Annotated in this window: 58 protein-coding genes and 1 pseudogene (2 of these 59 running past the window's edge); 24 read left to right on the top strand and 35 right to left on the bottom strand. The window is 68.8% G+C overall.

Translation table 11 applies throughout. The features are described 5' to 3' along the window. Positions 1–1,532, bottom strand: partial view of an aspartate--tRNA ligase gene (aspS, locus tag ABFX45_RS24455; protein ID WP_109637397.1) — the 5' portion only. 238 nt of this gene lie to the left of the window's left edge; 1,532 of the gene's 1,770 nt are visible here — the first part of the coding sequence; it begins with the start codon at positions 1,530–1,532; its stop codon lies off the left edge, out of view. Positions 1,533–1,650: 118 nt separating this feature from the next. Between aspS and ABFX45_RS24450 the strand changes: the two genes are divergently transcribed. Continuing rightward, positions 1,651–1,938 (top strand): hypothetical protein, encoded by a 288-nt coding sequence (locus tag ABFX45_RS24450; protein WP_112227902.1) that lies wholly within the window; start codon positions 1,651–1,653, stop codon positions 1,936–1,938. A gap of 47 nt (positions 1,939–1,985) precedes the next feature. On the opposite strand, the gene ABFX45_RS24445 is transcribed toward ABFX45_RS24450, so the two are convergent. The 3 genes from ABFX45_RS24445 to ABFX45_RS24435 form a co-directional block, all read right to left on the bottom strand. Next, positions 1,986–3,155 carry a S8 family peptidase gene (locus ABFX45_RS24445; protein ID WP_109637392.1) on the bottom strand — a complete coding sequence of 390 codons (1,170 nt, stop codon included), beginning with the start codon at positions 3,153–3,155 and terminating at the stop codon, positions 1,986–1,988. 115 nt (positions 3,156–3,270) lie between these two features. Further along, positions 3,271–4,344, bottom strand: coding sequence for a S8 family peptidase (locus ABFX45_RS24440; RefSeq protein WP_346132124.1), 1,074 nt, complete (start codon positions 4,342–4,344; stop codon positions 3,271–3,273). 77 nt (positions 4,345–4,421) lie between these two features. Next, positions 4,422–5,585 (bottom strand): S8 family peptidase, encoded by a 1,164-nt coding sequence (locus ABFX45_RS24435; RefSeq protein ID WP_346132122.1) that lies wholly within the window; start codon positions 5,583–5,585, stop codon positions 4,422–4,424. A gap of 179 nt (positions 5,586–5,764) precedes the next feature. On the opposite strand from ABFX45_RS24435, the gene ABFX45_RS24430 reads away from it, so the two are divergent. Then, the gene (locus tag ABFX45_RS24430; RefSeq protein ID WP_346132120.1) at positions 5,765–6,670 is read left to right on the top strand and encodes a helix-turn-helix domain-containing protein; all 906 of its coding nucleotides are present in this window, start codon (positions 5,765–5,767) and stop codon (positions 6,668–6,670) included. Here the strand turns inward: ABFX45_RS24430 and ABFX45_RS24425 are convergent. From ABFX45_RS24425 to ABFX45_RS24390, 8 genes and pseudogenes are all read right to left on the bottom strand, one after another. Beyond that, positions 6,610–7,416: an alpha/beta fold hydrolase gene (locus ABFX45_RS24425; RefSeq protein WP_346132118.1), complete on the bottom strand. Its 807-nt coding sequence runs from the start codon at positions 7,414–7,416 to the stop codon at positions 6,610–6,612. The two genes, ABFX45_RS24430 and ABFX45_RS24425, sit on opposite strands and share 61 nt — an antisense overlap. Positions 7,417–7,429: 13 nt before the next feature. Then, complete coding sequence (locus ABFX45_RS24420; RefSeq protein ID WP_346132116.1) at positions 7,430–8,569, bottom strand: acyl-CoA dehydrogenase family protein; 1,140 nt, start codon at positions 8,567–8,569, stop codon at positions 7,430–7,432. Then, the gene (locus ABFX45_RS24415) at positions 8,566–10,413 is read right to left on the bottom strand and encodes an ATP-binding protein (protein ID WP_346132114.1); all 1,848 of its coding nucleotides are present in this window, start codon (positions 10,411–10,413) and stop codon (positions 8,566–8,568) included. Before ABFX45_RS24415 ends, ABFX45_RS24420 begins: the two co-directional genes overlap by 4 nt. Positions 10,414–10,418: 5 nt before the next feature. After that, the gene (locus ABFX45_RS24410; RefSeq protein WP_346132112.1) at positions 10,419–11,969 is read right to left on the bottom strand and encodes an acyl-CoA carboxylase subunit beta; all 1,551 of its coding nucleotides are present in this window, start codon (positions 11,967–11,969) and stop codon (positions 10,419–10,421) included. Then, positions 11,969–13,081: an acyl-CoA dehydrogenase family protein gene (locus tag ABFX45_RS24405; RefSeq protein ID WP_109637375.1), complete on the bottom strand. Its 1,113-nt coding sequence runs from the start codon at positions 13,079–13,081 to the stop codon at positions 11,969–11,971. The genes ABFX45_RS24410 and ABFX45_RS24405 overlap by 1 nt, the downstream gene beginning before the upstream one ends. Next, positions 13,078–14,549, bottom strand: a pseudogene (locus tag ABFX45_RS24400) (acyclic terpene utilization AtuA family protein). Before ABFX45_RS24400 ends, ABFX45_RS24405 begins: the two are co-directional and overlap by 4 nt. A 47-nt stretch (positions 14,550–14,596) precedes the next feature. Next, positions 14,597–15,331, bottom strand: coding sequence for a TIGR03084 family metal-binding protein (locus ABFX45_RS24395; protein ID WP_346132110.1), 735 nt, complete (start codon positions 15,329–15,331; stop codon positions 14,597–14,599). Beyond that, on the bottom strand, positions 15,328–15,855 hold the full coding sequence (locus ABFX45_RS24390; protein ID WP_109637947.1) for a TetR/AcrR family transcriptional regulator: 528 nt from the start codon (positions 15,853–15,855) through the stop codon (positions 15,328–15,330). The genes ABFX45_RS24395 and ABFX45_RS24390 overlap by 4 nt, the downstream gene beginning before the upstream one ends. 278 nt (positions 15,856–16,133) lie before the next feature. On the opposite strand from ABFX45_RS24390, the gene ABFX45_RS24385 reads away from it, so the two are divergent. Genes ABFX45_RS24385 through ABFX45_RS24375 form a run of 3 tightly spaced genes read left to right on the top strand, consistent with a single transcriptional unit; the run spans position 16,134 to position 17,819 of the window. Beyond that, positions 16,134–16,871: a putative protein N(5)-glutamine methyltransferase gene (locus ABFX45_RS24385; protein WP_346132107.1), complete on the top strand. Its 738-nt coding sequence runs from the start codon at positions 16,134–16,136 to the stop codon at positions 16,869–16,871. A gap of 56 nt (positions 16,872–16,927) precedes the next feature. Beyond that, positions 16,928–17,278: a nuclear transport factor 2 family protein gene (locus ABFX45_RS24380; protein ID WP_233439592.1), complete on the top strand. Its 351-nt coding sequence runs from the start codon at positions 16,928–16,930 to the stop codon at positions 17,276–17,278. Positions 17,279–17,291: 13 nt separating this feature from the next. After that, complete coding sequence (locus ABFX45_RS24375; RefSeq protein ID WP_346132105.1) at positions 17,292–17,819, top strand: DUF4865 family protein; 528 nt, start codon at positions 17,292–17,294, stop codon at positions 17,817–17,819. Here ABFX45_RS24375 and ABFX45_RS24370 read toward each other — a convergent pair. Beyond that, positions 17,806–19,782, bottom strand: coding sequence for an intein-containing Rv2578c family radical SAM protein (locus ABFX45_RS24370; RefSeq protein ID WP_346132103.1), 1,977 nt, complete (start codon positions 19,780–19,782; stop codon positions 17,806–17,808). The two genes, ABFX45_RS24375 and ABFX45_RS24370, sit on opposite strands and share 14 nt — an antisense overlap. A gap of 45 nt (positions 19,783–19,827) precedes the next feature. Between ABFX45_RS24370 and pnuC the strand changes: the two genes are divergently transcribed. Genes pnuC through ABFX45_RS24355 form a run of 3 tightly spaced genes read left to right on the top strand, consistent with a single transcriptional unit; the run spans position 19,828 to position 22,803 of the window. Continuing rightward, positions 19,828–20,388: a nicotinamide riboside transporter PnuC gene (gene pnuC, locus ABFX45_RS24365; RefSeq protein WP_233442210.1), complete on the top strand. Its 561-nt coding sequence runs from the start codon at positions 19,828–19,830 to the stop codon at positions 20,386–20,388. After that, positions 20,385–21,443 carry an AAA family ATPase gene (locus tag ABFX45_RS24360; protein WP_346132100.1) on the top strand — a complete coding sequence of 353 codons (1,059 nt, stop codon included), beginning with the start codon at positions 20,385–20,387 and terminating at the stop codon, positions 21,441–21,443. Before pnuC ends, ABFX45_RS24360 begins: the two co-directional genes overlap by 4 nt. 34 nt (positions 21,444–21,477) lie before the next feature. Next, a complete protein-coding gene (locus ABFX45_RS24355) occupies positions 21,478–22,803 on the top strand; it encodes a YibE/F family protein (RefSeq protein ID WP_109637946.1) in 1,326 nt (441 codons plus the stop codon). Here ABFX45_RS24355 and ABFX45_RS24350 read toward each other — a convergent pair. Then, positions 22,724–23,077 carry a DUF1304 domain-containing protein gene (locus ABFX45_RS24350; protein WP_109637354.1) on the bottom strand — a complete coding sequence of 118 codons (354 nt, stop codon included), beginning with the start codon at positions 23,075–23,077 and terminating at the stop codon, positions 22,724–22,726. The genes ABFX45_RS24355 and ABFX45_RS24350 overlap by 80 nt on opposite strands. A gap of 45 nt (positions 23,078–23,122) precedes the next feature. Here ABFX45_RS24350 and ABFX45_RS24345 point away from each other — a divergent pair, with 45 nt between their 5' ends. Beyond that, positions 23,123–23,959: a spermidine synthase gene (locus ABFX45_RS24345; protein ID WP_346132097.1), complete on the top strand. Its 837-nt coding sequence runs from the start codon at positions 23,123–23,125 to the stop codon at positions 23,957–23,959. A 6-nt stretch (positions 23,960–23,965) separates the two neighbouring features. Here ABFX45_RS24345 and ABFX45_RS24340 read toward each other — a convergent pair whose 3' ends face one another. The 3 genes from ABFX45_RS24340 to ABFX45_RS24330 are packed head-to-tail and all read right to left on the bottom strand — an operon-like array spanning position 23,966 to position 26,555. After that, a complete protein-coding gene (locus ABFX45_RS24340; RefSeq protein WP_346132095.1) occupies positions 23,966–24,610 on the bottom strand; it encodes a hypothetical protein in 645 nt (214 codons plus the stop codon). Then, positions 24,607–25,863 carry a histidine--tRNA ligase gene (hisS, locus tag ABFX45_RS24335; protein ID WP_346132179.1) on the bottom strand — a complete coding sequence of 419 codons (1,257 nt, stop codon included), beginning with the start codon at positions 25,861–25,863 and terminating at the stop codon, positions 24,607–24,609. Before hisS ends, ABFX45_RS24340 begins: the two co-directional genes overlap by 4 nt. Continuing rightward, the gene (locus tag ABFX45_RS24330; protein ID WP_109637945.1) at positions 25,860–26,555 is read right to left on the bottom strand and encodes an MBL fold metallo-hydrolase; all 696 of its coding nucleotides are present in this window, start codon (positions 26,553–26,555) and stop codon (positions 25,860–25,862) included. The genes hisS and ABFX45_RS24330 overlap by 4 nt, the downstream gene beginning before the upstream one ends. A gap of 114 nt (positions 26,556–26,669) precedes the next feature. On the opposite strand from ABFX45_RS24330, the gene ABFX45_RS24325 reads away from it, so the two are divergent. Continuing rightward, entirely contained in the window at positions 26,670–27,524 is an 855-nt protein-coding gene (locus ABFX45_RS24325) for a peptidylprolyl isomerase (RefSeq protein WP_109637344.1), read from the top strand. 55 nt (positions 27,525–27,579) lie between these two features. On the opposite strand, the gene ABFX45_RS24320 is transcribed toward ABFX45_RS24325, so the two are convergent. The 3 genes from ABFX45_RS24320 to ABFX45_RS24310 form a co-directional block, all read right to left on the bottom strand. Continuing rightward, positions 27,580–29,865 (bottom strand): RelA/SpoT family protein, encoded by a 2,286-nt coding sequence (locus ABFX45_RS24320; RefSeq protein ID WP_407656943.1) that lies wholly within the window; start codon positions 29,863–29,865, stop codon positions 27,580–27,582. A gap of 122 nt (positions 29,866–29,987) precedes the next feature. Continuing rightward, entirely contained in the window at positions 29,988–30,503 is a 516-nt protein-coding gene (locus ABFX45_RS24315) for a helix-turn-helix domain-containing protein (protein ID WP_346132092.1), read from the bottom strand. 70 nt (positions 30,504–30,573) lie between these two features. Beyond that, entirely contained in the window at positions 30,574–31,794 is a 1,221-nt protein-coding gene (locus tag ABFX45_RS24310) for an HNH endonuclease signature motif containing protein (RefSeq protein ID WP_346132091.1), read from the bottom strand. 213 nt (positions 31,795–32,007) lie between these two features. Here ABFX45_RS24310 and ABFX45_RS24305 point away from each other — a divergent pair, with 213 nt between their 5' ends. Both ABFX45_RS24305 and ABFX45_RS24300 read left to right on the top strand, forming a co-directional pair. Then, on the top strand, positions 32,008–32,283 hold the full coding sequence (locus ABFX45_RS24305) for a hypothetical protein (protein WP_146771794.1): 276 nt from the start codon (positions 32,008–32,010) through the stop codon (positions 32,281–32,283). A 44-nt stretch (positions 32,284–32,327) separates the two neighbouring features. Next, positions 32,328–32,678 (top strand): hypothetical protein, encoded by a 351-nt coding sequence (locus tag ABFX45_RS24300; protein ID WP_346132089.1) that lies wholly within the window; start codon positions 32,328–32,330, stop codon positions 32,676–32,678. An 18-nt stretch (positions 32,679–32,696) separates the two neighbouring features. Here the strand turns inward: ABFX45_RS24300 and ABFX45_RS24295 are convergent, their stop codons facing one another. The 7 genes from ABFX45_RS24295 to ruvC all read right to left on the bottom strand — a co-directional run bounded on the left by ABFX45_RS24295 (position 32,697) and on the right by ruvC (position 38,908). After that, a complete protein-coding gene (locus tag ABFX45_RS24295; protein WP_346132086.1) occupies positions 32,697–33,188 on the bottom strand; it encodes an adenine phosphoribosyltransferase in 492 nt (163 codons plus the stop codon). Between the two features lie 23 nt (positions 33,189–33,211). Continuing rightward, positions 33,212–34,366 carry a protein translocase subunit SecF gene (secF, locus tag ABFX45_RS24290; RefSeq protein ID WP_346132084.1) on the bottom strand — a complete coding sequence of 385 codons (1,155 nt, stop codon included), beginning with the start codon at positions 34,364–34,366 and terminating at the stop codon, positions 33,212–33,214. Position 34,367: 1 nt separating this feature from the next. Continuing rightward, positions 34,368–36,155, bottom strand: coding sequence for a protein translocase subunit SecD (gene secD, locus ABFX45_RS24285; protein ID WP_346132082.1), 1,788 nt, complete (start codon positions 36,153–36,155; stop codon positions 34,368–34,370). Positions 36,156–36,284: 129 nt separating this feature from the next. Next, entirely contained in the window at positions 36,285–36,629 is a 345-nt protein-coding gene (yajC, locus tag ABFX45_RS24280) for a preprotein translocase subunit YajC (protein WP_170155001.1), read from the bottom strand. A gap of 90 nt (positions 36,630–36,719) precedes the next feature. After that, the gene (gene ruvB / locus ABFX45_RS24275; protein WP_109637325.1) at positions 36,720–37,733 is read right to left on the bottom strand and encodes a Holliday junction branch migration DNA helicase RuvB; all 1,014 of its coding nucleotides are present in this window, start codon (positions 37,731–37,733) and stop codon (positions 36,720–36,722) included. After that, the gene (gene ruvA / locus ABFX45_RS24270; RefSeq protein WP_346132079.1) at positions 37,730–38,311 is read right to left on the bottom strand and encodes a Holliday junction branch migration protein RuvA; all 582 of its coding nucleotides are present in this window, start codon (positions 38,309–38,311) and stop codon (positions 37,730–37,732) included. The genes ruvB and ruvA overlap by 4 nt, the downstream gene beginning before the upstream one ends. Positions 38,312–38,341: 30 nt before the next feature. Then, positions 38,342–38,908 (bottom strand): crossover junction endodeoxyribonuclease RuvC, encoded by a 567-nt coding sequence (gene ruvC / locus ABFX45_RS24265; RefSeq protein WP_346132077.1) that lies wholly within the window; start codon positions 38,906–38,908, stop codon positions 38,342–38,344. Between the two features lie 182 nt (positions 38,909–39,090). On the opposite strand from ruvC, the gene ABFX45_RS24260 reads away from it, so the two are divergent. The 3 genes from ABFX45_RS24260 to ABFX45_RS24250 are packed head-to-tail and all read left to right on the top strand — an operon-like array spanning position 39,091 to position 41,783. Then, positions 39,091–40,533 carry a diguanylate cyclase domain-containing protein gene (locus tag ABFX45_RS24260; protein ID WP_346132075.1) on the top strand — a complete coding sequence of 481 codons (1,443 nt, stop codon included), beginning with the start codon at positions 39,091–39,093 and terminating at the stop codon, positions 40,531–40,533. Further along, the gene (locus ABFX45_RS24255; protein ID WP_346132073.1) at positions 40,530–40,961 is read left to right on the top strand and encodes a cupin domain-containing protein; all 432 of its coding nucleotides are present in this window, start codon (positions 40,530–40,532) and stop codon (positions 40,959–40,961) included. The genes ABFX45_RS24260 and ABFX45_RS24255 overlap by 4 nt, the downstream gene beginning before the upstream one ends. 18 nt (positions 40,962–40,979) lie before the next feature. Beyond that, positions 40,980–41,783 carry an alpha/beta fold hydrolase gene (locus ABFX45_RS24250; protein ID WP_346132071.1) on the top strand — a complete coding sequence of 268 codons (804 nt, stop codon included), beginning with the start codon at positions 40,980–40,982 and terminating at the stop codon, positions 41,781–41,783. On the opposite strand, the gene ABFX45_RS24245 is transcribed toward ABFX45_RS24250, so the two are convergent. After that, on the bottom strand, positions 41,767–42,642 hold the full coding sequence (locus ABFX45_RS24245; protein WP_346132069.1) for a hypothetical protein: 876 nt from the start codon (positions 42,640–42,642) through the stop codon (positions 41,767–41,769). The genes ABFX45_RS24250 and ABFX45_RS24245 overlap by 17 nt on opposite strands. 82 nt (positions 42,643–42,724) lie before the next feature. On the opposite strand from ABFX45_RS24245, the gene ABFX45_RS24240 reads away from it, so the two are divergent. Then, positions 42,725–43,150, top strand: coding sequence for a MarR family winged helix-turn-helix transcriptional regulator (locus tag ABFX45_RS24240; RefSeq protein WP_109637310.1), 426 nt, complete (start codon positions 42,725–42,727; stop codon positions 43,148–43,150). Here ABFX45_RS24240 and ABFX45_RS24235 read toward each other — a convergent pair. Both ABFX45_RS24235 and ABFX45_RS24230 read right to left on the bottom strand, forming a co-directional pair. Then, positions 43,137–43,754: an alpha/beta hydrolase family protein gene (locus ABFX45_RS24235; protein ID WP_346132066.1), complete on the bottom strand. Its 618-nt coding sequence runs from the start codon at positions 43,752–43,754 to the stop codon at positions 43,137–43,139. The two genes, ABFX45_RS24240 and ABFX45_RS24235, sit on opposite strands and share 14 nt — an antisense overlap. Before the next feature lie 13 nt (positions 43,755–43,767). Then, positions 43,768–44,451, bottom strand: coding sequence for an SDR family oxidoreductase (locus ABFX45_RS24230; RefSeq protein ID WP_109637941.1), 684 nt, complete (start codon positions 44,449–44,451; stop codon positions 43,768–43,770). A 49-nt stretch (positions 44,452–44,500) separates the two neighbouring features. On the opposite strand from ABFX45_RS24230, the gene ABFX45_RS24225 reads away from it, so the two are divergent. Continuing rightward, positions 44,501–45,535, top strand: coding sequence for a serine hydrolase (locus tag ABFX45_RS24225; RefSeq protein WP_346132064.1), 1,035 nt, complete (start codon positions 44,501–44,503; stop codon positions 45,533–45,535). A 112-nt stretch (positions 45,536–45,647) separates the two neighbouring features. Here the strand turns inward: ABFX45_RS24225 and ABFX45_RS24220 are convergent, their stop codons facing one another. From ABFX45_RS24220 to ABFX45_RS24210, 3 genes are read right to left on the bottom strand one after another with little or no spacing between them, the layout of a single operon-like run. Beyond that, complete coding sequence (locus ABFX45_RS24220) at positions 45,648–46,463, bottom strand: TIM barrel protein (RefSeq protein WP_109637304.1); 816 nt, start codon at positions 46,461–46,463, stop codon at positions 45,648–45,650. Then, positions 46,436–47,440, bottom strand: a complete 1,005-nt coding sequence (locus ABFX45_RS24215) for a dihydrodipicolinate synthase family protein (RefSeq protein WP_346132062.1) — start codon at positions 47,438–47,440, stop codon at positions 46,436–46,438. Before ABFX45_RS24215 ends, ABFX45_RS24220 begins: the two co-directional genes overlap by 28 nt. A 22-nt stretch (positions 47,441–47,462) precedes the next feature. After that, entirely contained in the window at positions 47,463–48,605 is a 1,143-nt protein-coding gene (locus tag ABFX45_RS24210) for a Gfo/Idh/MocA family protein (RefSeq protein WP_109637300.1), read from the bottom strand. Positions 48,606–48,727: 122 nt separating this feature from the next. Between ABFX45_RS24210 and ABFX45_RS24205 the strand changes: the two genes are divergently transcribed. From ABFX45_RS24205 to ABFX45_RS24175, 7 genes are all read left to right on the top strand, one after another. Further along, positions 48,728–49,744 (top strand): LacI family DNA-binding transcriptional regulator, encoded by a 1,017-nt coding sequence (locus tag ABFX45_RS24205; protein ID WP_346132059.1) that lies wholly within the window; start codon positions 48,728–48,730, stop codon positions 49,742–49,744. 108 nt (positions 49,745–49,852) lie between these two features. Next, complete coding sequence (locus tag ABFX45_RS24200) at positions 49,853–51,160, top strand: hemolysin family protein (RefSeq protein WP_346132057.1); 1,308 nt, start codon at positions 49,853–49,855, stop codon at positions 51,158–51,160. After that, complete coding sequence (locus tag ABFX45_RS24195) at positions 51,157–52,182, top strand: hemolysin family protein (RefSeq protein ID WP_233439588.1); 1,026 nt, start codon at positions 51,157–51,159, stop codon at positions 52,180–52,182. Before ABFX45_RS24200 ends, ABFX45_RS24195 begins: the two co-directional genes overlap by 4 nt. 94 nt (positions 52,183–52,276) lie before the next feature. Beyond that, positions 52,277–53,209 (top strand): ornithine cyclodeaminase family protein, encoded by a 933-nt coding sequence (locus tag ABFX45_RS24190; protein ID WP_346132054.1) that lies wholly within the window; start codon positions 52,277–52,279, stop codon positions 53,207–53,209. Positions 53,210–53,229: 20 nt separating this feature from the next. Then, positions 53,230–53,802 (top strand): dihydrofolate reductase family protein, encoded by a 573-nt coding sequence (locus tag ABFX45_RS24185; RefSeq protein WP_109637290.1) that lies wholly within the window; start codon positions 53,230–53,232, stop codon positions 53,800–53,802. A gap of 259 nt (positions 53,803–54,061) precedes the next feature. Further along, on the top strand, positions 54,062–54,532 hold the full coding sequence (locus ABFX45_RS24180; RefSeq protein WP_346132052.1) for a dihydrofolate reductase family protein: 471 nt from the start codon (positions 54,062–54,064) through the stop codon (positions 54,530–54,532). After that, a complete protein-coding gene (locus ABFX45_RS24175; RefSeq protein ID WP_346132050.1) occupies positions 54,525–55,007 on the top strand; it encodes a GNAT family N-acetyltransferase in 483 nt (160 codons plus the stop codon). The genes ABFX45_RS24180 and ABFX45_RS24175 overlap by 8 nt, the downstream gene beginning before the upstream one ends. On the opposite strand, the gene ABFX45_RS24170 is transcribed toward ABFX45_RS24175, so the two are convergent. Beyond that, positions 55,004–55,108 carry a multicopper oxidase domain-containing protein gene (locus ABFX45_RS24170; protein WP_346132047.1) on the bottom strand — a complete coding sequence of 35 codons (105 nt, stop codon included), beginning with the start codon at positions 55,106–55,108 and terminating at the stop codon, positions 55,004–55,006. The two genes, ABFX45_RS24175 and ABFX45_RS24170, sit on opposite strands and share 4 nt — an antisense overlap. Before the next feature lie 250 nt (positions 55,109–55,358). Next, positions 55,359–55,738, bottom strand: partial view of an SDR family oxidoreductase gene (locus ABFX45_RS24165; protein WP_346132045.1) — the 3' portion only. Its footprint extends 277 nt past the window's final position; the window shows 380 of its 657 coding nt (coding positions 278–657); its start codon lies off the right edge, out of view; it ends in the stop codon at positions 55,359–55,361.

Here is a 55,738-nt window from a genome sequence, read left to right as displayed (position 1 = left end):
TGCGCCTCCTCCTCGGTGAGGCCCATGATGTTGAAGACCCGCTGCTGCACGTCGGCGCGGTGGATACGGATCGAGCCGCCGCCGATCTCGTTGCCGTTGCAGACGATGTCGTAGGCGTACGCGAGCGCGTTGCCCGGGTCCTCCTCGAAGCGGTCGATCCACTCCGGCGTCGGCGAGGTGAACGCGTGGTGCAGCGCGGTCCACTTGCCGCTGCCGACCGCCACGTCGTCGCCGATGTTCTCGACGGCCTCGAACAGCGGCGCGTCCACGATCCACACGAACGACCAGGCGTTCTCGTCGATCAGGCCGACGCGCTGGGCGATCTCGTTGCGCGCGGCGCCGAGCAGCGCGCGGGCGCCGTTGCGGTCACCGGCGGCGAAGAAGATGCAGTCGCCGGGGTTCGCGCCGACCGCCTTGGCGAGGCCGTCGCGCTCGGCGTCGGTCAGGTTCTTGGCGACCGGGCCGCCCAGCGTGCCGTCCTCGCCGATGAGCACGTACGCGAGGCCCTTGTGGCCGCGCTGCTTGGCCCACTCCTGCCAGCCGTCGAGCGTGCGGCGGGGCTGCGAGGCGCCACCGGGCATGACCACGGCACCGACGTACGGCGCCTGGAACACGCGGAACGTCGTGTCCTTGAAGTACTCGGTGAGCTCGGTCAGCTCGAGGTCGAAGCGCAGGTCCGGCTTGTCCGTGCCGTACTTGGCCATGGCCTCGGCGAACGGGATGCGGCGGATCGTGCCGATCTCGTGGTCCGCGAGCTCCTTCCACAGCGCCTTGACGACCTTCTCGGCCAGCGCGATGACGTCGTCCTGCTCGACGAAGCTCATCTCGATGTCGAGCTGCGTGAACTCCGGCTGCCGGTCGGCGCGGAAGTCCTCGTCGCGGTAGCAGCGCGCGATCTGGTAGTAGCGCTCCAGACCACCGACCATGAGCAGCTGCTTGAACAGCTGCGGCGACTGCGGCAGCGCGTACCAGGAGCCGGGACGCAGCCGGGCGGGCACCAGGAAGTCGCGCGCGCCCTCCGGCGTGCTGCGGGTCAGGGTCGGGGTCTCGACCTCGACGAACTTCTCGGCGTGCAGGACCGTACGGGCGATCCGGTTCGCCTCGCTGCGCAGGCGCATGGCCTTGGCCGGGGCGGTGCGGCGCAGGTCGAGGTAGCGGTGCTTGAGGCGGGCCTCCTCGCCGACCTCCAGGTGGTCGTCGACCTGGAACGGCAGCGGCGCGGCCTCGTTCAGGACCTCGAGCTCGGAGACGTAGACCTCGATGGCACCGGTGGCGAGGTCGGGGTTCTCGCTGCCCTCCGGACGCCTGGACACCTCGCCGGTGACCTTGATGACGAACTCGGCCCGCAGCTTGTGCGCGCGCTCGGCCATCTCGCCCTCGCGGAACACGACCTGGGCGACACCGGAGGCGTCGCGGAGGTCGATGAAGATGACACCGCCGTGATCACGCCGGCGAGCGACCCACCCGGTGAGGGTGACGGACTGCCCGGCGTGCTCGGCCCGGAGTGATCCGGCCTCGTGCGTGCGCAACACGGTGGTGGCTCCTTGTAGACGAAGTCAGCTTTGCCGTCAAGGCTAGCCAACGGCACCGACGGATTTTCACGCAGGGCTTTCACGGGCGGAAGTGATCTAGGTTCGCTAGCTTTTCCGCATGCGGATCCCGGTGGCCGTCTTCGGCATGCTCGTGATGTTCGTGGTCGCCGTCGGCGTGCTGTTCTTCGGCATTCTCGGCTTCACACCGGTGCAGGCGTGCACGGGCGCGTGCTACGCGCCGTTCATGATGGCGACGGTCGGCACCATCGTCATAGGGCTGTCCGCGACCTTCGCGACGTGGTTCCGCGCGTTGCGAGAGCCGCGCGCCTACTGGCCGTGGATCGGCGCCGCGCTGATGGTCGTCCTCTACCTGGCGTCGCTCTCGGTGGCGGAACAGGTCCTCTGAACGAAAAGGCCGCGGCGACAGCCGCGGCCTTTTCAGACGGTGCTAGCTCACGCGGAGGGCGCGAGGTACAGCAGGCGGTTCGGCGAACCGGAACCGGGGTTCGTCACCTTCGACGGCGTCGACTGCGCGATCAGGTAAGAGGCGACCTGAGCCGGCGTGGCCGACGGGTTGCTCTGCAGGTACCGCGCGGCCGCACCGGCGACGTGCGGGGTGGCCATCGAGGTGCCCGAGATGGTGTTGGTCGCGCTGTCACCGGTGTGCCAGGCCGACGTGATGCTGCTGCCCGGCGCGAAGATGTCCAGGATCGAGCCGTAGTTCGAGTAGGACGCGCGGGCGTCGGTGCGCTCGGTGGCGCCGACGGTGATCGCCTCACCGACACGTGCCGGGGAGAAACCGGACGCGTTGGCGTTGGAGTTGCCCGCCGCGACCGCGAACGTCACGCCCGCCGCGATGGCGCGGCGCACGGCGTCGTCGATCGAGGAGTTGGCGCCGCCGCCCAGTGACAAGTTCGCCACGGCCGGCTTCCGGTGGTTGCGCGCCACCCAGTCGATGCCCGCCACGACACCGGCGAGCGTGCCGGAGCCGGAGTTGTTCAGCACGCGGACGCCGACGATGCGCGCGTTCTTCGCGACACCGTACTGCGAACCCGCGATGGTGCCGGCGACGTGCGTGCCGTGGCCGTTGCCGTCCTGGGCGACGTTGTCGTTGTCGACCGCGTCGTAGCCGTTGACCGCACGGCCGCCGAACGTGGAGTGGCTGATGCGCACGCCGGTGTCCACGACGTACACGTTCACCCCGGAGCCGGTGGTCGTGTAGCTGTAGGAGCTGTTCAGCGGCAGGTTGCGCTGGTCAACGCGGTCGAGCCCCCACGACGGCGGGTTCGTCTGCGTCGCCTGGGTGTGGATCACCTGGTCCTGCTCGACGTACTCGACCGACGGGTCGGCAGCGAGACGCTTGGCCTGCTTCTCGGTCAGCTTCACGTTGAAACCGCCGAAGCTGGCGTAGCTCCGCTCCACGCTCGCGCCGAAGCGGGAAGCCAGGGAGTGGGCGGAGGTCTTGCTGTCCTTCAGCTTCACGATGAAGCTGCCGGCGATCTTCTCAGGGGCGCCCAGAGAGCGGATCTCACCCTCGGCGGCGGACGCTCCCGGCGTCATCAGGACCGACGCGGCGAGGGTCGCCGCACCGGCACCGGCCAGGAACCGGATCTTTCGCGTCATGCTGCATTCCGTTCTTTGCAGGGGAACGAACACTTTCGACGCTAAGTTGCGACCCGGTTCCTGCCAAGGGTGTACTAAAGATTGAGACGCGGTTGTATTGCCGAACAATTCACTTTCACAGTGAAGGCGGCCAGTAAAGGATACGAGTGACGGGTGGTGTGCCAGGAGTGCCCGTGGTAACCAATGCGCGCTCCACCTGTGCGGGAGTGGCCGCGCGGTTGAACTCCAGATAGCGGGCGGCGACACCGGCCGCGTGCGGGGCGGCCATCGAGGTGCCGGAGATGGTGTTCGTCGCGATGTCGCTCGTGTGCCAGGCGGACGGAATGCTGACGCCCGGCGCGAAGATGTCGACCAGCGGGCCGTAGTTCGACGACGACGCCTTGGTGTCGGTCGTCGTCAGCGCACCCACGCAGATAGCCTCGGAAACCCGTTGGGGCGACGAGTTCACGGGGCTGGTGTTGCTGCCGCCCGCGGCCACCGTGTACGAGACGCCGGACGCGATCGAACGGCGGACCGCGTCGTCCAGCGCCGCGGAAGCACTGCCGCCCAGTGACATGTTCGCCACGGCGGGCTTGACGGCGTTGCGCGTCACCCAGTCGACACCCGCGATCACGCCGGAGATCGTGCCGCTGCCGGACCCGTTCAGCACCCGCACGCCCCACACGGTCGCCTGCTTGGCCACGCCGTGCTTCGTGCCGGCGGCGATGCCGGCGACGTGCGTGCCGTGGCCGTTGTCGTCCTGCGCGATCGCGTCGTTGTCCACCGTGTCCCAGCCGTTGCGGGCACGGCCGCCGAAGTCGGTGTGCGACACCCGGATGCCGGTGTCGAGCACGTAGATGTTCACGCCGCGGCCGGTGCTCGTGTAGGAGTACCTCTGGTCCAGCGGCAACGCTCGCTGGTCGATCCGGTCGAGGCCCCACGGCGGGTTGAGCTGTGTGCCGTTCGCGTGCACGATCCCGTCACGCTCCACATGGGACACGTCCGGGTCGGCCTTCAGCGCACGCAGCTGCTGCGAGGTCAGCCGTGCGCTGAAACCGTTGAAAACACTGGTGTACCGGTGCTCGACCGCGCCGCTGAACGACGACAGGGCTCCGTCACGCAGCACGACGATGTACGGGGATGTGGCCGCGGACGCCGGGGCGACCACGACCGCTGCCGCCAGGGCGGCGACTGTCAGCAGGGCTCTCACGTGCGGACTTCCTTTCGGTGCAGGGGAAAACGGCCCCGGCTCGCAATGAGCCGGGGCCGCACATCTCACAGTGCCGTTCAGCTGGTCGGCGGCCAGTGCAGGAGCCTGGTCGTCGTGCCGGCACCGGGGTTGGTCACCTTGCCGTTGGTGGCGTTGGAGGTGATCGCGGCCGACACCTGCGCGGGCGTCACGTTGAAGTTGCCCTGCAGGTAGCGCGCCACCACGCCGGCGACGTGCGGCGTCGCCATCGAGGTGCCGGAGATGGTGTTCGTGGCGGTGTCACTGGTGTGCCACGCGGACGTGATGTCCCGGCCGGGAGCGAAGACGTCCACGACCGCGCCGAAGTTGGAGAACGACGAGCGCGCGTCGTTGCGGTCGGTCGACCCCACCGTGATCGCCGACGCGACCCTGGCCGGGGAGAAGCCGGACGCGTTGGCGTTGGAGTTGCCCGCCGCCACCGCGAACGTGACACCGCGCGTGATCGCGCCCGCCACGGCGTTGTCGAGCGAGGAGTTCGCGCTGCCACCGAGCGACATGTTGGCCACCGCGGGCTTGACGTGGTTGGACGCCACCCAGTTGATGCCCGCGACGACACCGGCGAGCGTGCCGGAGCCCTGGTTGTTCAGCACACGCACGGCGACGATGGTCGCCGCCTTCGCCACGCCGTACTGCGTGCCCGCGATCGTGCCCGCGACGTGCGTGCCGTGGCCGTTGCCGTCCTGCGCGACGTTGTCGTTGTCGACGAAGTCGCGGCCGTTCTTGGCGCGGCCGCCGAACGTCTGGTGGCTGATCCGGACACCGGTGTCGAGGACGTAGGCGTTCACGCCGGAACCGGTGCTGTTGTAGGTGTAGCGCTGGTCGAGCGGCAGGTTGCGCTGGTCGATCCGGTCGAGACCCCACGACGGCGGGTTGACCTGGGTGGCGGAGATGCTGAGAACCTGGTCGCGTTCCACGTAGTCCACCGACGGGTCGGCGGCCAGTCTGCGGGCCTGGGCGTCGCTCATCTTGACCGAGAAGCCCTTGAACACGGTGTCGTACACGTGGCCGATCTGACCGCCGAACCGTGCACCGAGAGTCGCGGCACTCGCGGTGACCCGGTCGTCCTTGAGCTTCACCACGAAGCTGCCGGCGATGTTGCCCGCGCCCTCGAACGTGCGGATCTCACCGGCCGCGGCGGTGGCGGGTGCCGCGAACGCGGCGATCATGACCGCCGAGCCGAGCAGGGTTGCTGTCTTGCGCATTGCGTAGTCCTGTTCGTCGCAGGGGTGATCAGGAACCCAATCGAGACTATTGGCGGCGTAATAGGCTCGAGATCTGAACTTTCCGGGTTTCGAACCGGCGCAAAACCGCCGATCGGCTGTACCGCGTTCCCTTTGCTGCCGATAGCCTTCCGAGCTTGACCCCGGGAAACGGAGGGGTGATGCTGACGATTTACCCACCGCGCGAGGAGCTCGCCGACCTGTTGGTGACGGGTCCGTTCGCGGACGCGTTGCGGGTGGCGATCCAGGTGCGGGGTCTCAGCCTGGAACGGCTGCAACACCGCCTGAAGGTCCGCGGCACGCCGATCAGCGTGACGGCGCTGAGCTACTGGCAGTCGGGTCGGCGCAGACCCGAGCGGCCGGAGTCGCTGATGGCGCTCGCCCAGCTGGAGGACGTGCTCGGGCTGCCGGAGGCAGCACTGTCGCGCCTGCTCGGCCCGCCCCGGCCGCGCGGCCGTTCACGCAGGCGGGAGCTGTCGGCGAGGACCGCGTGGGACGGCTCAGGACTCGTCCTGACCGCCCAGCACGACCGCGTGGACGTCGCACCCTGCGGAGGGGTGCGCGCGGTCAGGTCACGTCAGGTCCTGCGGGCGACGGCGGCCGGAGTGGACCGCTGGATCCTCTGCCAGGAAACGGGTTCGTCGCAGCCGGCGCTGACCGCGGTCCGCGCGTGCCGCGTCGGCAGGGTCGCCCGCGAACGGACCAACGGCGTGCTCGTCGCGGAGCTGTTGTTCGACGAACCGATCTCTCCCGGCGAGACGGCGGCGATCGAGTACGAATTGATCTATCCACATCCGACGGTGGAGCACACGCATTTCCGCCGGTTCGCCGAACGGGTGCACGACTACGTGCTGGAGATCAAATTCCCCGCCGAGTCCCCACCGGCCTCCTGCGAGCAATTCGCGTCCGGTCCGGCCGGGACGGAAATGTACGGCGGCGCACGCCCGGCCCCGGTGGACTCCTGGGGTTACGCGCACGCCGCCGCACTCGACTTCGGTCCCGGCCTCTACGGGATGCGCTGGACCGTGGCGGCGAACGCCTCCGGGTCGTCCACCCACGGGAAGTGACCGGCGCCGGGCTGCACGACGAGCCGCGCGCGTGGGAACAGGTCCGCGTACTCCTGCGCGCGCTTGGGCGGTAGCGACACGTCCAGGGCGCCCGCGAGCAGAAGCGTTGGCACGTCGAGGTTATTGAGGTCCGAGCGGACCTGCGCGGGGTCGAACGCACCCTCGCCGTAGTACTCCTTGGCGGCTTCGTCGTTGCGCGGGTGGTCGTCGAGCTGCTGCGCCTGGGCGTCCCAGCGGCCGTGCATGAACGGGGTGATCCCCTTGAACGCCTCCGGTGTGAAGTTGCCGGCCCAGATCTGCTGGAACGCCGCGTACGCCTGCTCGAACCACGGTTCGGCGTGGCGCTGCTCGGCGATCTCCTTGCGGTCGTCGTCGGTGACGTCGATGCCGACGACGCGCGGTGTCGGCGTGATCAGCACGAGCTCCTTCAAGTGCTGTGGGAATCGCGTCGCGTAGAGGATCGCGAGGGACGTGCCCGCAGAGTGGCCGAGCAGCCGGATCCGGTCGAGGCCGAGGTGGCGGCGCAGCGCTTCCACATCGCCGATCTGGTGGTCGACGCGGTAGCGGGCTGCTTCCTCGGAGTCGCCCGTGCCGCGCAGGTCGAGCCGGAGCACGTCGTCGAGCGGCAGGCCCGCCAGATAGGACGACGCCTGCATCGGCCCGCCCGGCAGGCAGATCAGCGGATCTGGGCCGGACGGGCCGTGGTAAGCGAGTTTGGTGCCGTCATACGTGCTGAATGTCCCCATGCCGCGCAGTGTGTCAGTACGACCTGGGCAACTTCAGGCTGTTTTGCGCGACGAAGTTGAGGACCATCTCCCGCGAAACGGGCGCGATCCGGGAGAGCCGCGACATGCCGAGCATCGACGCCAGGCCGAACTCGGAGGTGAGCCCGTTGCCGCCGTGGGTCTGGATCGCCTGGTCGACGGCGGCCGCGATGGCCTCGCCGGCCGCGTACTTGGCCATGTTGGCGGCCTCACCGGCGTCCTTGTCACGGCCCGCGTCGTACAGCGCTGCTGCCTTCTGCGTCATCAGCCTGGCCAGCTCGATCTCGATGTGGATCTTCGCCAGCGGGTGCGCGAGGCCCTGGTGCGAACCGATCGGGTTGTCCCAGACCGTGCGCTGCTGGGCATAGGTGACGGCTTTGCTGATGGCCAGGCGGGCGGAACCGGTGGCCATGCTCGCGCCCATGATCCGTTCGGGGTTGAGGCCCGCGAAAACCTGCAGCAGGCCCTGGTCCGGTGAGCCCACGACTGCGTCGTCCGGCAGCCTGACATCGTCGAAGAACAGCGTGAACTGCTTCTCCGGCGCGACCAGGTCCATCTCGATCTGGTGCCAGGTGAAACCCTCGGCGTTCGTGGGAACGACGACGAGCACCGGCCCCGTCTTCTGGATGGCGACCACGAGGACGGCGTCGACCTCGTCGATGCCGGAGATGAACGTCTTGGTGCCCTTGAGGATCCAGTCGTCGCCGTCGCGCCGGACGTGCGTCCTCAGCTGGTGCGCGTTGGATCCCGCGTCCGGCTCGGTGATCGCGAACGCCATCTTCAGCGTGCCGTCCGCGAAACCGGGCAGCCACTTGGACTTCTGCTCGCTCGTGCCGAACCGCGCGATCACCGTGGCGCAGATCGCGGGCGACACCACCATGAGCAGCAACGGACATCCCGCCGCGGCCAGCTCTTCACACACCGCCGCGAGGTCACCGATGCCGCCGCCACCACCGCCGTACTCCTCCGGCACTGCGACACCGAGGTAGCCGAGCTTGCCCGCTTCCTCCCACAGCTCGGTGGTCTTCTCCCCCGAGCGGGCCTTGGCGACGAAGTACTCGGTGCCGTACTTGGCGCCCAGCTCGGACACGGCCTTGCGCAGCGCGATCCGCTCTTCGGACTCGACGAAGCTCATTGTTCGTCTCCCCTCTTTTCGGCTACTACGGCCAGGACGTCGCCGGCGTTGACCTGCTGGGCCTTCTCGACGAGGAGTTCGGTGACGGTGCCCGCGCTGGTCGCGAGCACGCGGTGTTCCATCTTCATGGCTTCCAGGACCAGGAGCTCGGCACCGGCCTCGACCTGGTCACCCTGCTGGACGCCGACCCGGACGACCGTGCCGGGCATCGGGGCGACGGTCGCGCCCGGTGCGAGCCCGGTCTCCGGTTCGGGGAAGCGCGGCACGATCCTGAGGCTGACGGAGCCGCGCGGTGAGTCGACCTCGACGAGATCGCCGTACCGGGCGACGTGGAACGGCGTGCGCACCCCGTCCAAATCCAGAGCGACCACGTCGGGGGTGGCCTGCTTCGGGTCGTACTCGACCTCGATCTCGGTTTCCCCGACCAGGAACTTCGCCTTCGGCCGCTGCGCGCGGACGTTGCGCCAGCCGAGCGGCAGGTGCCCGACCCTGCGGGTGGCGGCGGTGGCCAGTGCCGCAGCGAGCGCAAACGGTTGCGGGTCAACGGTCCGGGTGAACTCGTGCTCGGTCAGGAACCCGGTGTGCGTGTCGCCGTCGAGGAAGGCGTCGTGCCTGAGGATGTCCACGAGCAGGCGGCGGTTCGTGACCAGGCCGTGGATCCGGGCACTCTCCAGCGCGGTCGCGAGCTTGCGGATGGCGGCCGCGCGCGTCGGTGCGTGCGCGATCACCTTGGCCAGCATGGGGTCGTAGTGGACCGAGATCTCCGACCCGTCCTCGACACCGCTGTCGAGCCTGATGTCCCCCGGCACGTGGAACCGGTGCAGGGTGCCGCTCGCCGGGCGCCAGTCGTGGTCGGGGTCCTCGGCGTAGAGGCGGACCTCGATGGCGTGCCCGTTCGGTTCCGGCGTTTGCGTTGGCAGCTTTGCGCCTTCGGCGATCCGCAGCTGCCAGTCGACGAGGTCCACGCCGTGGACCAGTTCGGTGACCGGATGCTCGACCTGCAGGCGAGTGTTGACCTCCAGGAAGTGGAAGTCCTCGCCCTTCAGCATGAACTCCACGGTGCCCGCGCCGACGTACCCGATCGACTCGGCCGCGGCCGTCGCCGCCGCGAACAAGCGCTTGCGGATGTCGTCGGTGACCGCCGGGCTGGGCGACTCCTCGACGATCTTCTGGTGCCGGCGCTGGATCGAGCACTCGCGTTCGCCGAGCGCCCACACCGTGCCGTGCGTGTCCGCGAGGATCTGCACCTCGACGTGCCGTGCGTGCTCCAGCAACGGCTCGCAGAACACCGTCGGGTCGCCGAACGCCGACTCGGCCTCACGTCGCGCGCTCGCGAGAGCGTCCGCGAACTCGGCTTTCTCGCGAACGATCCGCATGCCGCGACCGCCGCCGCCCGCCGATGCCTTGATCAGCACCGGGAACTCGGTGACCGTCTCCGGGTCGAGCTCGGGCAGCGTGGGCACACCGGCGGCCGCCATGCGCTTCTTCGCGGCGACCTTGGAGCCCATGGCCTCGATGGCGTCCGGTTCCGGGCCGACCCAGGTCAGGCCCGCCTCCTGGACCTTCCTGGCGAAGTCGGCGTTCTCGCTGAGAAAGCCGTAGCCGGGGTGGACGGCGTCCGCTCCCGCCCTGAGCGCCGCCTCGACGATCAGGTCGGCGCGGAGGTAGGTGTCGGTCGGGGACGCGCCGGGCAGGTTGACGGCGAAGTCGGCCTCCCGGACGTGCGGTGCGTCGGCGTCCGGGTCGGAGAAGACCGCGACCGTGCGGATTCCGCCTGCCTGGCAGGTGCGGATGATCCGGCGGGCGATCTCGCCGCGGTTGGCGATCAGGAGAGTCTTGATCACTGGTCTCACATCCGGAAGACGCCGAAGCCGTCGGCGCCCTTGATCGGTCCGCTGTGGACAGCGGAGAGGCAGATCGCGAGCACGGTCCTGGTGTCGCGCGGGTCGATCACGCCGTCGTCGTAGAGCTTTCCGGACAGGAACGGCGCCAGCGACTGCTCCTCGATCTGCGCCTCGACCATCTTGCGCATGGCCGCGTCGTGTTCCTCGTTGTACTCCTGCCCCTTCGCCGCGGCGGCCTGCCGTCCGACGATCGACAGCACACCGGCGAGCTGCGCGGGCCCCATCACGGCCGACTTGGCGTTGGGCCAGGTGAACAGGAACCGCGGGTCGTACGCCCTGCCGCACATGCCGTAGTTGCCCGCGCCGTAGCTCGCGCCCATCGTGATCGTCAGGTGCGGGACCTTGCTGTTGGACACCGCGTTGATCATCATCGAGCCGTGCTTGACGATGCCGCCCTGCTCGTACTGGGCGCCGACCATGTAGCCGGTGGTGTTCTGCAGGAAGACGAGCGGTGTGTCGCTCTGGTTGGCGAGCTGGATGAACTGCGTGGCCTTCTGCGACTCCTCGCTGAACAGGACGCCACGCGCGTTGGCGAGGATGCCGACCGGGTAGCCGTGGATCCTGGCCCAGCCGGTGACGAGGCTGTTGCCGTACAACGGTTTGAACTCGTCGAACTTCGACCCGTCGACGAGCCGCGCGATGACGTCCCTGGGGTCGAACGGCACCCGCTGGTCCTCTGACACGATGTCGAGGATGCTTTCGGCGTCGTGGAGCGGCTCTTCGACCGCGTACGGCTCCGGCCCCTGCTTGCGCCAGTTGAGCCGCGCGACGACCCTGCGGGCCAGCCGGATCGCGTCGGTCTCGTCCTCCGCGACGAAGTCCGCGAGGCCGGACGTGGTGCCGTGCATCGTCGCGCCGCCCAGGCTCTCGTCGTCGGCGTCCTCACCGGTCGCCATCTTGACGAGCGGCGGGCCGCCGAGGAACACCTTCGACCGGTCCTTGACCATGATCACGTAGTCCGACATGCCCGGTACGTACGCGCCGCCGGCCGTGGCGTTGCCGAACACCGCCGTGATCGTCGGGATGCCGGCCGCGCTCAGCCTGGTGAGGTCACGGAACGCCCGTCCGCCGGGGATGAAGATCTCGCTCTGCGTCGGCAGATCCGCTCCGCCCGACTCGACGAGGCTGACCAGCGGCAACCGGTTCTGCAGCGCGATGTCGTTGGCCCTGAGGCTTTTGCGGAGCGTGTACGGGTTGCTGGCGCCACCGCGGACCGTCGGGTCGTTCGCGACGATCACGCACTCGACACCTTCGATCCGCCCGATACCGGTGACCACGCTGGCGCCCACAGGGAAGTCCGTACCCCAGGCGGCGAGCGGCGACAGCTCCAGGAACGGGCTGTCCTCGTCGACGAGCAATTCGACCCGTTCACGGGCGAGGAGCTTGCCTCGCCCGTGGTGCCGCTCGACGTACTTGGGCCCACCGCCCGCGAGTGCTTTGGCGTGCTCGGCGTCCAGCTCCGCGATCTTCGCGAGCAACGCCTCCCTGTTGCCCATCAGGCGAACCCCAATCGTCGTGCCGCGAGCTCGGTCATCACTTCACTCGCACCGCCCCCGATACCGAGGATGCGGGCGTCCCGGTAATGACGCTCCACTTCGGACTCCCGCATGTACCCCATGCCGCCGTGCAGCTGCACCGCCGTGTCCACCACTTCACCGCAGGCCTCGACGGCCGCGTTCTTGGCGAAGCAGACCTCGGTGACGCAGTCCTCGCCGCGGTTGACGCGTGCCGCGACCTCCCTGACGTAGGTCCGGGTCAGGTCGATCTTCTGCGCCATCCCGGCGAGCTTGTGGCTCACCACCTGGTTCTTGATGAGCGGCTTGCCGAACGTCTCGCGGTTGCGGACCCAGTCCACCGTGAGGTCCAGCGCCCGTTGCGCCGTCGCGTACGCCTCGACGGCCATGGTCACGCGCTCGACCTGGAACTGCCGCATGATCTGCGCGAATCCCTGGTTCTCCTCGCCCACCAGGTTCTTCACGGGCACTCTGACGTCGTCGAAGTGCAGTTCCGCGGTGTCGCTGCAGTGCCAGCCCATCTTGTCGAGCTTGCGGCGCGTGAAGCCGTCCTCGATCACCAGCAGCGAGATGCCCTTGTACCCCGGCTCCCCGGTCCGCACGGCGGTGGTGACGAAATCGGCCCGGCACCCCGAGGTGATGAACGTCTTCTCGCCGTTGACGACGTAGACGTCGCCTTCTCGCACGGCTTTCGTCCGGATGCTCGCGACGTCGGATCCCGCACCGGGCTCGGTGACCGCGAGGCTGCCGATCTTCTCGCCCCTGATGGCGGGCTTCGCGAACCTTTCTCTGAGGTCCTCGTTGCCGCTCTGCCAGATGTGCGGGATCGCGATGCCGAGCGTGAACAGCGCCGCCATCACCCCGGACGAGCCTCCGTTCTGGATGATCTCCTCGGTGAGCACCACGCTGTCGATCAGGTCGCCGTGCTCGAACCCGATGCCCAGCAGGTCGAGCTCGGCCGCCTTCTTGTGCAGCTCGCGCGGGATCTCGCCGTCCCGTTCCCACTGGCCGAGGTGCGGCGCGATCTCCCTGCGCGTGAAGTCGCGGACGAGCTGCCGCAGTTCCTTCCGCTCGTACAGGTCCTTCGTGATCACAGGAGCTCCTCCGGGATCTCGGCTTCCCTGCTGCGCAACCACTCGCCCAGCGCCTTCGCCTGCGGGTCGAACCGCGTGCTGCTGGCCACGCCCTCGCCGAGCAGCCCGTGCAGCACGAAGTTGAGCGCCTTCAGGTTGGGCAGCTCGTACCGGCTGACCTCGTTCGCCTCCGGCAGCAGCTCCTTGAGCTTCTCGGTGGTGAGAAACCCCTTGAGCCACTCGTAGGCCTCCGGCGTGCGCGTCCAGATCCCGAGGTTCGCGTCCCCGCCCTTGTCGCCGCTGCGCGCCCCGGCGATCACTCCCAGCGGCCTCTTCACAGCAACACCGCCTTGGCGCTGACCTCGTCACGCTTCACGTACGCCGCCTTGTACACCCCGAACGGCACCCCGTCACCAGGTGGCGCCGTGACGTGGAACCCGGGATAGCTGGCGAGCGCCAGCTCGATCGCCGCCCGGCTGAACCCCTTGGCCCGCTTGGGATCAGCGGTCTTGATCGTGGCGTGCAGCAACGCGCTGGCCCGCTCCTCGGTGTCCGCGTCCGCGTGGTCGGTCCGCGCCAGCGTCCACGTCAGCCCGTCGTCACCGATGGCGTCGCGCAGCTGCCGCTTGACGAGCTCGGCCTTGGCCTCGACGTCGAGTCCGGTGAGGACGAACGTCGTGGAGTTCCTGAACCCGCCCAACGTGTTCAGGCACACCTTGAGCGTGTCCGGCGGCGGACTGCCTCTGGTTCCGCTGATCCTGACACCGCGTTCTTCCTGGGCGAGCTCGATGGTGTCGAAGTGCGTGGTGACGTCCGGCCCCAGATACTCCGGCGCCCCGATCTCGTACAACAACTGAGCTGTGACGGTGTCGGTGGTCACCGCACCACCCGTCCCGTCGTGCTTCGTGATGAGGCACGACCCGTCCTCGTCGATCTCCGCGATCGGAAACCCGGGCCGGGTCGCGTCGATCTCGGTGAAGAACGAGAAGTTCCCACCGGTGGCCTGCGTCCCGCACTCCAGCACGTGCCCCGCGACCGTGGCCCCGGCCAGCCGATCCCAGTCGTCCCGCGCCCACCCGAAGTGCGCCGCGGCGGGCCCGACCACCAGGCTCGCGTCCGTGACCCGCCCGGTGACCACGACCTGCGCCCCCTGGTTCAGGCACTCCGCGATCTCCCAGGCCCCCAGATAGGCGTTGGCGGTCAGGGCGTCCGGGAACCGCGCCCTGAGATCGTCGCCGGTGACGTACCCGACCTTGGCGTCCAGCTTTCGCGCCAGCCCCTCGGGGTTGAGCCCGCCCGCGTTCGTCACGATCTTGACGCCCTTGCCGAGCGCCAGCCCGAGACAGTCCTCCATCTGCCGCAGGAACGTCTTCGCGTAGCCGAGCGACGAGTCCTTCATCCGGTCCCGGCCAAGGATCAGCATGGTCAGCTCGGCGAGGTAGTCCCCGGTCAGCACGTCGAGCTCGCCGCCTTCGAGCTGCTCGCGCATGGCGGACAGCCGATCCCCGTAGAACCCGGACGCGTTGCCGATCCTGATCACCGCCCACCCCCCGGCGGCCCCGCAAAGGCTTGCGCGATCGGCACCCACTGCTCGGCAACCTCGCCCACGGCTTCGATCGCCAGCTCCTTGCGACTCCGCCGCTGCGTGACCAGCCACGCGAAATCCAGCGCCGGCCCGGAAACCCGGTCCGCGGCCCCCTCCGGCCCCCAGACCCAGCTCTCCCCACCGGGCCCGGTCAGCTCAACCCGGACCTCCACGTCAGGCACGGCCAGCCCGTTGAGCAGAAACGCGAACCCGATGGTCCGCACCCCGATGTGACACACGTGCCGAATCCGCGCGGTGGGTTCCCGCACGACACCGAGCGCGTCCGCGACGTCCTGCCCGTGCGCCCACGTCTCCATGATCCGCGCGGTGGCCATCGACGCCGGACTCATCGGCGGCCCGAACCACACGATCTTCCCCTCGGCCCGCGCGAGGTGCTCCCGCAACGCAGCCCGGCTGTCGCGCCACAACGCCAGCAGGTTCGGCAGTGCCGCCGCCTCTGCCGCGGTCCGGTCCACGATGTCCCCGGTCAGCGGCTGCGCCTGAAACGCCTCGGGATCGGTGATGGCGAGGATCGCCGCCTTGTCCGTCCACATGAGATGGCCGATCTGATGCCCGATCGTCCACCCCTCGGCGGGCGTCGGCAGCGACCAGTCCTCCGCGCCGGCGACGAGATCGTCGAGCTCGCGCGACTCGGCGTCCAGGTCGGCCAGCAGTTCCGTGATCACAGCTGTTCCTCCAGCATCCTCGCCCAGTAGCGCACGACGTGCGCGCGGCGCTTGCCGTCATCGGCCAGCTGGTTGGCCAGCGCCAGCCCGCGCACGAGGTCCAGCGTCGCCTGCACTGCGTCCTTCACGCCCGGCTTGGTCTCGTCGGCGTCGAGCAGCTCCAGCGCCAGGCCGTACACCTCCCGCCCCAGCCGCGCCTGCAGTTCCAGCACCTGCTCGCGCAGCTCCGGGTCCGTGCGCGCCGCCACCCACAACTCCAGCGCCGCCGTGAACAGGTCGCTGGCGTGGAAGTCCGCGATCAGCTCCACCACGGCGTGTGTGCTCTTGTCCGTGATCGCCGCTCGCCGCTTGAGCACCTCGACGCTCTCCGCGCCCACGTGTTCCACGGCCGCCGCGACCAGTTCGCCGCGCGTCCTGAAGTGGTGCAGCTGCGCACCCCGTGACACCCCGGCCCGCTCGGCCACCTCGGTCGTCGTCGTGCCCGACCAGCCGCGCTCCACCAGGCACTCGACCGTCGCCTCCATCAGCTTCCGCTTGGTCTCGCGGGTGCGGTCGGCCTGACGCTGCCTCGTCTCCACGCCCCCGAGTGTTCCGGGCCACAAACAAACAGTCAAGCCTGCTTGTAAATGCCACTCCTCACCTCCCTTCGCCGAACCCAGCCCCAGCCCAGCCCAGCCGCCGCCCGCCCCCTTCCTTCTGCGGGGAGGAAGATGACCATGGTTTCGGGACACCCAACAGACGCACTCAGGCGCAGATCAGGACAAACTTCACCCGTCGGAGTGACTGCTAGCGTCCAGCAACGATGAGCACCGTCGATCGACTCAGGGCCGCGGGCTGCGTGTTCGCCGAAGAAGAAGCCGCCCTGCTCGAAGAAGCCGCCACCTCCGCAGAACACCTCGAACAACTCGTCACCCAGCGAGTCGAGGGATTACCGCTCGAACACGTCGTGGGCTGGGCCGAGTTCTGCGGCCGGCGAATCACGATCACCAAGGGCGTGTTCGTACCGCGCCACCGCACGGAACTGCTGGTCGACCTGGCGACCGACCTGAACCCCGAGCTGGTCGTCGACCTGTGCTGCGGATCGGGAGCGATCGGCGCGGTCCTGCAACACAGGCTCCCGAAGGCGACCGTCTACGCGGCCGACATCGACCCCGCGGCCGTGGCCTGCGCACGCAAGAACCTCACGAACGTCTTCGAGGGCGACCTGTTCGACGCGCTGCCCCAAGACATAAGAGGACACATCGACGTCGTGGTGGCGAACGTCCCGTACGTGCCCACCGACGACATCCGCTTCATGCCACCCGAAGCCCGCGACTTCGAGTCCCGAGTCGCGCTCAACGGCGGACCGGACGGCCTGGACGTCCTGCGCAGGGTGGCGGTCCAGGCGGCGCACTGGCTCAAGCCCGGCGGCCACCTGATGAGCGAAACGAGCAGCCGCCAAGCCCCTGGCGCCCTGGCCGCGTTCACCGACGCCGGCCTCAACGCAAGGGTCGTGACCAGCGATGACGCCACCGCGATCGTCGGCAGCCCGCGCAAGTAGCCACCAACAAGAAAACCGCCTCGAGGAACCGCGCGCAGATCCGTACAATGTACGGTATGTCGTACGACGAGGTCATGCAGTGGTTCGCGAAGTGGGACGAGCTCGCGGTCAAGGGCGAGGTCGAGCAGATGGCCGACATGGCGCTGTTCCCGATCAACACGGTCACCGACGGCTCGGCGACGTCGTGGGACCGGGAGCGCTTCCTCAAGGAGATGGGCGCACAGCTGGGCGGTGGCGGCGAAGTGAAGATGGAGTCGGTCAGGACGCCGCACTTCATCAACGACAACCTGGTCTTCGTGATCACCGACGGGACGATCAACGGCTACACCGTGCGCTACGGCGACCTGCTCGTGAAGGTCGGCGACGAGTGGAAGTTCCAGACGATGGTCCAGGGCGGCTGGGCTTAGGTACAACAGAAGCATGATCGCTATGCAGTACGAGATCACCCTGCCGTCGAACTACGACATGGGGATCATCCGCGAACGTGTCCGCACGCGGGGTCGTGCGCTGGACGACTTCGCAGGGCTCGGCTTCAAGGCGTACCTGATCCGCGGTACCCAGTACGCGCCGTTCTACGTGTGGAACACCTCGGCCGGCATGGCGAACTTCCTCTACCGCGGCGGCGGCTTCCAGGGGATTCTCGCGGACTTCGGCAGGCCCGTGGTCCAGCACTGGCCGGGGGTCGCGTTCCTCAAGGGGGACGCCGCGAAAGCGAGCTACGCGACACGCACCATCACGAGGCTCGCACCGGAGGCGAACCCGATCGACGTCGTGAAGGAGATCGGGCTGGACAAGACGCCCGGCCTGCACTCTGCGGCCGTCGGCGTGGATCCGCGCACGTGGGAAGTCGTGCGCTTCGAACTGTGGGAGGAACACCCCGGGGAAGAGGGTGTCTACGAAGTCCTCCACTTCTCCCAGCCCGAGCTGGAAGAAATCACAGCAGGGTGAGCTGTTCCTGGTCCACCCGCTGAGCCGGCACACCGGACGGCAGGCTGCCGTCGGGCCACACGCCGTCGTCGTCACCGGGCACACCGGTGACGGCGTCGGTGGAACGGCCGCGCGGCGCCAGGCCGTGCTTCTCGATCAGCGGAACGACGCGCGCCGTCAGCCGGGCGCGGTACCGCTTGTCCACATAGGATCCAGATCCGTACAGATACCGGTACGTCTCGACGAGATCCGGGTGCTCGCGGCGAAGCCACGCCGCGAACCACTCCCGAGCGCCTGGCCGCAGGTGCAACGGCAGCACCGTCACGCCGGTGGCTCCGGCGTCCGCGATCCGCTCCAGCAGAAAGTCGAGCTGCTCAACGGAATCCGTCAGCTCGGGCAGCACGGGCGCCACGAAGACACCGCACGGCAAGCCGGCTTCCCGCACCTTTCGCACCAGGTCCAGCCGAGCCGCGGGCGTCGGAGTTCCCGGCTCCAGCGACTTGTGCAGGTCGCGGTCCATCAACGCGAGCGACACCGCGATCCCGACCGGCACCACCTGCGCCGCCGCGGACAGCAGCGGCAGGTCGCGGGCCAGCAGCGTGCCCTTCGTCAGGATCGAGAACGGGGTACGAGAGGCGGTCAGGGCCTCGATGATCCCTGGCATCAAGGCGTACCGCCCCTCCGCCCGCTGGTACGGGTCCGTGTTGGTGCCGAGCGCCACGTGTTCCTGCTTCCAGCGCTTGGAACGCAGCTGACGCGACAGCACCTCCCCCGCGTTGACCTTGACGATGAGCTGGCTGTCGAAGTCGCGGCCGGTGTCGAGATCCAGGTACGAATGCGTCTTGCGCGCGAAGCAGTTGTGCGACACCACGCCGTTCGCGATGAAGTCACCGGTGCCCGTCGTGATGTCGAACAGCGTCATTTCCTCAAGCGGCTCCACGGAGACGACGCCGAGCGGCTGCTGCGACTTGATCGCCACGCCGTCGATGTCGCGCTTGCGCGTGATCGCCGGGTCGACGGTGTGGAAGAAGCGCAGGTTCTCCCGCAGCCCGCCGCGCAGACGCACGACCCGCACGCCACGACGGCGGCGCAGTTCCTCGATCGCGAAGTCGAAGTGGAAGTGCTTGAGTGCCAAGGAGATCGCTTCGACGACGGTGGCGTTGCGCGTCGACATGCGCAGGATGCTGCGCGAGCAGGTCCCGAGGTAGTCGAAGGCACCGGCCAGGAATCCCTTGAGCCAGTCCGGGTTCGGGGCTATCTGCCAGTGCGCGAGCTCGCGCACTTGGTGCAGAAATCCCCTCCCTTCTCGCACACCGAAGTAGTCGAGATACTCCCGTGTGCGGTCCATGGCCTCTATGTCGGCCAACGGAATCCGGAACTCGTTCTCGTCATCGACCATGCCCCGCAGGTAGCCGCGGCGGTAGTCGTCGGTCACGGTCGGCTGCTCGACGAAAGCCCCCGTGCCCATCAGCTTGTTGCCGGTCGTGAGGTGCGGGCGGCGGCCCGTGCCCGCGGTTTCGCCGGTCACGTGCTTCCAGCCGCGGTCGGTCAGGAAGCGGTGGTCACCGGAGGCGACCAGCGAGGTCCCGTCCTCCAGCGTCAACCGGTAGGCGGTCTTGCGCGTCTCCCAGTGCGCGAGAACCGTCGTGAGCTTGTAGCGCCGGTAGTTGCCGACGAGCTCGGTGCCGTAGATCTGGTCGCCGGTCCGCAACGACGACAACGGCTTGGTTCGCCCGTCGGCCATGAGGATCGGGGTGTCACCGGCCAGGCAGTAGGTGCAGGCGTGTGAGCAGCCCCGATACGGGTTCACCGTCCACGAGAAGGGCAGCGACGACCCCGGTACTCCGTTGAGCACGGATTTGGCGCGGACCTCGTGGAACACCACGTCCGCGAACTCAGGAGTTCGTACGCTGCGCACCAGTCCCGGTAGCCCCGGTAGTGCCTGCTGCGGCTCTGCCTCGAGTTTCTGTCCGTCCCATCGCACACCCTCGATTCGAACACATGTTCGAACAGCGGTCAAGGAGCGTACGTGTCACCCGTTGAGGTAGCAGGCTTCATCACCGGCGCACTGTGCGTGTGGCTGGTCGCCCGCCAGAACCCGTGGAACTGGCCCATCGGGATCGCCAACAACATCGCGTTCCTCGTGCTGTTCTGGGGCGCCGGGCTGTACGCGGACTCCGGGCTGCAGCTCGTCTACATCGCGCTCGCGCTCTACGGCTGGTGGGCGTGGCTGCGCGGCGGCGAGCAGCACAGCACGCTGCACGTCAGCCGCACGACGACGCAGCAGTGGATCTGGCTCGCGGTCGCCGGCGTGCTCGGAACCGCTTTGCTGCACTGGATCCTCATCACCTTCACCGAGTCGACCGTGCCCTTCTGGGACGCGATCACGACGGTGTTGTCACTGCTCGCGACGTGGGGGCAGGCCCGCAAGAAGGTCGAGTGCTGGTGGCTGTGGATCGCGGCGGACGTGATCTACGTGCCGCTCTACGCGTACAAGGAGCTGTATCTGACAGCAGTGTTGTACGTGGGGTTCATGGTGCTGTGCGTGATCGGGCTGCGCAGCTGGACCAAGGACGTGGTGCGCGTATGAAGGAGTTCGGCCACGCGCTGGTGCTCGGCAAGTTCTACCCACCGCACAACGGGCACCACCACCTGATCGAGACGGCGGCCGCGCGCAGCGAACGCACGACCGTCACGGTCCTCGCGGCCTCCGCGGAGAAGATCCCCCTCGAACACCGGGTGCGCTGGCTGACCGAGACCCACGCGACCACCCCCGGCGTGCGGATCATCGGCGACCTCGACGACCACCCGATGGACTTCGACTCCGACGAGGTCTGGAGCCTGCACACCGAGCTCACCAAGGCGGTGCTGGCCCGGCGCGCGATCGCGGACGGCGAGCCGGGCAAGGCAGGCGTCGACGTCGTGTTCTCCAGCGAGAAGTACGGCGACGAGCTGGCGCGGCGGCTGGGCGCGCAGCACGTGCCCGTCGACCTCGACCGCGTCACGCACCCGGTCTCCGGAACGGCGGTGCGGACCGACCCCGTCGCGAACTGGCACCACCTCGCACCCGCCACGCAGCGCGGGCTCGGGTGGAAGGTCGTCGTCGGCGCCGAGAGCACCGGCACGACGACACTGTCCACACAGCTCGCGAACCACTTCGGGGCACCCTGGATCCCCGAGTACGGCCGCGAACACACCGAGCACAAGCTCGCGGCGGCACGAGCGTTCGACACGAACGCCACTGTGGACGGTCTGGTGTGGACCCTCGGCGACTTCGAGGACGTGGCACGCGAACAGGAACGCCGCATTCAGTCCAGGACCGCACCGCTGGTCATCGCGGACAACGACGCGTTCGCCGCGACGGTCTGGGGAGAGCGCTACCTCGGTTTCCGCCCAAACCTCTTCCTCGGCACGGCACCGGACCTCTACCTGCTGACCGACCACGCCGGCGTTCCGTTCGAACAGGACGGCTGGCGTGACGGCGAACACCTGCGGGAGTGGATGACAGGTCTGTTCGAACGCGAGCTGACCGCACGCGGCGTGCCGTGGCTGAAGCTCACCGAGGACAGGTTCGCCACGGCCGTCACAGCCGTCGAACACCTCATGAGGCAGGATGTCACGCGTGGGTCACGGTCACGGGCATAGCCATGCGCTGGAGCAGGAACCGGCGTCGCAGCGTGTGCGCACGTTGCTGATGTGGCTGCTGGTGCCGTTGGCACTGGCCACGATCGTCGGCGCGGTGCTGCTGTACCCGTTCGGGCACGAGCAGAAGACCGGCGCGGACGTCGGGTTGCACCAGAAGCCGGTCACTGCGGTCGTCACCGGCGTGCAGGAGAACTGCGGCGAGAAGTGCGTCGCGGTGACCGTCCGGATGACCGACGGCGACGCGAACGGGCAGAGCATCACGATCCCGAGCGTGCGCGGGCCGGGAGCACCGCGCTTCCAGGTCGGCGACGAGGTGGTGCTGTCCTATTCGGGCAGTCAGCCGCAGGCCGCGGAGTCGTACCAGATCGTCGACTTCCAGCGCGGCTGGTCGCTCGTCGTGCTCGCGGTGCTCTTCGCGGCGGCCGTGCTCCTGCTCGGACGATGGCAGGGCCTCGCGGCACTGGGCGCGTTGCTGCTGAGTTTCGTGGTGCTGGTGCTGTTCATCATGCCGTCGATCCTGGCGGGCGAGAACCCGCTGATGGTGGCGGTGGTCGGCGCCGGACTGATCATGTTCGTGGTGCTGTACCTGACGCACGGCGTGTCCGCCAGAACCTCGACGGCGGTGCTGGGAACGCTGGTCAGCCTCGCGCTGATCGGCGTGCTGGGCGCGCTGTTCTCCGCGGTGGCATCGCTGACCGGGCTCGACGAGGACACGATCAACCTCGTCACGGTGCTCGGCACCGACATCGACACGCGCGGGCTGTTGCTCGCGGGCACGCTCATCGGTGCGCTGGGTGTGCTCGACGACGTCACCGTCACGCAGACCAGCGCGGTGTGGGAGCTGCGGCGCGCCAACGACAAGCTGACGTGGCGCGAGCTGTTCGCGGCCGGGTCGCGGATCGGGCGCGACCACATGTCGTCCGTGGTGAACACCCTCGTGATGGCGTATGCGGGTGCCGCGCTGCCGTTGCTGCTGGCGATCTCGCTGGCCGGACGGTCGATGGGCGAGATCCTGACCGCGCAGCAGATCGCGCAGGAGATCGTGCGCACGCTGGTCGGCAGCATCGGCCTGGTCGCGGCGATCCCGGTCACGACCGCACTGGCCGCGCTCGTCGCCGTGCGCCAGGAGGTCACCCCCGTCGCAGAACCCCCGGAGCCCGAGCCGGAGCCCGAGACCAAGACCGTGAAGCGTGCGAAGCCCGAACCGCCGCGGCGCTCGAGGATCGAGGGCGACCTCTACATCGGCTACGACCCCGACAAGGGACCGTGGGAACGACCCGCTACCCGGCCAGCAGCACGAAGAGCAGCGCCAGAGCGCCAGGCACCACCTGCACGAAGAAGATCTTCCGGCTCGCCGTGAACGTGCCGTAGACGCCGGCGACGATCACGAACACCGAGAAGAGCACCGAAGCGCCGAAGTCCTGACGGACCAGCGCGTAGATCAGACCGGCGGCGAGGAAGCCGTTGTAGAGGCCCTGGTTCGCGGCGAGAGTCTTGGTCTGCTCGGCGAACTCCGGCGTGAGGTTGAACGCCTTCTGCCCGCGCGGAGTCGTCCAGAGGAACATCTCCAGCACCACGATGTAGAGGTGAATCAACGCCACGAGGGCGAGCAAGATGTTGGCGATAACCTGCACTTAGGTCCTCCTCTGGACTGACACGCCCGATGAGACAATAGAGCAGTGGGAAGACAGCGGCCCGACACAGAGGCGATCACCGAGTCGATCGACTCAGGTGTTGCAGAGCTGGTCCCCGATCTGGGTGGACGCAACTCGTGGACGTTGCGGGTCAACGGAACCCCACAGTCGCATGTGGACCTGGACGACCCGACCTATCTCGAGTTCGAGTACGTCCGCAGGCTGGGTCACATCGTCGATCTCACCGCACCCTCGCGTGTTCTCCACCTCGGTGGTGGCGCTCTCACGCTAGCGCGCTACGTGGCGGACCTGCTGCCCCGTGCGTCTCAGCAGGTGGCCGAGATCGACGCGGGGCTGATCGCGTTCGTCCGCCGCGAGCTCCCGCCGCCCCCGCGGGTGAAGATCACCACCGGTGACGCGCGGGCCGTGCTCGTGAAGGCGCGCCCCGGCTCGTTCGACCTGATCGTGAGCGACTGCTTCGCCGGCGCCCGCACGCCCGCGCACCTGACCTCGGTCGAGTACGTGCGGCAGGCGTCCGCGGCGCTCGTCGAGGACGGGATCTACGCGGCGAACATCGGCGACGGCAACGGCCTGCAGTTCGCCCGCGCCCAGTGCGCGACCGTGCGCGCGGTGTTCGAACACGTCTGTGTGCTCGCCGAGCCGGGTGTGTTCCGGGGACGCAGGTTCGGCAACTTCGTGATCCTCGCGTCGCACACCGGTCTGCCGATGCAGCAGCTGACGCGGGCCACGGCCGGAGATCCGTTCCCAGGCCGGGTCGAGCACGGCACGGGGCTGACGAAGTTCATCGGTGGCGCGCCGGTCACCACCGACGAGACCGCGATCCTCTCTCCCGCGCCGCCCTCCGGCCTCTGGGGCACCTAGACCAGCTCAGTCCAGCGAGGTCACGAACTTCGAGACCGCGTCCGGATGGAGCTTTTGCGCCATCCGGCCGGTAGGCGCCAGCGAGCCCAGCCGGTACAGCGGACGCTCAGGGGCGGCCAGCCCGCGCGCCTCGGCCCGCAGCTGGGCCACGAGCAGCTCCGAGAACACGAGCCCAGGCGTGTCACCACGGGCCGCCAGCGCGTCCGCGAGCCGGCGCAGCTGGTAGATGCCCAGCTCACGGCCACCGACACCCGAGTACATCGACAGCGCGATGTTGATCGCCTTCTTGTTGCCACGAACGAACAGGCCGACGGTCCTGGCGCCGCGCAGATCGGTGACCAGCAGGTCCAGCGAGTCCGCGGTGGCCAGGTCCACGGTCCGCGTGCCGAAGGCACGCACGTTGACGCGCGTGCCCTCGAGCCACACCGTGCGGCGAGCCTCGGACATCGCCAGCAGCACGACCGGCAGCACCACGATCAGCGCGGCGATGATGCCGGCCCAGCGACCGCCGATGAACCCCACGATCGCGCCGAAGGCGAGAGCGACCATCAGGCCACCGATCGCCACCATGCGCGCCCGCTTGCGGACCGTCACCTTGTCCAGCAGGTCGAGTGAGAGCTTGTCGCCTGTGCTCTTGTCTTCTGGGCTCACAGCGCCTTCCGCACCGCCTCGACCACGTCGGTCAACGACACGGTCACCTGCTCGCCCGTCGCGAGCGTCTTCACGCCGATGCTGCCGGTCTCCAGGTCGCGCTCGCCGAGCACGAGGGCGAGCTTCGCGCCGGACCTGTCGGCGACCTTGAAGCCCGCCTTCATCGACTTGCCGCCGTACACGAGGTCCGTCCGCACACCGGCCGCGCGCAGCTCGCCCGCGATCGCCACCAGCCGGGCCCGCGCGGCCTCGCCCAGCGGCACGCCGATCACGTCGACACGGCTGAACTCCGGCAGCACGCCCTCGGCCTGCGCGGCCAGCAGCGCCCGGTCGACGCCCAGGCCGAACCCGACGCCGGACAGCTCCTGGCCGCCGAGCTGCGCCATCAGGCCGTCGTAGCGGCCACCGCCGCCGATGCCCGACTGCGCGCCCAGGCCGTCGTGGACGAACTCGAACGTCGTCTTCGTGTAGTAGTCGAGCCCGCGGACCATGCGCGGGTTCTCGACGAACTTCACGCCCAGCTCCGTCAGGTACCCCTTGACGAGCTCGTAGTGCGCCCGGCACTCGTCGCACAGGTGATCCACCATCAGCGGTGCGTCGGCGACGAGAGCGCGCACCTCGGGCCGCTTGTCGTCGAGCACGCGCAGCGGGTTCAGCTGGGCGCGCTGACGGGTCGCGTCGTCCAGCGGCAGCTTCGCGAGGAACGCCTGCAGCAGCTCGCGGTACGCGGGGCGGCAGTTCGCGTCGCCCAGCGACGTGAGCTCCAGCCGGTAGCCGGTGAGGCCCAGCGCGCGGAACCCGGCGTCACCGACGGCGATGACCTCGGCGTCGAGCGCGGGGTCGTCGACACCGATCGCCTCGATGCCGACCTGGTGGAACTGCCGGTACCGGCCGGCCTGCGGAGCCTCGGCACGGAAGAACTGGCCCGCGTAGTAGAGCTTCACCGGCAGCTGGCCGCGGTCGAGGCTGTGCTCGATCACGGCCCGCATCACGCCCGCGGTGCCCTCGGGGCGCAGCGTGATGGACCGGTCGCCGCGGTCGAGGAAGCTGTACATCTCCTTCGTCACGACGTCGGTCGACTCGCCGACACCGCGCGAGAACAGCGCCGTGTCCTCGAAGACCGGCAGCTCGATGTAGCCGTAGCCCGCGAGCTCGGCGGCACGGGTCAGAGTTGACCGAACGTGCACGAACGCCGCGGACGTCGGCGGGATGTAGTCGGGAACGCCTTTGGGAGCGGAAAACACGTTTCTCAGAGTCCTCGGTGCGGTGCGGCCGGAGCGTCCTGCAGCTGCAGGAGGTAAGGGTTCGTCGCACGCTCGCGGCCTATGGTCGTCGTCGGGCCGTGGCCGGGCAGCACCACCGTGTCGTCGGGCAAGGTCAGCACCTTGTTCTGCAGAGACGACAGCATGCGCGAGTGGTCACCACCTGGCAGGTCGGTGCGTCCGATGGAACCGGCGAAGAGCGTGTCACCCGAGATCACCAGGCGACCCCCTTCCTGCACGCCGGAGCGGAACATCACCGACCCGCCGGTATGGCCCGGCGTGTGGTCGACGGTGATCTTGAGGCCCGCGAGGTCGAGGTCGGTGCCGTCCTTCAGCTCGCGCACCTCGCCCGGCTCGCGCATCTCGAGGTTGCCCCCGAAGAAGGCGGCCGACTCGCGGCTGATGCCCTTGAGCGGGTCGGCGAGCATCTCGACGTCGTCCGGGTGGATGTACGCGGGGATGTCGTTGCCGTCGCAGACCGGGGTGACGGAGAACGTGTGGTCGAAGTGCCCGTGCGTGAGCAGCACGGCGACGGGCGCGAGCCGGTGCTTGCGCAGGGCCTGCTCGATCGGCTCGACCGCGTCCTGACCGGGATCGATGATCACGCAGGGCTCGCCCTCACCGGCCGCCAGGACGAAGCAGTTCGCCTGGAGAGCACCAGTGGGGAACCCGATCACGAGCACAGAAATGACCTCCTCGTAGACCATCAGCCTAACCACTACACAAAGGTCATATGCGCAGGCCCTAGACTCCCCAGCCGTCCGCCCTATTCGCATGAGTCCCTGGGGAGGGAGCACGTGCCCACCAACGAGCAGCGACGCGCGGCAGCCAAGCGCAAGCTTGAGCGTCAGATGGTCTACCGCCAGGAGCGGGCCAAGAAGCGTCGCATCATCGCCGTCGTCTCGACGGTCGTCGTCGTTGCGCTCGTCGGAGGTGGTGTGTGGTTCCTCGCGACTCACGACTTCGGCAACGGTGACGCCTCCGCGTCGGAGACTCCTCAGCAGGAGTCGGTGGACAAGGCGGAGAAGATCCCCACCGCGATGCACCAGATTCCGAAGCGCCCGCAGGCGCTGCCGGAAAAGGTGAATTGTGAATACACGAAGGGCCAGGAGCCGGCGGCCAAGGAGAACACGCCGCCCGCGAACGGCGAGCAGCCCACCACCGGCACCGTCGCGGTCACGCTGGGCACCTCGATCGGGGACCTGAAGTTCAACCTCGACCGCTCGCTCGCGCCGTGCACGGTCAACAACTTCGTGAACCTGGCGCAGCAGAAGTACTTCGACAACACGACCTGCCACCGCCTCGTGGTGACCGGCATCCAGGTCCTGCAGTGCGGCGACCCCGGCGGCAACGGCATGGGCGGCCCCGGCTACTCGTTCAAGGACGAGGTCTACCCGGAGCTCACCTACGGCCGCGGCGTGCTGGCCATGGCCAACTCGGGCCCCGACACCAACGGCTCGCAGTTCTTCATCGTCTACGGCGACGGCGCGAACCTGCAGCCGAAGTACAACGTCTTCGGCACGGTCGACGAGGAGTCGCTGAAGAAGATCGACGAGGTCGCGAAGACCGGCACGATCTCGCAGTCGCCCGGCCAGGGTGACGGCAAGCCGAAGACCCCGGTCGACATCAAGTCCGCGGCCGTCGCCAACTAACTGCACCACGCGCGGAGCCCCCGGCCTTCCTCAGGCCGGGGGCTCCGTTTGTGCGCTACGAGGCCGACGTCACGCGGTAGACGTCGTAGACGCCCTCAACGCTCCGCACGGCCTTCAGCACGTGCCCGAGGTGCTTCGGGTCGCCCATCTCGAACGAGAACCGGCTGACGGCCACCCTGTCGCGTGACGTCGTCACCGACGCCGACAGGATGTTCACGCGCTCGTCGGCGAGCACCTTCGTGACGTCCGACAGCAGCCGGTGCCGGTCGAGCGCCTCCACCTGGATCGCGACCAGGAAGACGCTGGACGCCGACGGCGCCCACTCGACGTCGAGCAGCCGCTCCGGCGACTTCAGCAGCTCATCGGCGTTCGTGCAGTCGGTGCGGTGCACGGACACACCGCCGCCCCTGGTGACGAAGCCGAGGATGTCGTCGCCCGGCACCGGGGTGCAGCAGCGGGCGAGCTTCACCCACACGTCGCCCGCGTCCTTGACGATCACACCCGCGTCGCCGGTGGGGCGGCGCCGGGTGACCGTGGACGGGGTGGCGCGGTCGGCCAGTTCCTCCTCGGCGTGTTCGACACCGCCGAGCTGCGCGACGAGCCGCTGCACGACGTGACGGGCCGAGGTGTGACCCTCGCCGACCGCCGCGTACAGCGCGCTCATGTCCGGGTAGTGCAGTTCCTTCGCCAGGGCCTGCATCGAGTCGACGCTGACCAGACGCTGGATCGGCAGCCCGACGCGCCGGACCTCCTTGGTGATCGCGTCCTTGCCCTGCTCGATCGCCTCTTCCTTGCGCTCCTTGGCGAACCACTGCTTGATCTTCGCCTTGGCGCGCGGTGACGCGACGAAGCTCAGCCAGTCGCGGGACGGGCCCGCACCCTCCGCCTTGGAGGTGAAGATCTCGACGACCTCACCGTTCTCGAGCTTGCGTTCGAGAGCGACCAGGCGACCGTTCACGCGGGCGCCGATGCAGCGGTGCCCCACCTCGGTGTGGACGGCGTAGGCGAAGTCGACCGGTGTGGAGCCCGTCGGTAACGTCTGCACGTCCCCCTTCGGCGTGAACACGAAGATCTCGCGCGCGGCGAGGTCCCAGCGCAGCCCTTCGAGGAACTCACCGGGGTCCGCGGCTTCCCGCTGCCAGTCGAGGAGCTGACGCATCCACGCCATCTCGTCGATCTCGACCGACTTGCCGTTGTGCGTGCCCTTGGTCTCCTTGTAGCGCCAGTGCGCCGCGATGCCGTACTCGGCCCGCTGGTGCATCTCGTGCGTGCGGATCTGCACCTCGAGAGGCTTGCCGTCCGGCCCGATCACGGTCGTGTGCAGCGACTGGTACACGCCGAACCGCGGCTGCGCGATGTAGTCCTTGAACCGTCCGGGCATGGGCTGCCAGGCCGCATGAACCACACCCATGGCGGCGTAGCAGTCACGCACCTCGTCGACCAGGATCCGCACACCCACGAGGTCGTGGATGTCGTCGAAGTCCCGGCCCCTGACGATCATCTTCTGGTTGATCGAGTAGTAGTGCTTCGGCCGGCCCTCGACCTTCGCGACGATCCGCGCACCCTCCAGCTGGGCGTTCAGCTCGTCGACGACGGTCCGCAGGTACGTGTCGCGACTGGGCGCGCGCTTGGCGACCAGCCGCACGATCTCGTCGTACTTCTTCGGCTGCAGGATCGCGAACGCGAGATCCTCCAGCTCCCACTTGACGGTCGCCATGCCCAGCCGGTGGGCGAGCGGCGCGAGCACTTCGAGCGTTTCACGGGCCTTGCGGGCCTGCTTCTCCGGCGGCAGGAACCGCATGGTGCGCATGTTGTGCAGCCGGTCGGCGAGCTTGATGACCAGAACCCGAGGGTCCTTCGCCATCGCGATGACCATCTTGCGAATGGTCTCAGCCTCGGCCGCTGCCCCCAGCTTGACCTTGTCCAGCTTCGTGACACCGTCGACGAGGCGTGCAACCTCTTCGCCGAAGTCCTCTTTCAGCTGGTTGAGCGAGTAATCGGTGTCTTCCACGGTGTCGTGCAGCAGCGCGGCCACCAGCGTCGTGGTGTCCATGCCCAGCTCGGCGAGGATCGTCGCCACGGCGAGCGGGTGGGTGATGTACGGGTCGCCGGACTTGCGGCGCTGCGGGCGGTGCTTCTCCTCGGCGACGTCATATGCGTGCTGCAGAAGCGCCAGATCGGCCTTGGGATGGAGGTCACGGTGCACGGCGGCGAGAGGTTCGAGGACCTGCTTCACCGGGGCCGCACGTTGGGCGGTGATGCGCCGCGCGAGGCGGGCGCGCACGCGCCGGGTAGCCGACGGTTGAACAACCGTCGCAGCGGGTTCGGTGTCTTGACTCAACCCCACGCTCCTCGGGTCTCGCGAGTACCGAGGATAACGCGTTTACGGTGACGAAACGTCCGGACGCGCGACGAGCGGCGCAGCTCACACGGTGAACGCCAGAAGAAGTTTTGCTGGGCCGATCAGGCGACGCTCGCCACGAACGCCCGCCACGCCTGAATCGAGAAGACCAGGGCGTCACTGCCAGTGGCCTTCGAGTCACGCACGAGAGCGTCCTGGCTCCGCTTGTGGCTCATGGGAGTCCTTTCGGAGGCCGCTGACGTAGCTCGCCAGCATGCTCCGTGATTGTCCCTCATCCAATGCGAGGGCATCCAACCACTTGAAGAACTCCCGGCTGCCCTTGATGGCGCCTCCCTCGTGTGCGAACACCCCAGCACCACGTACGGGTCGAAGGCGTAGCGGTAGCGGTCGCGGAAGGCTTCGAAGTAGTTGCTGTCGCGGCCGCAGGTCATCAGGTACTGCACGAGGTCGATCTCGCTCGCACGCGCCTTGCCGTTCTCGATGTTGGAGACCTTGCTCGGGTCCCAGCCGAGTTGCTCGGCGAACGCGAAGCCGGTGAGCCTCGTGTGCTTCTCGCGGAGCCGGCGAAGCTCGTCGCCCAGGTCGCGGCTGTAGGCGGTGGAGGTGATCGCGGTCATTCGTCCGACGGTAGGCATTGACTTCCTCCACGAACCGGCTCGTTCGGGTGAAAACGGGTGCTCGCGAGGGCTAGGCGGCGACCCGCCCGCTGTCGCGGTGTGTGGTGTTGGTTCTCGGTCTGCGGTCCGGATCGAGCCACGCGGGTGGGATGAACACCGGTATGCCGTTGAGGAGCTTCACCTCCCATTCGCTTTGGTGGATCAACGTGTGGTGGTGGCGGCACAGCAGGACCGCGTTGTCCACCGAGGTCTCGCCGCCCTCGGACCAGAATCTGATGTGGTGGGCGTCGCAGTGCTTCGGCGGGCGGTGGCAGCCCGGGAAGGCGCAGCCTCTGTCTCTCGCCACCAGGAGGCGGCGGATTCCGGCGGTGAAGGTGCGGGCTTTGCGGCCCACGTTCATCGGCTCGGACCGGCCGCCCAGCACCACCGGGATGACTCCCGCGTTGCAGGCCAGGCGGCGGACCAGGGCGGCGGGGATGCGCTCGCGGGTGTCCAGCATCGCCAGGCCGGCCTTCTCGACCAGGTCGTCGTAGCTCATCGTCAGCGTCAGCGTGACCGGCTCGCCGCCGTGCTCCGGCAAGCGGTCGGCGCGCAGCATCAGGTCGATCAGGTCGGCGAAGGCGTCGCCCTCGCGCTCGGCACGCGAGCGCGGGTCCGGGCCTTCTTCCGGCGTGATGGGGCGGGGCTTGGCCAGCGGGTCGATCATCGCCTCGAACTTGGCGCCGCTGATCTTGTCCAGCTTGGCCCACACCTCCAGCTGCTCGCCCTTCCACTGCGTCCGCAGCCGGTTGACCGGCGGTTCCGGCTCGGCTTCGCGCGGCTCCGGGTCGTCCTGATACAGCTTGTAGGCCAGCTCCTTGCCGAACGAGCGCACCGCGCTGGGCTCGTGCTCCCGCGCGAACTCCACGACCGGTGCCTCGGCTTCGGGCGGCAGGTCCTTCATCACCTCGGCGACCACCGAGATGTGCTCACCTGACAGCTCACCGTCCGCCGTCGCGGCAGCGGTGACCGGCAGCTCCGGCTCCAGCACCGCGCCGGTGGGCGTGATCTCACGAGCGAGCAGCGCGGCGCGCGCGACCCACTGCCGCGCCGTCTTCAGGTCCCACCGCACCGCGTGACGCAGCACCTGCGCCACATTCTTGTACCCGAGTTCAGCCGCGGCACCACGCCGCTCCAACTCGGCGATCTTCTGCATCATCACATTCTCGAGAACGCGAATTTCCACCACGTCTCCGACGACCGCACTCAGCAGTTCGTCGGTGGACAGAAGGCGGATGTTCGGTTCGCTCACGTGTTCGACCTTACCGCAAGATCACAACATAAATGCACGTCAGCCGTCACACGGACGGGTGAACAAGCTCGAACCCTATGGCACCGTTAATGCGCATCTCTCTAGACGCAATGCAACCGTGAACAAAACCGACAACAGAAATTCAGTACGGCACACGCCCCGGCAAAGGAGGGCATGTACCAGGCCGGCGAAGCCGCTTGAGACACTCCCCGCGTGAGGACACTCCTGTGGTGCGCGGCCATGAGCGCGGTCTGGCTGGGCACGATGGCGTACCTGGCCCTGGACGACCCGAGCTACATCGACCCGAGGTCGATCATCGGCTCGGCGGTGGGCTGGCTCCTCGCCACCACCATGAGCTGGCTGATCCTGCGCCGCGCGGAAGCCCCGAAGCTGTGGGAGATAGCCGTGGTGACCGCACCGGCATCGCTGGTGACGTTGGTGTTCGTCTCAATCGGGGCCGCTTTCGTAGCGCCGCCGCCACCCGCCTGACATGCTTGGTCGCTCCACGTGAGCATCAGGTCTGGGGGGACCACGTGCAGCCGAACCCGTTCGCACCACCACCGAGCCGGCAGCCCGTCAAGAAGGGCACGCCGTTCCTGCACTGCGCAGCCGGGGCCTTCATCTGGTACATCGCGCTGATCGTGGCGTTCCTCGCCGCCGCGCTGAAGACCCAGGCCGGGCTCGTCAACCTGCTGCCCGCGCTGGTGATCGGCGCGGTGTTCTGGGTGCTGGCCTCGACCATCACCTGGCTGATCCTGATGAGGACCCGCGTCCAGCCGTGGGTCCTGATCCCATTGACGGTGCCGATCTACGTCCTGGTGTGGATCGTGGTCGGCGGGCTCATGGGCGCGTTCGCGAACGTGTACGCGGTGCTGATCAGCTGACCACCGCCGCCGAACCGCCTAGACGGCGAGCAGAGCGCTGACCTCGCGGCCGGCCAGGCGGGAACGCCCGCCCAGGGCGGCGATCTCCAGCACCACGGACACACCGGTCACGATGCCGCCGGCGCGCTCGACGAGCGTGCACGCGGCTTCGGCGGTGCCGCCGGTGGCGAGCACGTCGTCCACCACGACGACGCGCTGGCCGGGCTGGATGGCGTCCGCGGGCAGCTCCAGAGAAGCCGTGCCGTACTCCAGGTCGTACGACACGGAGTCCGCCACCACCGGCAGCTTGCCCGGTTTGCGCAGCGGCACGACGCCGTAGCGCCAGCCGTAGCCCAGAGCAGCGCCCAGGAGGAAGCCGCGCGACTCGATGGCGGCGATCACCTGCGTGCTGTCGTCGATCTTGTCCTGCAGGGCGTCGACCACGGCGCGCAGGGCGTCCGGGTCGGCGAGGACCGGCGTGAGGTCCCGGAAGACGACACCCGGCAGGGGGAAGTCCGGGACCTCACGCATCAAGTCCAGAGCACGATCCAGCTTCAACGCTGACGCTTTCCGGTCGGGCGGCGGCGCGCGTCGGTCGCCTTGGCGGTGCGGTGAGGCACTGCCGCGGCGGCGGCGAGCGCCTCTTCCTTGCGCAGGTCCTGGGCGAGCGCCTCGTCGTCCTGCGACTCGATGCCCTCGGCGACCTGGGGGCCTGCGGCCTTGGCGCGGCGGGTGGCCACGCGCTTGGCCTGCGCGATGTACTTCGGGTCGCGCATCTTCAGGTCGACCAGCACCGGGGTCGCGATGAAGATCGACGACAGGGCACCGACGAACATACCGACGAGCTGGACGAGCGCCAGGTCCTGGAGCGTGCCGACGCCCAGGATGCCGACACCGACGATCAGCAGGCCGATGACCGGCAGCAGCGCGATCAGCGAGGTGTTGATCGAGCGCATCAGGGTCTGGTTGAGCGCCAGGTTCGCGGCCTCGGCGTACGTGCGGCGGGTCAGGCCCAGCAGGCCTCGGGTGTTCTCCTTGACCTTGTCGAACACGACGACCGTGTCGTACAGGGAGAAACCGAGGATGGTGAGCAGACCGATGACCGTCGCCGGCGTCACCTCGAACCCGACGAGCGAGTACACGCCCGCGGTGATGATGACGTCGTGGAAGACGGCGACGAGCGCGCCGACCGCCATCTGCCACTCGAAGTAGAACACCAGGAACAGCGTCACCAGGACGAAGAACCAGAACAGGGCCCACAGGGCCTTGACGCTGATCTCGCCACCCCAGGACGCGGAGACGGCGCTGTCGGAGATCGCTCCCTGACCGCCGCGCGGGCTGACGTCCTGCGCCAGACCGGTCTTGAGCTGGGCGACCTCGTTGATGCTCAGCGTGGTCGACTTGATCTGGATGGTCGCGCTGTCACCGGAGCCGACGGCCTGCACGGAGGTCGGCCGCTTGCCCGGCAGTGCCTTCGCGAACGCGTCCTCGACGGTGCCCGTCGAGATCGTCTGCCCGGAGGCCGACACCGACGGCATCGAGATCTTCGTGCCGCCCCTGAAGTCGATGCCCAGGTTGAAGCCGTTGAACACCATCGAGCCGATGCAGACGAGCAGGATGATGCCGGACGTGATGTACCAGCGAGTGCGCTTGCCGACGATGTCGAAAGCGCCGTTGCCCACATAGAGGCGCGTGAACACGTTGCCCATGTCAGGCCTCCTTCACGGCGGACTTGCCGGACACGCCCGCGCGGTGCGACGCACCTTCGCGCAGGGCGCCGCCCAGGCCGGACAGGTTCGGGTTGGACAGGAACTTGGACTTCGACGCCATCGCGACCAGAGGGTGCGTCACGAGGAACACGACGACGAGGTCGAGGACCGTCGACATGCCCAGGGTGAACGCGAAGCCCTTCACCTGACCGACCGCGATCACGTACAGCACGGCGGCGGCGATGAAGCTGACCGCGTCGGCGGAGAGGATCGTGCGACGGGAGCGGACCCACGCGCGCGGCACGGCCGAGCGGAACGTCCGGCCTTCACGCACTTCGTCTTTCAGTCGTTCGAAGAAGACGATGAACGAGTCGGCGGTGATACCGATCGCGATGATGAACCCGGCGATGCCGGCGAGGTCGAGGGTGAACCCGATCCAGCGGCCGAGCAGCACGAGGACGCCGTAGACGATCACGCCGGACAGACCCAGCGACAGGATCGTCAGGATGCCCAGGAGGCGGTAGTAGAACATGCAGTAGACGAACACCAGCGCGAGGCCGAGGCCACCGGCGATCAGACCGGCCTTGAGCGAGGCGAGGCCCAGCGTCGGCGAGACGGTCTGCGCTTCGGAGGCGTCGAAGGACAGCGGCAGCGCGCCGTACTTCAGGGTGTTCGCGAGGCTCTGGGCCTCCTTCAGCGTGAACTTGCCGCTGATCTCGGTGGAGCCGCCCTCGATGGCCGACTGGATGGTCGGCGCGGACATGACCTCACCGTCGAGCACGACCGCGACGGCCTGCTGGACGTTGGCGGAGGTGAACTTCGCCCACTTGGTGCCGCCCTCGGACTTGAAGTCGAGGTTGACGACGTAGCCGGTGCCGTTGGGGTTGCTGTTGGCGGCGGCGTTGTTGATGTCCTCGCCCGTCAGGCGGGAGTAGTTGGTGTAGTCGTCCGGCTTGGTCTGCGTGTCTTCCTTCGGCGGGTTGACCGGCGCGAGGATGTACTTGAACTCGCCCTTCTCGTCACAGGTGACGAGCGGCTTGTCCAGGTCGTCGTTGCCGCGCAGCGGGTCGGGCTGCGTGCAGTCGAGCATGATCGCGGCCTGCTGCAGGACCTGCTGGTCCGAGCTCTGGCGCAGCGCCTTGGCCTCCTGGATCTCCTTCGCGACCTTCGGGTCGACGTTGGAGGGGGCGGACGGCGTGGTCGGGGCCGCGCTGGACGACGGGGCGGTGCTGGAGGACGGCGGCGTGCTCGACGGCTGCGCGGCCAGGTTCGGAGCGGGACGGCCCTGCGGGGCGTTGCTCGACGACGGCTGCGACGCGGTCTGGTCCGGCGACGACGGCGGCGTGCTCGCGTTGCTCGACGGCGGGGTGCTCGACGACGGCGCCTGGGTGTTCGGCGCGGCGCCTGCCGGGACCGGCTGGCCGAGGACCTTGCGGAACGCGAGGCGAGCGGTCTGGCCGAGGCCCTTCGCGCCTTCGCTGTCCGCGCCGGGCACGGTGATCGTCAGGTTGTTGCCGTCGCGCACGACCTCGGCACCGGACACGCCGAGACCGTTGACGCGGACCTCGATGAGGTCACGGGCGCGGTTCAGCGCGTCCTCGCTGGGCTGGGCCCCGTCTTCCTGACGCGCGGTCAGCGTGACGATGGTGCCGCCCTGGAGGTCGATACCGAGCTTGGGTTTGGCCGAACCGTTCCCGGTGAAGAACACCAGGGCGTAAAGAGCGACCACGATGAGGACAAAACTCGCCAAGTACTTCGCAGGGCGAATTTGCCCGGCCGGAGGTGCCACGATCCGTCCGTCTCCTAGTAGCGATGGTTTCCGAGCGCGCAGCGTAACGCGCGCCGCGTGAGCTGCGCGTCACTACCTGGAGTTGGCGGTCTTCACAGTTGCCAACTCCAGGAGTGCCAGCGTATGCGGTTACTTCTTGGCGTTGTGGTCCAGAGGCTCGGCGACCTGTGCGGTGGCCACCGGCTCCTCGTCTTCGTCCGCCTTGTCCTCGACGACCGCCTCGTTCGTGTCGGCGACCTTCTCGCGAATGGCGGCGCGCAGCCAGCGCGTGACGACACCCTCGGAGATCTCGATGTCGATGGTGGTGTCGTGGCTCGCGTCGGCGACGGTGCCGTACAGGCCAGACGTCGTCATCACCTTGTCGCCCGGCTGGAGCGAGCTCTGCAGCTGCTGCTGCTCGGCCATCGCCCGCTTCTGCTTGCGCGCGCTGAGGAACAGCGGCACGGCCAGCAGCACCAGCAGCAACGGGAACATCAAAGACGTAAGGTCCATCATTCTCCGATCAAGTGGACATGCCTCGACGCACGTCCGATATGTCCAGGTGCTTTCACCGATTGTGCCAGGTCACCACAGTTGATCTCCGGCGGGCGGTTCCAGCCCCAGGTGGTGCCACGCTGCGGGCGTCGCCACTCGGCCGCGTGGTGTCCGGGCCAGCATGCCAGCCCGCACCAAATACGGTTCGCACACCTCTTCCACCGTGGTCGGTTCCTCACCGACCGCGACCGCGAGGGTCGACACCCCGACAGGGCCGCCGTTGAAGCTCTTGACCAGGGCCGTCAGGACCGCGCGGTCGAGCCGGTCGAGGCCGAGCTGGTCGACGTCGTAGACCTCCAGGGCCTGCCGTGCGATGTCCTCCGTGACCCTGCCGTCGGCCCTGACCTCGGCGAAGTCGCGGACTCGGCGCAGCAGCCTGTTCGCGATGCGGGGTGTGCCGCGGCTACGGCCCGCGATCTCGATGGCGCCGTCGTCGTGGAGGTCGACGCCGAGGATCTTGGCGCTGCGTTTCACGATGAGGTCGAGCTCGTCGGCGCTGTAGAACTCCATGTGGCCGGTGAAGCCGAACCGGTCGCGCAGCGGGCCGGTGAGCGCCCCGGACCTGGTCGTGGCTCCCACCAGCGTGAACGGGGCGATGTCGAGCGGGATGCTGGTCGCTCCTGGGCCCTTGCCGACGACGACGTCGACGCGGAAGTCCTCCATCGCGAGGTACAGCATCTCCTCCGCGGGCCTGGCCATGCGGTGGATCTCGTCGATGAACAGGACGTCGCCCTCGACCAGGTTGGACAGCATCGCCGCGAGGTCGCCCGCGCGTTCGAGCGCCGGGCCGCTGGTGATGCGGATGGCGCTGCCCAGTTCCTTGGCGATGATCATGGCCAGGCTGGTTTTGCCGAGGCCGGGAGGGCCGCTGAGCAGCACGTGGTCCGGGGCGGTGCCGCGGCGCATGGCGCCGTGCAGGACGAGTTCGAGCTGTTCGCGCACCCGCTGCTGGCCGACGAACTCGTCCAGGTCGCGGGGGCGGAGGGTGGTTTCGACGTCGCGCTCGGCCGGCGCGGCGAAGGGGCTGAGCTCGTCCTCGGTCACTTGCGCCCCAGGGTCGCGAGCGCGCGGCGCAGGACGGCGGGGGTGGACTGGTCCGGGTTCTCGGCGAGGACGTTGTCGACCGTGGCTTCCGCGGCCTTGGCGGGGAAGCCGAGGCCGAGCAGCGCCTCGACGACGTGGTCGCGGGTCTGGCTGTGCGCGGGCTGGGTGGGCACCGGGAGGGCGCCGACCTTGTCGCGGAGCTCGATGATGAGGCGTTCCGCGCCCTTCTTGCCGATGCCGGGGACCTGGGTCAGCACGGTGATGTTGCCTTCGGCCAGCGCGTGGCGGAGCTTGTCCGGTTCCAGCACGGCGAGGGTCGCCAGCGCGATGCGCGGGCCGATGCCGCTGACGGTCTGGAGCAGACCGAACAGCTCGCGGGCCTCGGCGTCGGCGAACCCGAACAGGGTGAGGCTGTCCTCGCGGACGACGAGGGTGGTGGCGAGGCTCGCCTCCTCGCCACGGCGCAGGGTGGCGAGCGTGGTCGGGGTCATCTGGACGGCGAACCCGACGCCGCCCACCTCGACGACGGCGTGGTCGAGGCCGACGTGCTGCACCTGGCCGCGCAGTGACGAGATCACCTGGTTCCTCCGGACTTCACGAGCTGGACCTTAGACAGTTCGCTTGGCGGCTTCGGCCAGCTTGGCCTTGTGCACACGGGCGAGTTCGGCGGCGCGTGCCTGCGCCTCCTCCATGCGGTTGCGCATCGGCGCGCGCCAGTGGTGGCAGATGGCCAGGGCGAGGGCGTCCGCCGCGTCCGCCGGCTTGGGCGCCACCTTCAGCCCCAGCAGCTTCGTCACCATCGCCGTCACCTGCGCCTTGTCCGCGCGCCCCGATCCCGTGACGGCGGCCTTCACCTCGGACGGCGTGTGGACCTCGACCGGCAGGTTCCGTTGCGCCGCAGCCAGAGCCACCACGCCCGAAGCCTGCGCGACCCCCATCGCGGTGCGGACGTTGTGCTGCGCGAAGACCCGTTCGATGGCCACGATTTGCGGCTCGTAGCGGTCCAGCCACTCGCAGACGCCCACGTACAGCTCGTGCAACCGCACGGACAACGGGGCGTCCACGCGTGTGCGCAGGACGTCGACCGCGACCATGCGCACGGTCCGGCCGGGCCCGCCGTCGACCACGCCGAAGCCGCACCTGGTCAGACCGGGGTCGACCCCGAACACGCGCACGACAGCCCAACTCCCCGCAACCGGAACGAACAACCGTTCGAACCATATCCGGTGCACCGAAGAGGGACTTGCACCGACACGGTTCGACAAGTCCACACCGGCGTCACTACGGTGGTCGGGTTTCGATCACGGGAGTAGCGGTGAAGAGGTTCTGGCTCGTTGTGGGGTGCGTAGGCACCTTCATGGCGATCACCATCCTCACCGCGCTGGCCGCACCGCGTGAGGTCGGCCTCGCGATCGACAAGGTCGTGCAGCTGTTGTTCGCCGTGGCGGCACTGCTCGCCTACGCGCGTCGGCGCGACGGCTGGATGACCGCGGCGATGACGAGCCTGACCGTCGCGCTGTCCGCGTGGATCTGGGGTCAGCAGATCCTGGGCGTGCAACTGCCGACGACGACGATCGCGCCGCTCGGGTTCACGCTGGTGCCGGTGCTGTGCCTGGCAGCCGTGGTCGTCAGGGCGCAGCAGCGCCGCGCCGACGACCTGCTGCCGAACTACCGCAGCCGCACGGTCGTGGTGCTCGACGGGCTGATCGTGATCGGGTCGCTGTTCGTGCTGACGTGGGTGTCGGCGCTCGAGTCGCTGACCCGCGCGTGGGCGACCGAGGGGCCCGGTTTTGCCACGGTGGTCGCGCATCCCGCCGCGTACCTCGTGCTGCTCGTGGCGATCGTCGTGATGTCGTGGACGCATCAGTCCGTGCGTCAGTGGCCGATGCTGTTCGTGGCGCTGGCCGGTGTCGCGCAGTCGTCGTCGGGCTGGGTGTTCGCGTTCTACATCTCCAAGGGGATCACGGCGATCCCGGCGAGCGCGGACATCGGTTTCATGCTGTGCCCGGCGTTCTTCTTCCTCAGCGCGCTCGCCCCGGCGCGCAACCTCGAACCGTCGTCCGGCCGCATGCGCATGGCCGACCTGCTGCACCTGCTCGTGCCGTACGTGCCGCTCGCGATCACGGGCCTGTTCGTCGGCTGGAACACCGCGACCGGCGGCCGGCTCAACCCGGTGGAGATCTACGTCGGGATTCTGGTGGTGTGCCTGGTGATCGTGCGGCAGCTGCTGACGATGATGGACAACATCCGGCTGATGGACCAGCTCCGCGTCTCCCGCGAACAGCTGCGGCACGAGGCGACGCACGACCCGTTGACGGGTGTGGCGAACCGTTCTCTGTTCCGGGACCGGCTGGAGCGCGCGCTTGCGGTGAGGGATCGCTCGCGGCCGTTGATCCTGCTGTTCATCGACGTGGACGGGTTCAAGGCGGTCAACGACAATTACGGGCACGCCGAGGGTGACATCGTGCTGCGCAACGTCGCGGCACGGCTGGAGAACAGCGTCCGGCCGGAGGACACCGTGGCGCGGCTGGGCGGTGACGAGTTCGGTGTGCTGGTCGACGGCGGGGACGCGGACGACATCGGCGCGCGCCTGCTGGACGCTCTCGCGCATCCGCACCAGGTGCACGGCCGAGTTCATCACGTGCACGCCAGCATCGGTGTGGCGCAACGGTTTTCGTACGACCCGACCGTGACGGCCGACGAGGTGCTCGGTGCCGCGGACGCCGCGATGTACACGGCGAAGCGGCTCGGCAAGGGCATGGTCGTCGTGCACGGTTCCCCGCTTCCGGAGATGACGTGACCCCAGAGCAGCTGATCGCCTCCCTCGGCATGCAGGAGCTTCCCGTCGAGGGCGGCTACTTCGCGCAGACGCACCGGTCCGACGAGGTGTCCGCGATCGCGTACCTCCTGCGGTTCCCGGACTTCTCGGGCATGCACGTGCTGAAGCACCTGGAGATCTACCACTTCCACGCCGGGTCGCCGTTGCGGATGCTGCTGCTGCACCCGGACGGTTCGGTCGCGCGGCCGGAGTTGTCCGCCACCAACCCGCAGGTGGTCGTGCCCGCGGGGGTGTGGCAGGGCAGCACGCCCGCCGGTGACTGGTCGCTGGTCGGCACGGTGGTGGTGCCGCCGTACACCGACGACATCGTGTCGTTCGGCCATGCGGACGAGCTGTGCGCGCGGTATCCCGCTCATGCCGCGGAGATCCGGCCCCTGTGCCGCTTCTAGGCTTCTAGGATCTTGGGAATGGCGCTTGTTTCGCTCAACGGCATCGACCTGAACGTCCAGACCGAGGGTTCCGGTGAGCTGGTGGTGCTGGTCATGGGCACCGGCAGTCCCGGTCGCGTCTGGCGCACCCATCAGGTGCCCGCACTGGTCAATGCCGGCTATCGCGTCGCCTACTTCGACAACCGGGGCATCAAGCCGTCGTCGGAGTGCGCGGACGGCTTCACGATGGACGACATGGTCGCCGACACCGCCGCGCTGGTCGAGCACCTGGGCGGACCGGCGCACGTGATCGGCACGTCGCTGGGCGCGCGCGTCACCCAGGAGCTGGCGCTGGCCCGCCCGGACCTGCTGCGCAGCGCGGTGATGATGGCGACCTGCGCCCGGCCCGACCCGGTGCAGCTGGCGTGGTCGCGCGGCCTGATGGACTCCTACGACAAGGGCCTCGAAGTGCCGGCGTCCTTCTACGCTGCGGCCGCGGTGGTCCGCAACCTCTCCCCCTCGACGCTGAGCGACCCGCTCGTCGCCCGCGACTGGCTGCAGATGTACGAGTTCGCCGGCTCGGCGCTCGGCCCCGGTCACCGCGCGCAGCTGGCGCTGACCGACTTCGAGCCGCGCCTCGACGCGTACCGGCGGATCTCGGTGCGGTCGCTGGTGATCGGTTTCGCCGACGATCTCGTCCTGCCACCCCGCCTGTCGCGCGAGGTGGCGGACGCGATCCCCGGTGCCCGCTACGCCGAGGTCGTCGACTGCGGGCACATCGGTTACCTGGAGCGGCCGGACGAGGTCAACCGGCTGCTGGTCGAGTTCATCGGTCGAGCCTGAACTCGTCCGTCGTCGACCCGCCGGCCAGCACGTCGATGTACCCGCTCAGCACGTAGGTGCCGTGCGGCGTGCGGGCCGCCGTGGTCGGCGCGGTCTTCCAGTCGCGCTGGGACTTCACCTGCCACGTGCGGGTGTCGAGCACCGTGACGGCGTTCTTGCCCGGCGCGGCCAGCTTGTTCGTGACGACCACGAGGCCCTGCGGGGTGAGCGTGAGGCCGTCCGCGCCGGGCAGCTTGGGCGCTGGGAGTTCCTCGACGTGGCCGCGGGTAACCTTGAACAGCGTGCCGTTGGTGTAGTGGCCGGTGATGAGGAATCCCCTGGGGTCCCAGACGATCCCGTTGTTGCCGAACGACGCTCCGCCCAGGCGCGGGTCCTTCGCGAACGCCGAGACGGTGCCCGCGCGGTCGACCTTCCAGATCGTGTCACCCCGTGTGCCGGTGACGTAGGCGTTGCCGGACGGGTCGACGGCCACGTCGTTGGCGCCGTTGGGGATGTCGATCAGGCTGATCGTGCGGCCGGTGCGCAGGTCGAAGATCCCGAGCCCGGACTGGCCGGGGTCCTGCCGTTCGCCGTAGCCGATGTCGCCGAACGCGACGAGCAACCGCCCGCGGTCCACCTGGACGCCGAACGTCGACACCATCTTCGTGCCGCTGACCAGCGTGCGGACCCTGCCGGTGGTGCTGACCAGCGACACCGTGCCGTGGCGCAGTGAGCTGACCAGGAACTGGCCGCGAGTCGGATCCCACTGCACGCCCTCGGGGTGCAGCGACTCGGCGACGGCTTCGATGTGCCTCGGTGTGGCTGCCGCTGTGCCCGTGACCAGCAACAACGCCGCCATGACGGCAAGCGCGACGCGCATTGCTTCCCTCCAGTAAGAGAACTGATAGATATTAGGGTTCTGATAGCTATCAATACTCTTACCACACTCCTACGATGAACGGATGCGCAGCGGTGATCGGATCGGCGGTGACATCAAGCGCGCCGAGCTCGAGCTGATGGCCGCGAAGTCGGCGGCGGTGAAGCCGGCGGGCCTGACCGTGCCGCAGTACTCGGCGCTGCTGGCGTTGAGCGACCACCCCGGGGCGCCCGCGGCGGAGCTGGCGCGGTTGTGCCTGGTCACGCCACAGACGATGACGACGATCCTGCAGAACCTGGTCGCCATGGGGCTCGTGGAGCGCACACCGCACCAGTGGCAGCGCAACGTGCTGGAGAACCGGCTGACCGAGGCCGGTTACGCGAAGTTCCGCGAGGCCGACAAGGGCGCGGTCGCGGTGGAGCAGAAGCTGGCGGACGCGTTCACCGAGGAGGAGCGCACGCAGCTGCGCGCGCTCCTGCAGCGGTGTTCGGCGGTGCTCAGCGAGAGCTGATGAACTCGAAGGTCTCGTGGACCATGCCGTCGAGGAACCGATCGCGGTCGAACGCCGGATCCTCGTCCATGCCGGGCGGCGGCACGTGCACGAAGCTGAAGTGCCCCGCTTTCGGCACGACGCGCAGGTCCACCTCGGCCGGTGCGGACTTCAGGACCTCGGCCTGCGAGGGCGGCACGACCGGGTCGAGCTCGCCGACGTAGACGAGCATCGGCGTCCTCACCTCGTCGAGGGCGCCCGGAGCCGCGAACCAGCCGGCGGCCGGCGTGTACAGCACGAGGCGGCTGACACGGGAGTCCCTCGGTACGTCGAGCGGCTTGCCCTCCCTGCCCCACGGTGTGGCGCCGGCGAGGCACAGTGCGGCCCAGGCGCCGATCGAATGGCCGATCACGGCCACCTCGGCATCGGGGCCGACGTCCCGCAGCGCTTCCACCAGGCCAACAGGACGCGCGAGATAGTCGTCCCAGGTGGCGTGCTGCGGGTGCAGCCGGTCGAACGCCGGCGCGATGACCCGGTGCCCGTGGGCCTCGAAGTGATCCAGCAGCGGGCGATGCCGTTCGGGGTCACCGCCTCCGCCGACGGCGAAGAGCACAACGCGTTCCAAGATCAAATCCCCCTCAGCGATGGGCAGCCTGACCGGTGGGCCTGATCAGGATCTCGTTCACGTCCACAGTGGACGGCTGGGACACCGCGTAGAGCACCGCCCTGCCAACGTCTTCCGGTGCCAGCTTCGGATCGTCGGCCCTGGACGGCGGGATGGCGTCGGTGTCGACGAGTCCCGGCTGGACGACGGTGACGCGCACCCCGGTGCCCACCGCCTCGGCGCGGATCGCCTGAGCCAGCCCCGTGACCGCCCACTTGGTGGCCGAGTACAGGTTTCCCGGCCGCACGCCGCGCCCGGCGGCGGACCCCGTCAGCACCAGATGCCCGCCGGAACGCATCAGCGCGGGCATCGCCGCACGCGCCGTGAACGCGGGCCCGCAGACGTTCGTGACCACCATGTTCGTCCACTCGGAGGGCTTCGCCCCGGCGGTGGAGACGAACGAGGTGTCCACCGAAACCCCGGCGTTGGCGAAGACCACGTCGATCCGGCCCCACCTCGATTCGACGCGTGCCATGAGGTCCTGCACGGAATCCCAGGAGGAAACGTCGCATCTCGCGTCCCACCCGCGATCCCCGACAGATTCTTCGGCCGAGCGCGAGGCCCTGACCACGCGATACCCCGCGTCGGCTGCCAGCGCGGCGGTCGCCGCCCCGATGCCGCGGGAAGCGCCGGTCACCACGAAGACGTTCTCCATGATCCAGACCCTAGTCAGGGAACTGTCAGTGCCGCCTGTTTTGATGTCGCGCATGAATTTGAACCGCAGGTCCGTGTTCGGGCTGGGAACCGTCGCGGCCGCGACGGCCGTGCTCGGCTCCAACGGTGCAGCACAGGCACAGGATGACGCGGAGGCCGAGATCGAACGCTCCCCGGCCACCGCAGACAGGTCACGCAGGCGCGTGGCGCAGGTCTACCGGCGGCAGACCCGCAAGGCGCGGGGTGAGTGGTCGTCGCTGATCACGATCGCCGACCTCGACGGCACCACGAAGTCCGCGGTCGACGAGAACGCGGACAAGGTCGTCGAGGCCTACAGCGTCAACAAGGTGGCGGTCGCCGTCGCCGTCCTCGACAAGGTGGACCGCGGGCTGATCAAGCTCGACCAGAAGGTCACGGTGTCCGCCGGCATCGTTATCCAGGACACCGACGGCATCTTCGCGCTCGACGGCGCGTACCCGAGCGAGGTCACCATCGGCCACGCTCTCGCGAACCTGCTCACCGTCTCCGACAACACCGCGGTCCGGCTGTGCGGCCTGGTCGTGCCGGCGCTGGAGCTGAACCAGATCCTGCGGGACAAGGGCTTCGTGCACACGCAGGTCGTGCCGGTCGCCAACCCGAACCGGTTCTTCCTCGGCACCACGACGGCGCGCGAGACGCACACGTTGCTGCAGAAGCTGGTCGACGGCCAGCTGCTGTCCGCGGCCTCGACGGCGTACCTGCTGAACATCCTGCGGGCGACGGCGAGCTTCACCGACGGCGTGCGGCTGAACCTGACGACCAACGAGCGCCTGCGGGTCGCCACGAAGGCCGGCTGGTTCGAGGACGGGCGCAACGAGGCCGGGATCATGTTCAGCGAGGACAATCGGGCAATCCTGATCTACTCGATGTTCGCGTCCGGCACGTTCGCCGGTGACAAGGCCCAGAACGACGCCGACTTCAGCACCACGCACCCGGCTGTCGCAGCTCGCGCCGAGCTCGGCCGGTCGATGTTCGACGCCGTCATCAAGATCACGACCACGAAGCCGAAACACCGTGCAAAGGTTTACAAGTCCGTCAACGGCGGCTGATTGCTGAGATTTATCTGAAATCTGGACCAAAGACCTCTGGTTTTCGGATATATACATACCAACGCCGGGGTCGGTCGTCGCCGCCGTCGACGACCGGCTTCCCCGCGTTTCTCTACAGCGCCGGTTCCACAATGGAGTGGTACCTGCGTGAAACCTCCTTGATCACCTCGTCGAAGTCCGCCGCCCAGATGTCGGCGTTGAAGATCTCCACCTCGACGTCCCTCGAATATCCCGTCGCGGCGACGTGCCTGGTCAGACGGTCCAGGTCGATGTCGCCATCGCCCGGATAACCGCGGCCCAGCAGCACGTCCGCCGGCACCGGCGTGAGCCAGTCGCACACCTGGTACGACGCGATGCGCTCCCCCGCGCGCACGATCTGCGCGTCGAGGTCCGGGTCCCACCACACGTGCAGCGCGTCCACGACGACGCCGACCGACTCGTGCTTCTCGGCGATGTCCAGCGCCTGCGCCAGCGTCGACAGCACGCCACGATCCGCGCAGAACACCGGGTGCATCGGCTCCAGCGCCAGCGTCACGCCCGCCGACTTCGCCTCAACGGACAGCTCCGCGATCGCGTCCGCGACGCGTTGACGTGCGCCGATCAGGTCCTTGTCGCCCGCGACACCGCCGACGACCATGACCAGCGTGTCGGTGCGCAGCGTCGCCGCTTCTTCGATCGCTCGCCGGTTGTCGTCCATCGCGGCGCGGTTGTCGACCGCGGTCAGAAACCCGCCGCGGCACAACGACGACACCCGCAGGCCCGCGTCCGCGACGAGTTTCGCGGTGCGTTCCAGGCCGTGGTCCGCGACCGGTTCCCGCCACAGCCCGATCGCCTCGATGCCGTGCCGCACGCAGCCTTCGACGGCTTCGGCGACCGTCGCGCGCTTGATCGTCGCCTGGTTCAACGAGAGGCGAGCCACTGCTGCCACCGCCCTTCAGCGAAATCGGGGTCGATGACACCGGCGATCTCGGCGAGCCGCTTCGCCTCGGCGAGGTGCTCGACGCTGCGCGCGGATTCCAGGCCGTCGAGCAACAGGAATCGTTCCTGGTGCCCGGCCAGCCACGCCAGGAACACCACGCCGGTTTTGTAGTAGTAGGTCGGCGTGCTGAACAGATGGCGCGACAACGGAACCGTCGGCGCCATGATTCGGTGGAACTCCGCGGTGTCACCCTCGGCGAGTTTCGCGAGAGCTTTCGCCGCCACCGGGGCGATCGGGTCGAAGATGCCGAGCAGCGCGTCGCTGTGGCCGTGCTCGTCGCCCGAGATCAGGTCCGGGTAGTTGAAGTCGTCACCGGTGTAGCAGCGGACCCCGGCCGGGAGCCGGCGGCGCAGGCCGATCTCGTGGCCCGCGTCGAGCAGCGACACCTTCACGCCGTCGACCTTGTCCGGGCGTGCCGCGATGATCGACAGGAAGTTGTCGGTGGCCCTGTCGACCTCGGCCGAGCCCCAGTAGCCTTCCAGCGCCGGGTCGAACGCCGTGCCGAGCCAGTGCAGGATGACCGGCTCGCTGACGCTGTCGAGCAGCGTGCCGTAGACCTTCTCGTAGTCCTCCGGGCCCTTCGCGCACGCCGCGAGCTGCCGGGAACACATCAGCACGGGCTGCGCGCCCGCCTCCTGCACGACGTCGAGCTGCTCCAGGTAGGCCTTCAGCACGTCGTCCAGGCCGGGCTCACCGGTGAGGTGGTCGGTCGCGACGCCCGCGCAGATCCGCCCGGCCTTCTCCGCGGCGCTGCGGCGGATCAGCTCGGCGGCGGTCGGCCAGTCGAGGCCCATGCCGCGCTGCGCGGTGTCCATCGCCTCCGCGACGCCCAGGCCGTGCGACCAGAGGTGGTGCCGGAACTTCAGCGTCGCGTCCCAGTCGACCGTGCGCTCGTCCTTCGCCACGACGTGTGCCGCGGCGAACACAGTCCGGACATGTTGATCTTGGCTAGACATTGCGGATCTCCACGCGGCGACCCTCCGAAGAGGACTGCAGACCGGCGGCGGCCAGCGCGACACCCCGTGCGCCCGCGCGGAAGTCGTGTGGGAACGGCGTGCCCTGGTAGACGTGCCGCAGGAACTCCGCCCACTGCACCTTGAAGCCGTTGTCGAAGTCCTCGTTGTCCGGCACCTGCTGCCACTGGTCGCGGAACGGGTGCGTGACCGGGAGATCCGGGTTCCACACCGGCTTCGGCGTGACGGCGCGGGACTGCACGAAGCACTCGCGCAGCCCCGCGACCGCACTCCCCTCGGTGCCGTCCACTTGGAACTCGACGAGCTCGTCGCGGCGCACGCGCACGCACCAGGACGAGTTGATCTGGGCGATGACGCCGTTCTCGATCTCGAAGATGCCGTACGCGGCGTCGTCGGCGGTCGCGTCGTAGGCGTTGTTCTGCTCGTCCCAGCGCCTGGGGATGTGGGTGACGGCCTTCGCCGTGACCGCCTCGACGCGGCCGAAGAGGTCGTGGAGCAGGTAGCTCCAGTGGCAGAACATGTCGGCGACGATGCCGCCGCCGTCCTCCGCCCGGTAGTTCCAGCTCGGGCGCTGCGCGGGCTGCCAGTCGCCCTCGAAGACCCAGTAGCCGAACTCGCCGCGCACGCTGAGGATCCGGCCGAAGAAGCCGCCGTCGATCAGCCGCTTGAGCTTGCGGATGCCGGGCAGGTAGAGCTTGTCCGCCACGACGCCGTGCTTCACGCCCTTGGCGTCGGCGAGCGCGGCCAGCCCGAGCGCTTCCTCGACCGTCTCGCTGACCGGCTTCTCGGTGTAGACGTGCTTGCCGGCCTCGATGGCCTTGGTGATCGACTCGACGTGCCTGGACGTGACCTGCGAGTCGAAGTAGATCTCGACGTCCGGGTCCGCGAGCGCCCCGTCGAGGTCGGTGGTCCAGCGCGCGAGGTCGTGCCGTTCCGCGATCTCCTTGAGCTTGTCGGCGTTGCGCCCGACGAGCACGGGTTCGACCTTGATCACGGTCCCGTCCGGCAACCGCACGCCTTCTTCGCGCAGCGGGAGGAGGGACCGGACCAGGTGCTGGCGATATCCCATCCGCCCGGTGACGCCGTTGACCGCCACTCCGATGGTCCGAACCGCCATCACACCTCCCTGGTAGCAGCGCTGGAAAGCGCTTTCCCGCCACGCTAATCGCGGCACTTGACGGCCGTCAACCTCCGCGCGAGTTAGTCTCAGCGCTCACATGCACGTTGACGGAGGTGGTCGTGTCCGCCCGACAGGTGACGCTTGCCGAGGTGGCCAAGCAGGCTGGGGTGTCGCTGGCGACGGCCTCGCGCGTGCTCAACGGCAGCACGCGGCAGGTGAGCGAGGAGCTGAGCGACCGCGTCCTGCGCACGGCGGAGCAGCTCGGCTACGTGCCGAACGCGTCCGCGCAGGCGCTGGCCCGCAACTCCAGCTCCCTCGTCGGCCTGGTCGTCCACGACATCACCGACCCGTACTTCTCCTGCATCGCGGCGGGCGTGACCCGCGTGGCCGAGGAGGCAGGGCTCGTCGTCGTGCTGGGCACGACCGGGCGGCGGCCCGAACGCGAGGTGGAGCTGGTCTCCACACTGCGGGCGCACCGGGCGCGGGCGATCGTGCTGGCCGGTTCGCGGACGACCGACCGCACGGCGCAGGCGCGGCTGGCGGCGGAGATCGACGCGTTCACCGAACAGGGCGGGCGTGTCGCGTGCGTGTCGCAGGCGAAGCTCGGCACCGACACGGTCGTCCCCGGCAACCGCGCGGGCGGCCGGGCGCTGGCCCGTGCGCTGACCGAGCTCGGTCACAAGAGGTTCGCCGTGCTGGCCGGCCCCTCCGAACTGTTCGTGGCACGTGATCGGCTCGCCGGGTTCAAGGCGGGGCTCGCGGACGCCGGCGTCGCGCCGCCGTTGGTGATCAACGGCGCGTTCACGCGCGACGGCGGATACGAGGCCGCGCTGGAGCTGCTGTCGTCGAAGTCGCGCGCCACCTGCGTGTTCGCCGTGACCGACGTGATGGCGATGGGTGCGATGGCCGCGTTGCGCGAGCGTGGCGTGCGGGTGCCGGAGGACATGTCGATCGCCGGGTTCGACGACATCCCGACGCTGCGCGACACGGTGCCCGCGCTGTCGACGGTGCGGCTGCCGCTGGAGGAGATGGGCGAGATCGCCGCAGGTCTCGTGCTGGATCCGGGCGGTGACGAGGCACGCACCGTCCGGGTGGCGGGCGAGGTGGTGCTCAGGGCGTCCACTGCCCACAATTAGACTCGTCTGGCTGTTCACGTACTTAGTCATGAGGAGTTGAGCCGTCCCCATGGGGTCTGGCCCCGGCTGGCATACCAACCCGGTCCCTTGTTCCGTTGGAGCGCGTAGGTGACCGGAGTCCTGTTGAGCGTGCTCGGTCTGGTCGCCGTCGTGGCGCTGACCGCGGGCACCTTCATCGCGGTGGCGGCGGAGTTCTCGCTGACCGCTCTGGAACGCAGCACCGTCGAGCGGCACGTCGCCGAGGTCGGTGACGCGAAGGCGCGGACCATCGACCGCGCGCATCGGACGTTGTCCTTCCAGCTCTCCGGCGCGCAGCTCGCGATCACGCTGACCACGCTGATCACCGGGTACATCGCGGAGCCCGCGATCGCGTCCCTGATCGAACCCGGCCTGACCGCGCTCGGCGTGCCGGTGGCGGTGGCCGGCGGTCTGTCGCTGGCTCTGGCGCTCGCGATCGCCACGGCGTTGTCGATGGTGTTCGGCGAGCTGGTCCCGAAGAACCTCGCGATCGCCCGGCCGCTGCAGACCGCGCGCCTGGTCGTGGGGATCCAGGCGGGGTTCTCCACAGTGTTCCGGTGGCTGATCAACTGGATGAACAACTCGGCGAACTGGCTGGTCCGCCGCTTCGGCGTCGAGCCGGTCGAGGAGCTCGCGTCGGCTCGTTCACCCGAGGAGCTGGGCGCTCTCGTCCGCACGTCTGCCGAGCACGGGACGCTGGACCAGGGCACCGCGGTGCTGCTGGACCGGTCGCTGCGGTTCGGTGACCGGACCGCGGATGAGCTCATGACGCCGCGCGTGCGAGTGGAGGCTTTGCGGGCCGACGCGACCGTTGCTGATCTCGTGCTGAAGGCGCGCGAGACCGGGTTCTCGCGATTTCCGGTGCACGACGGGTCGCTGGACGAAGTACGCGGCATGGTGCACGTGAAGCAGGCGTTCGCCGTGCCCGCCGCTCTGCGCGGGACGACTCCTCTCTCCGCTCTGACGCGGCCGGTCACCTCGGTGCCGGAGACGCTGGAGGGCGACGCGCTGCTGGACCGGCTGCGGGCTTCGGGCCTGCAGACGGCGCTGGTCGTGGACGAGTACGGCGGCACGGCGGGCATGGTGACGCTGGAGGACGTGGTCGAGGAGATCGTCGGCGACGTGCGCGACGAGCACGACCGCGGCGAGGCCCCGCCGGTGCGGTCGCTGGGCAAGGGCAGCTGGCTCGTGTCCGGGCTGCTGCGGGACGACGAGGTGGCCGAGGCGACCGGGTTCCGCATGCCCGTCGGTGACTACGAGACGCTGGCCGGGCTCGTGCTGGCCCGGCTCGGGCGCATTCCGGATGTCGGCGACGAGATCCGGGTCGACGGATGGCGGGTGACCGTCATGCGGATGGACCGCCATCGCGTGGCCGAGCTGCGGGTGGTGTCGTCGTGAACTTCTTCATCGTCGTGTTGTTGCTGGCGGGCAACGCCTTCTTCGTCGGCGCCGAGTTCGCGGTGATCACCGCGCGACGGGACCGGTTGGAAGCGTTGGCGGACAAGGGTTCTTCACGCGCCCGTACCGCGATCAAGGCTTCGCAGCAGCTGCCGTTGCTGATCGCGGGCGCGCAGCTGGGCATCACGTTGTGTTCTCTGGGGCTGGGTGCGATCGCCGAGCCCGCGTTGGCTTCTGTACTTGAGGGTCCCCTCAGCGCCATTGGACTGCCGTTGGCCGTGGTGCACGGTGTGGCGTTCGCGGTGGCGCTGGTCATCGTCGTCGCGCTGCACACGATCCTCGGCGAGATGGTGCCGAAGAACCTGGCGATCGCCGGCCCGGAGCGGGCCGCGGTGTGGCTGGTTCCGGTGCACTACGGCTTCTCGCGGATGATCGCGCCGGCGCTGGCGCTGTTCACCGCTGTCGGGCGGTGGGTGCTGCGCCGCTTCGGCGTCGAGCCCGTCGACGAGCTGGAGTCGGCCTACACGCCGGACGAGCTGGCCCTGCTGATCGGGCAGTCGCGGTCGGAGGGGTTGCTGGAGGACTCCGAGCACCGGCGGCTGGCGCAGACGCTGTCCTCGGCCGAGCGCACGGTGGCCGACGTGCTGGTGCCGCTGGAGCGGCTGACGACGGTGTCGGCTTCACCGACGGTCGGTGAGATCGAGGCCGCGGTGGCGGCCACCGGGTTCTCGCGGTTCCCGGTGCTGTCGGACACCGGCTTGATCGGGTATCTGCACGTCAAGGACGTGCTGGACCTGGAGGGCGCGGCGACTCCGGTGCCGCGCGCTCGGGTGCGCGGCCTGCCCGAGGTGCCCGTGGACGCTCGTCTGGACGAGGCGCTGGCCGCGTTGCGCCGTGCGCAGTCGCACCTCGCGCGCGTGGTGGATGCCGACGGTGCGGTGCGCGGTGTCGTGGCGTTGGAGGACCTGCTGGAGGAGTACGTCGGCACCGTCCGGGACGGGACGCACGTCCGCTGGGTCTAGCTTCACCTGATCGGGGTGTCATCGAAACGCTGTTTCGTTTCTCTCGCTATACGAGGAACGCGTGGCGGGGAGCGACTCCGGGGAGGGTGTGGGTATGGCGGTGGTGCTGGGGGCCGGGGACGTCGAGGTGGACCTGCCGCGGCTGGCGGTGGAGCTGACGGAGGCGCTGCGGGCGGGCTCGGCAGGCCCGGTGGGCGCGGCAGGCCCGGTGGGCGCGGCGGGTCCAGGGCAACGGGTGCGGGTGCCTGTGACGCCGGATGTCACGGCCATGATCCTGGTGCCGGGGCTGGCGCCGGGCATCCCCGCCTACACGGTGAAGGTGCACGCCAAGAACCCGAACCGCTCCCCCGCCATCACCGGCGTGATCTGCCTGCACGACCTGGAGACCGGCGACCTGCTGGCCCTGATCGACAGCGCCGGCCTGACAGCGCTGCGCACCGGGCTGGGCGGCGCGCTGGGAGCCCACCTGCTCGCGCGCCCCGACGCCCGCACCGTGACGGTGATCGGCGCCGGAGCCCAGGGCCGCGCGCAGCTGGAGGCGCTGGCCGCACTCCGGCCGATCGACTCGGTGGAGGTGCGGGACACGAACCCCGCGGCGGAGGTGGAGTTCGTGGCGTGGGCGGCGGGGCTCGGCATCACGGCCGTGGCGGGCGACGCGTCGGGAGGCGTCGGGGAGATCGTGTTGATGGCGACGTGGTCGCGGGAGCCGGTGTTGCACCGGGTTCCGCCGGGCACCCACGTCACCAGCCTCGGGGCGGATGAGCCGGGCAAGGCCGAGCTGGCGCCGGAGTTGCTGGCTGGCGCGCTGGTCGTGGTGGATGATGCCGGGCTGGCGCACGTTGCCGCGGACACGACGATCGGGGCGGTGTTGCGCGGGGAGCATGCTGGGCGGAGCAGTGCGGATCAGGTCACGGTGTACAGCCCGGCCGGGTTGCCGATGCAGGATCTGGTGATCGCGTGGCACGTTTATCGCAACGCGTGTCGAAAGTCGCCTGCCGTGTTCGACGTGGGGATGAGCCGGCGGTGAGCCACACGGGAGGCAGGGCGATGAGCAGGGTTTACACGGGGGCCAGCACGTCGATCGACGGGTACGTCTCGGGGCCGGACTTCTCCGGGTTCGAGCACCTGTTCAAGTGGTTCAGCTCCGGGGACGTCGAGGTGGCCGGGATGCGGACGTCGCAGGCCAGCGCGGACTACTACGGTGCGCTGCTCGCGAACACCGGGGCCGGGGTGGTGGGGCGGACGCTTTACGACCACACGGGCGGGTGGGGTGGGACGTCGCCTGTTGGGTCGCACACAGTGGTGTTGACGCATCGGCCGTTGGAGGACAACGAGCACTTCACGTTCTGCACCGAGGGCATCGAGCGGGCGGTCGAGATCGCGCGCGAGCACGCCGGGGACAAGGACGTCGTGGTCAACAGCGGGCAGATGGCCCGGCAGGCGCTCGACGCGGGGCTGCTGGAGGAGATCTGCCTCGACCTGGTGCCGGTGATCCTCGGTGGTGGCACGCCGTTCTTCGCGCCGGGCAAGGGGTACGAGCTGGAAGGGCCGCTGTCCGTGGTGGAGGGGGTCGGGGTCACGCACCTTCGTTACAAGGTGCGGTACGGATCTTCGGCCTGACGCTGCCGCGATCCGTCCGATGTGGACTGTGAGTCAGGTCGGATCGGTATGTGCCACCGGAAGCCTGTCGAAATCCGGATGTCCCGTTCGACGTAGGGGTGACGGACACACACAGGGAGGCACAGAAAATGGGCAAGGCTACACGGGCGCCAGCACCTCGATCGACGGGTACGTCTCGGGGCCGGACTTCTCCGGGTTCGACAAGCTGTTCCGGTGGTACGAGGCGGGCGATGTGGCGTTCACGGTGCCGACGGGGACGATGACCTTCAACCTCACGCCGGCCAGCGCCGCCTACTTCGGCGGGATCATCCAGGCGACCGGGGCGCTGGTGGTGGGGCGCAAGCTCTACGACTTCACCAACGGCTGGGGCGGGCAGCACCCGCTGGGCGTGCACACCGTTGTGCTCACCCACAGGCCGTTGGAGGACAACGAGCACTTCACGTTCTGCAGCGAGGGTATCGAGAAGGCGATCGAGATCGCACAAGCCAAGGCCGGGGACAAGGGTGTCGGGCTGAACTCCGGTGAGGTGGCGCGGCAGGCCATCGACGCCGGGCTGGTGGACGAGATCTTCCTCGATCTGGTGCCGGTGATCCTCGGTGGTGGCACGCCGTTCTTCGCGCCCGGCAAGGGGTACGAGCTGGAGGGGCCGCTGTCGGTGATCGAGAGCACTTCGGTCACGCACCTGCGCTACAAAGTGAAGTATGGGGATGCGGCTTCGCAGGGTGAATGACGCTGACGCGGCGGAGTTGCTGCGGGTCGTGACGGAGTCGCTCGCGCATCTGCGGCCGTGGGTGTCGTGGGTGTCCGATGACTACGACGCTTCGTCCGTCGCCGGCTTTCTCGCCGCGTCGAAGGTCGGCTGGGAGAACGGGACGTTGTTCAACCACGCGATCACGGTCGACGGCGCCATCGTGGGCGTGGCCGGTGCGGACAGAGCGGGTGACGTGGTGGAGATCGGCTACTGGCTGCATCCCGCCCACACCGGGCGCGGCCACGCCACCCGCGCGGTCGCCGAGCTCGTCGAGTTCGCGTTCGGGCTCGGCGGTGTGCGCAGAGTTCAGATCTGGCACGACGAAGCCAACATCGCGAGCGGTGGCGTGCCGCGGCGGCTCGGGTTCACCGAGGTCGGCCGCCACACGCCGCCGCGCCAGCCGGCGTTCGGCAACGAGGTCGGTGTTGACGTGGTGTGGGAGCTGACGCGTTAGGGCACGATCTTCAGCTGCGCCATCATGCCGATCCACGAGTGTTCGAGGAAGTGGCAGTGGTAGACGTAGCGGCCGGTGTAGCCGGTGAAGGTGGCCTGCACCTTGACGGTTTCGCTTGCCGTTGATCACGCCGTCGGGGCGTTCGCCGGGCTTGAAGACCCCCGGCCGGCGCGAGCAGTTGCGGCACACCGAACACGCCTGCCGCGAGTCCTCCCGCCGCGAGCACACCTCGTCTGCTGAGCATCGCTGTTCCCCTTGGCACGTCCGACAAATGCGGCGAAACCTACGCCGGACGTTCAGGGGGAACACCTAGTTCCGAACGATGCTCACGTGTGCCGCGCGCGGAGTGTCTCAAGAGGCCAGTGCGGCCTTCACCGAACGAGTGAGGTCGTCGGCGAGGACCTCGTCATCGCCGTTCCGAATCGCTTGCAGCACCTGGGAAACGACGTCCTCCGGCGCGACCTTGGGTGCGTCGACGCCCGACGCCATGTCCGTGTCGATGAACCCGGCGTGCACGGCGATGACGCGAGTTCCCTGTTCCCGCAACGCTTCCCGCGTCGACTGCGTCAGCGACCACCCCGCCGCCTTGGACGCCGCGTAACCGCGCGCGCCCGGCCAGCCGATGAAGGACAGGACGCTCAGGACGTTGACGAGGACGCCGCCACCATTGGCTTTCAGAATGGGCGCGAACTGGTCAGTCATGCGGACGAGGCCGTAGAAGTTGACGTCGA

The organism is Lentzea roselyniae (assembly GCF_039537795.1).
GTDB lineage: Bacteria > Actinomycetota > Actinomycetes > Mycobacteriales > Pseudonocardiaceae > Lentzea > Lentzea atacamensis.
The sequence above is the reverse complement of the archived record's forward strand: the minus strand, read 5'-3'. Positions and strand labels throughout refer to the sequence as shown.

Excerpts from the sequence above, each read along its gene's own strand:
- secF (WP_346132084.1), bottom strand. The coding sequence starts at position 34,366 with ATGGGCAACGTGTTCACGCGCCTCTATGTGGGCAACGGCGCTTTCGAC.
- ABFX45_RS24295 (WP_346132086.1), bottom strand. The coding sequence starts at position 33,188 with ATGCGTGAGGTCCCGGACTTCCCCCTGCCGGGTGTCGTCTTCCGGGAC.
- ABFX45_RS24445 (WP_109637392.1), bottom strand. The coding sequence starts at position 3,155 with ATGACGCGAAAGATCCGGTTCCTGGCCGGTGCCGGTGCGGCGACCCTC.
- ABFX45_RS24250 (WP_346132071.1), top strand. The coding sequence starts at position 40,980 with ATGGCGCTTGTTTCGCTCAACGGCATCGACCTGAACGTCCAGACCGAG.
- ABFX45_RS24385 (WP_346132107.1), top strand. The coding sequence starts at position 16,134 with ATGAGCACCGTCGATCGACTCAGGGCCGCGGGCTGCGTGTTCGCCGAA.
- ABFX45_RS24430 (WP_346132120.1), top strand. The coding sequence starts at position 5,765 with ATGCTGACGATTTACCCACCGCGCGAGGAGCTCGCCGACCTGTTGGTG.
- ABFX45_RS24190 (WP_346132054.1), top strand. The coding sequence starts at position 52,277 with ATGGCGGTGGTGCTGGGGGCCGGGGACGTCGAGGTGGACCTGCCGCGG.
- ABFX45_RS24450 (WP_112227902.1), top strand. The coding sequence starts at position 1,651 with ATGCGGATCCCGGTGGCCGTCTTCGGCATGCTCGTGATGTTCGTGGTC.
- ABFX45_RS24180 (WP_346132052.1), top strand. The coding sequence starts at position 54,062 with ATGACCTTCAACCTCACGCCGGCCAGCGCCGCCTACTTCGGCGGGATC.
- ABFX45_RS24360 (WP_346132100.1), top strand. The coding sequence starts at position 20,385 with ATGAAGGAGTTCGGCCACGCGCTGGTGCTCGGCAAGTTCTACCCACCG.
- ABFX45_RS24410 (WP_346132112.1), bottom strand. The coding sequence starts at position 11,969 with ATGGGCAACAGGGAGGCGTTGCTCGCGAAGATCGCGGAGCTGGACGCC.
- ABFX45_RS24380 (WP_233439592.1), top strand. The coding sequence starts at position 16,928 with ATGTCGTACGACGAGGTCATGCAGTGGTTCGCGAAGTGGGACGAGCTC.
- ABFX45_RS24435 (WP_346132122.1), bottom strand. The coding sequence starts at position 5,585 with ATGCGCAAGACAGCAACCCTGCTCGGCTCGGCGGTCATGATCGCCGCG.
- ABFX45_RS24315 (WP_346132092.1), bottom strand. The coding sequence starts at position 30,503 with ATGACCGCGATCACCTCCACCGCCTACAGCCGCGACCTGGGCGACGAG.
- ABFX45_RS24240 (WP_109637310.1), top strand. The coding sequence starts at position 42,725 with ATGCGCAGCGGTGATCGGATCGGCGGTGACATCAAGCGCGCCGAGCTC.
- yajC (WP_170155001.1), bottom strand. The coding sequence starts at position 36,629 with ATGTTCCCGTTGCTGCTGGTGCTGCTGGCCGTGCCGCTGTTCCTCAGC.
- ABFX45_RS24225 (WP_346132064.1), top strand. The coding sequence starts at position 44,501 with ATGAATTTGAACCGCAGGTCCGTGTTCGGGCTGGGAACCGTCGCGGCC.
- ABFX45_RS24425 (WP_346132118.1), bottom strand. The coding sequence starts at position 7,416 with ATGGGGACATTCAGCACGTATGACGGCACCAAACTCGCTTACCACGGC.
- ABFX45_RS24420 (WP_346132116.1), bottom strand. The coding sequence starts at position 8,569 with ATGAGCTTCGTCGAGTCCGAAGAGCGGATCGCGCTGCGCAAGGCCGTG.
- ABFX45_RS24185 (WP_109637290.1), top strand. The coding sequence starts at position 53,230 with ATGAGCAGGGTTTACACGGGGGCCAGCACGTCGATCGACGGGTACGTC.
- ABFX45_RS24375 (WP_346132105.1), top strand. The coding sequence starts at position 17,292 with ATGATCGCTATGCAGTACGAGATCACCCTGCCGTCGAACTACGACATG.
- ABFX45_RS24245 (WP_346132069.1), bottom strand. The coding sequence starts at position 42,642 with ATGCGCGTCGCGCTTGCCGTCATGGCGGCGTTGTTGCTGGTCACGGGC.
- ABFX45_RS24390 (WP_109637947.1), bottom strand. The coding sequence starts at position 15,855 with ATGGAGGCGACGGTCGAGTGCCTGGTGGAGCGCGGCTGGTCGGGCACG.
- ABFX45_RS24260 (WP_346132075.1), top strand. The coding sequence starts at position 39,091 with ATGGCGATCACCATCCTCACCGCGCTGGCCGCACCGCGTGAGGTCGGC.
- ABFX45_RS24210 (WP_109637300.1), bottom strand. The coding sequence starts at position 48,605 with ATGGCGGTTCGGACCATCGGAGTGGCGGTCAACGGCGTCACCGGGCGG.